The organism is Bacillus sp. FSL K6-3431, from assembly GCF_038002605.1.
GTDB lineage: Bacteria > Bacillota > Bacilli > Bacillales > Bacillaceae_C > Lederbergia.
Genome location: NZ_JBBOCT010000001.1, coordinates 3,861,514 through 3,919,184 on the forward strand (window position 1 = coordinate 3,861,514; position 57,671 = coordinate 3,919,184).

51 protein-coding genes and 5 pseudogenes (2 of these 56 only partly in view) are annotated in these 57,671 nt (G+C 36.3%); 41 read left to right on the top strand and 15 right to left on the bottom strand.

The window, feature by feature from the left end:
* The 3 genes from MHB53_RS18695 to MHB53_RS18705 form a co-directional block, all read left to right on the top strand.
* Positions 1 to 465, top strand: partial view of a carbohydrate ABC transporter permease gene (locus tag MHB53_RS18695; RefSeq protein ID WP_340921230.1) — the 3' portion only. Its footprint begins 354 nt before the window's first position; the window shows 465 of its 819 coding nt (coding positions 355-819); its start codon lies off the left edge, out of view; its stop codon occupies positions 463 to 465.
* Between the two features lie 46 nt (positions 466 to 511).
* Positions 512 to 1,975, top strand: coding sequence for a M81 family metallopeptidase (locus MHB53_RS18700; RefSeq protein ID WP_340921232.1), 1,464 nt, complete (start codon positions 512 to 514; stop codon positions 1,973 to 1,975).
* Between the two features lie 77 nt (positions 1,976 to 2,052).
* Positions 2,053 to 2,790, top strand: coding sequence for a glucosamine-6-phosphate deaminase (locus MHB53_RS18705; protein ID WP_340921234.1), 738 nt, complete (start codon positions 2,053 to 2,055; stop codon positions 2,788 to 2,790).
* Positions 2,791 to 3,143: 353 nt separating this feature from the next.
* Here MHB53_RS18705 and MHB53_RS18710 read toward each other — a convergent pair whose 3' ends face one another.
* From MHB53_RS18710 to MHB53_RS18720, 3 genes are all read right to left on the bottom strand, one after another.
* Positions 3,144 to 3,323, bottom strand: a complete 180-nt coding sequence (locus MHB53_RS18710; RefSeq protein ID WP_340921236.1) for a small acid-soluble spore protein H — start codon at positions 3,321 to 3,323, stop codon at positions 3,144 to 3,146.
* A gap of 20 nt (positions 3,324 to 3,343) precedes the next feature.
* Entirely contained in the window at positions 3,344 to 3,529 is a 186-nt protein-coding gene (locus MHB53_RS18715) for an H-type small acid-soluble spore protein (RefSeq protein ID WP_340921238.1), read from the bottom strand.
* A 961-nt stretch (positions 3,530 to 4,490) separates the two neighbouring features.
* Positions 4,491 to 4,715, bottom strand: a complete 225-nt coding sequence (locus tag MHB53_RS18720) for a hypothetical protein (RefSeq protein ID WP_340921240.1) — start codon at positions 4,713 to 4,715, stop codon at positions 4,491 to 4,493.
* Positions 4,716 to 5,202: 487 nt separating this feature from the next.
* Between MHB53_RS18720 and MHB53_RS18725 the strand changes: the two genes are divergently transcribed.
* Complete coding sequence (locus MHB53_RS18725; protein WP_340921242.1) at positions 5,203 to 6,426, top strand: Zn-dependent hydrolase; 1,224 nt, start codon at positions 5,203 to 5,205, stop codon at positions 6,424 to 6,426.
* A gap of 276 nt (positions 6,427 to 6,702) precedes the next feature.
* On the opposite strand, the gene MHB53_RS18730 is transcribed toward MHB53_RS18725, so the two are convergent.
* Positions 6,703 to 6,909: a hypothetical protein gene (locus MHB53_RS18730; RefSeq protein WP_340921244.1), complete on the bottom strand. Its 207-nt coding sequence runs from the start codon at positions 6,907 to 6,909 to the stop codon at positions 6,703 to 6,705.
* Positions 6,910 to 7,182: 273 nt separating this feature from the next.
* Here MHB53_RS18730 and MHB53_RS18735 point away from each other — a divergent pair, with 273 nt between their 5' ends.
* From MHB53_RS18735 to MHB53_RS18760, 6 genes are all read left to right on the top strand, one after another.
* Positions 7,183 to 7,941: a conserved phage C-terminal domain-containing protein gene (locus MHB53_RS18735; protein ID WP_340921246.1), complete on the top strand. Its 759-nt coding sequence runs from the start codon at positions 7,183 to 7,185 to the stop codon at positions 7,939 to 7,941.
* A 139-nt stretch (positions 7,942 to 8,080) separates the two neighbouring features.
* Entirely contained in the window at positions 8,081 to 8,620 is a 540-nt protein-coding gene (locus tag MHB53_RS18740; RefSeq protein ID WP_445661454.1) for a VUT family protein, read from the top strand.
* Positions 8,621 to 8,910: 290 nt separating this feature from the next.
* The gene (locus MHB53_RS18745; RefSeq protein WP_340921248.1) at positions 8,911 to 9,060 is read left to right on the top strand and encodes a hypothetical protein; all 150 of its coding nucleotides are present in this window, start codon (positions 8,911 to 8,913) and stop codon (positions 9,058 to 9,060) included.
* 286 nt (positions 9,061 to 9,346) lie between these two features.
* Complete coding sequence (locus MHB53_RS18750; RefSeq protein WP_340921250.1) at positions 9,347 to 10,069, top strand: SDR family NAD(P)-dependent oxidoreductase; 723 nt, start codon at positions 9,347 to 9,349, stop codon at positions 10,067 to 10,069.
* Between the two features lie 26 nt (positions 10,070 to 10,095).
* Complete coding sequence (locus MHB53_RS18755) at positions 10,096 to 10,731, top strand: ThuA domain-containing protein (RefSeq protein ID WP_340921253.1); 636 nt, start codon at positions 10,096 to 10,098, stop codon at positions 10,729 to 10,731.
* A gap of 198 nt (positions 10,732 to 10,929) precedes the next feature.
* Entirely contained in the window at positions 10,930 to 11,733 is an 804-nt protein-coding gene (locus MHB53_RS18760; RefSeq protein ID WP_340921255.1) for a transglycosylase domain-containing protein, read from the top strand.
* Positions 11,734 to 11,890: 157 nt separating this feature from the next.
* Here MHB53_RS18760 and blaI read toward each other — a convergent pair whose 3' ends face one another.
* Positions 11,891 to 12,286: a penicillinase repressor BlaI gene (blaI, locus tag MHB53_RS18765; protein ID WP_340921257.1), complete on the bottom strand. Its 396-nt coding sequence runs from the start codon at positions 12,284 to 12,286 to the stop codon at positions 11,891 to 11,893.
* 41 nt (positions 12,287 to 12,327) lie between these two features.
* Positions 12,328 to 14,127: a BlaR1 family beta-lactam sensor/signal transducer gene (locus tag MHB53_RS18770; RefSeq protein ID WP_340924841.1), complete on the bottom strand. Its 1,800-nt coding sequence runs from the start codon at positions 14,125 to 14,127 to the stop codon at positions 12,328 to 12,330.
* A gap of 468 nt (positions 14,128 to 14,595) precedes the next feature.
* Between MHB53_RS18770 and bla the strand changes: the two genes are divergently transcribed.
* Positions 14,596 to 15,522, top strand: coding sequence for a class A beta-lactamase (gene bla, locus MHB53_RS18775; protein ID WP_340924843.1), 927 nt, complete (start codon positions 14,596 to 14,598; stop codon positions 15,520 to 15,522).
* A 176-nt stretch (positions 15,523 to 15,698) separates the two neighbouring features.
* Here the strand turns inward: bla and MHB53_RS18780 are convergent.
* Positions 15,699 to 17,270 (bottom strand): annotated as a pseudogene (locus MHB53_RS18780) (endonuclease MutS2); the annotation flags it as partial.
* 619 nt (positions 17,271 to 17,889) lie between these two features.
* Here MHB53_RS18780 and MHB53_RS18785 point away from each other — a divergent pair.
* Complete coding sequence (locus MHB53_RS18785) at positions 17,890 to 18,633, top strand: SDR family NAD(P)-dependent oxidoreductase (protein ID WP_340921259.1); 744 nt, start codon at positions 17,890 to 17,892, stop codon at positions 18,631 to 18,633.
* A gap of 295 nt (positions 18,634 to 18,928) precedes the next feature.
* On the opposite strand, the gene MHB53_RS18790 is transcribed toward MHB53_RS18785, so the two are convergent.
* Positions 18,929 to 19,228: a phospholipase gene (locus tag MHB53_RS18790; RefSeq protein ID WP_340921260.1), complete on the bottom strand. Its 300-nt coding sequence runs from the start codon at positions 19,226 to 19,228 to the stop codon at positions 18,929 to 18,931.
* A gap of 555 nt (positions 19,229 to 19,783) precedes the next feature.
* Between MHB53_RS18790 and MHB53_RS18795 the strand changes: the two genes are divergently transcribed.
* The 3 genes from MHB53_RS18795 (at position 19,784) to MHB53_RS18805 (ending at position 22,223) form a co-directional block, all read left to right on the top strand.
* On the top strand, positions 19,784 to 19,921 hold the full coding sequence (locus MHB53_RS18795; protein ID WP_340921262.1) for a hypothetical protein: 138 nt from the start codon (positions 19,784 to 19,786) through the stop codon (positions 19,919 to 19,921).
* Between the two features lie 58 nt (positions 19,922 to 19,979).
* On the top strand, positions 19,980 to 20,480 hold the full coding sequence (locus MHB53_RS18800) for a GNAT family N-acetyltransferase (protein WP_340921264.1): 501 nt from the start codon (positions 19,980 to 19,982) through the stop codon (positions 20,478 to 20,480).
* A 1,023-nt stretch (positions 20,481 to 21,503) separates the two neighbouring features.
* Complete coding sequence (locus MHB53_RS18805) at positions 21,504 to 22,223, top strand: cytochrome c biogenesis CcdA family protein (protein WP_340921267.1); 720 nt, start codon at positions 21,504 to 21,506, stop codon at positions 22,221 to 22,223.
* Between the two features lie 1,420 nt (positions 22,224 to 23,643).
* Here MHB53_RS18805 and MHB53_RS18810 read toward each other — a convergent pair.
* A complete protein-coding gene (locus tag MHB53_RS18810; protein WP_340921268.1) occupies positions 23,644 to 24,552 on the bottom strand; it encodes a LysR family transcriptional regulator in 909 nt (302 codons plus the stop codon).
* A 144-nt stretch (positions 24,553 to 24,696) separates the two neighbouring features.
* Between MHB53_RS18810 and MHB53_RS18815 the strand changes: the two genes are divergently transcribed.
* Positions 24,697 to 25,713, top strand: a complete 1,017-nt coding sequence (locus tag MHB53_RS18815; RefSeq protein ID WP_340921269.1) for an alpha/beta fold hydrolase — start codon at positions 24,697 to 24,699, stop codon at positions 25,711 to 25,713.
* Between the two features lie 289 nt (positions 25,714 to 26,002).
* Here MHB53_RS18815 and MHB53_RS18820 read toward each other — a convergent pair whose 3' ends face one another.
* Positions 26,003 to 26,551: an AAA family ATPase gene (locus MHB53_RS18820; protein WP_340921270.1), complete on the bottom strand. Its 549-nt coding sequence runs from the start codon at positions 26,549 to 26,551 to the stop codon at positions 26,003 to 26,005.
* 945 nt (positions 26,552 to 27,496) lie between these two features.
* On the opposite strand from MHB53_RS18820, the gene MHB53_RS18825 reads away from it, so the two are divergent.
* The 18 genes and pseudogenes from MHB53_RS18825 to MHB53_RS18910 all read left to right on the top strand — a co-directional run bounded on the left by MHB53_RS18825 (position 27,497) and on the right by MHB53_RS18910 (position 47,670).
* Positions 27,497 to 28,471, top strand: a complete 975-nt coding sequence (locus MHB53_RS18825; RefSeq protein WP_340921272.1) for a quinone oxidoreductase family protein — start codon at positions 27,497 to 27,499, stop codon at positions 28,469 to 28,471.
* Between the two features lie 241 nt (positions 28,472 to 28,712).
* Complete coding sequence (locus MHB53_RS18830) at positions 28,713 to 30,506, top strand: sensor histidine kinase (protein ID WP_340921275.1); 1,794 nt, start codon at positions 28,713 to 28,715, stop codon at positions 30,504 to 30,506.
* Positions 30,500 to 31,204, top strand: a complete 705-nt coding sequence (locus tag MHB53_RS18835) for a response regulator transcription factor (RefSeq protein WP_340921277.1) — start codon at positions 30,500 to 30,502, stop codon at positions 31,202 to 31,204. The genes MHB53_RS18830 and MHB53_RS18835 overlap by 7 nt, the downstream gene beginning before the upstream one ends.
* 259 nt (positions 31,205 to 31,463) lie before the next feature.
* On the top strand, positions 31,464 to 32,750 hold the full coding sequence (locus MHB53_RS18840; protein WP_340921279.1) for an ABC transporter substrate-binding protein: 1,287 nt from the start codon (positions 31,464 to 31,466) through the stop codon (positions 32,748 to 32,750).
* A gap of 55 nt (positions 32,751 to 32,805) precedes the next feature.
* A complete protein-coding gene (locus tag MHB53_RS18845) occupies positions 32,806 to 33,501 on the top strand; it encodes a hypothetical protein (protein ID WP_340921281.1) in 696 nt (231 codons plus the stop codon).
* A gap of 14 nt (positions 33,502 to 33,515) precedes the next feature.
* Entirely contained in the window at positions 33,516 to 34,454 is a 939-nt protein-coding gene (locus tag MHB53_RS18850; RefSeq protein ID WP_445661455.1) for a carbohydrate ABC transporter permease, read from the top strand.
* Positions 34,444 to 35,280 (top strand): carbohydrate ABC transporter permease, encoded by an 837-nt coding sequence (locus MHB53_RS18855; RefSeq protein WP_340921283.1) that lies wholly within the window; start codon positions 34,444 to 34,446, stop codon positions 35,278 to 35,280. Before MHB53_RS18850 ends, MHB53_RS18855 begins: the two co-directional genes overlap by 11 nt.
* Positions 35,281 to 35,321: 41 nt before the next feature.
* Positions 35,322 to 36,662: an FAD-dependent oxidoreductase gene (locus MHB53_RS18860; protein ID WP_340921285.1), complete on the top strand. Its 1,341-nt coding sequence runs from the start codon at positions 35,322 to 35,324 to the stop codon at positions 36,660 to 36,662.
* A 42-nt stretch (positions 36,663 to 36,704) separates the two neighbouring features.
* Positions 36,705 to 38,354 (top strand): DUF4127 family protein, encoded by a 1,650-nt coding sequence (locus tag MHB53_RS18865; protein ID WP_340921287.1) that lies wholly within the window; start codon positions 36,705 to 36,707, stop codon positions 38,352 to 38,354.
* Between the two features lie 104 nt (positions 38,355 to 38,458).
* Positions 38,459 to 39,187, top strand: a complete 729-nt coding sequence (locus MHB53_RS18870) for an SIS domain-containing protein (RefSeq protein ID WP_340921290.1) — start codon at positions 38,459 to 38,461, stop codon at positions 39,185 to 39,187.
* A gap of 213 nt (positions 39,188 to 39,400) precedes the next feature.
* On the top strand, positions 39,401 to 39,910 hold the full coding sequence (locus MHB53_RS18875; RefSeq protein WP_340921291.1) for a ferritin: 510 nt from the start codon (positions 39,401 to 39,403) through the stop codon (positions 39,908 to 39,910).
* 805 nt (positions 39,911 to 40,715) lie between these two features.
* Entirely contained in the window at positions 40,716 to 42,518 is a 1,803-nt protein-coding gene (gene glmS / locus MHB53_RS18880; protein WP_340921293.1) for a glutamine--fructose-6-phosphate transaminase (isomerizing), read from the top strand.
* Between the two features lie 466 nt (positions 42,519 to 42,984).
* Positions 42,985 to 43,320 (top strand): ArsR/SmtB family transcription factor, encoded by a 336-nt coding sequence (locus MHB53_RS18885; protein ID WP_063255123.1) that lies wholly within the window; start codon positions 42,985 to 42,987, stop codon positions 43,318 to 43,320.
* 39 nt (positions 43,321 to 43,359) lie between these two features.
* Entirely contained in the window at positions 43,360 to 44,358 is a 999-nt protein-coding gene (locus tag MHB53_RS18890) for an NADP-dependent oxidoreductase (protein ID WP_340921297.1), read from the top strand.
* Positions 44,359 to 44,578: 220 nt separating this feature from the next.
* On the top strand, positions 44,579 to 44,935 hold the full coding sequence (locus MHB53_RS18895) for an MmcQ/YjbR family DNA-binding protein (RefSeq protein WP_340921299.1): 357 nt from the start codon (positions 44,579 to 44,581) through the stop codon (positions 44,933 to 44,935).
* 528 nt (positions 44,936 to 45,463) lie between these two features.
* A pseudogene (locus tag MHB53_RS18900) lies at positions 45,464 to 45,733 on the top strand (IS3 family transposase); the annotation flags it as partial.
* A gap of 198 nt (positions 45,734 to 45,931) precedes the next feature.
* A complete protein-coding gene (locus tag MHB53_RS18905; protein WP_340921301.1) occupies positions 45,932 to 46,726 on the top strand; it encodes a MerR family transcriptional regulator in 795 nt (264 codons plus the stop codon).
* 110 nt (positions 46,727 to 46,836) lie between these two features.
* Positions 46,837 to 47,670 (top strand): CPBP family intramembrane glutamic endopeptidase, encoded by an 834-nt coding sequence (locus MHB53_RS18910; protein ID WP_340921303.1) that lies wholly within the window; start codon positions 46,837 to 46,839, stop codon positions 47,668 to 47,670.
* A 357-nt stretch (positions 47,671 to 48,027) separates the two neighbouring features.
* On the opposite strand, the gene speD is transcribed toward MHB53_RS18910, so the two are convergent.
* The gene (speD, locus tag MHB53_RS18915) at positions 48,028 to 49,566 is read right to left on the bottom strand and encodes an adenosylmethionine decarboxylase (RefSeq protein WP_340921304.1); all 1,539 of its coding nucleotides are present in this window, start codon (positions 49,564 to 49,566) and stop codon (positions 48,028 to 48,030) included.
* 375 nt (positions 49,567 to 49,941) lie between these two features.
* Between speD and MHB53_RS18920 the strand changes: the two genes are divergently transcribed.
* Complete coding sequence (locus MHB53_RS18920; protein ID WP_340921306.1) at positions 49,942 to 50,151, top strand: hypothetical protein; 210 nt, start codon at positions 49,942 to 49,944, stop codon at positions 50,149 to 50,151.
* Positions 50,111 to 50,389 carry a dehydrogenase gene (locus MHB53_RS18925; protein ID WP_340921308.1) on the top strand — a complete coding sequence of 93 codons (279 nt, stop codon included), beginning with the start codon at positions 50,111 to 50,113 and terminating at the stop codon, positions 50,387 to 50,389. The genes MHB53_RS18920 and MHB53_RS18925 overlap by 41 nt, the downstream gene beginning before the upstream one ends.
* Before the next feature lie 298 nt (positions 50,390 to 50,687).
* On the opposite strand, the pseudogene MHB53_RS18930 reads toward MHB53_RS18925, so the two are convergent.
* Positions 50,688 to 50,897, bottom strand: a pseudogene (locus tag MHB53_RS18930) (IS6 family transposase); the annotation flags it as partial.
* A gap of 181 nt (positions 50,898 to 51,078) precedes the next feature.
* Between MHB53_RS18930 and MHB53_RS26450 the strand changes: the two are divergent.
* The 4 genes and pseudogenes from MHB53_RS26450 to MHB53_RS18950 all read left to right on the top strand — a co-directional run.
* Positions 51,079 to 51,195, top strand: a pseudogene (locus MHB53_RS26450) (DoxX family protein); the annotation flags it as partial.
* 960 nt (positions 51,196 to 52,155) lie between these two features.
* The gene (locus tag MHB53_RS18940) at positions 52,156 to 52,611 is read left to right on the top strand and encodes a HicA family toxin-antitoxin system (protein WP_340921310.1); all 456 of its coding nucleotides are present in this window, start codon (positions 52,156 to 52,158) and stop codon (positions 52,609 to 52,611) included.
* Positions 52,612 to 53,071: 460 nt separating this feature from the next.
* Positions 53,072 to 53,175: pseudogene (locus MHB53_RS18945) on the top strand (heteromeric transposase endonuclease subunit TnsA); the annotation flags it as partial.
* Positions 53,176 to 53,483: 308 nt separating this feature from the next.
* Positions 53,484 to 54,395 carry an NDxxF motif lipoprotein gene (locus tag MHB53_RS18950; RefSeq protein WP_445661456.1) on the top strand — a complete coding sequence of 304 codons (912 nt, stop codon included), beginning with the start codon at positions 53,484 to 53,486 and terminating at the stop codon, positions 54,393 to 54,395.
* A gap of 315 nt (positions 54,396 to 54,710) precedes the next feature.
* Here MHB53_RS18950 and MHB53_RS18955 read toward each other — a convergent pair whose 3' ends face one another.
* The 3 genes from MHB53_RS18955 to MHB53_RS18965 are packed head-to-tail and all read right to left on the bottom strand — an operon-like array spanning position 54,711 to position 55,771.
* Complete coding sequence (locus tag MHB53_RS18955) at positions 54,711 to 54,992, bottom strand: hypothetical protein (protein WP_018393056.1); 282 nt, start codon at positions 54,990 to 54,992, stop codon at positions 54,711 to 54,713.
* 10 nt (positions 54,993 to 55,002) lie between these two features.
* A complete protein-coding gene (locus tag MHB53_RS18960; RefSeq protein WP_340921317.1) occupies positions 55,003 to 55,392 on the bottom strand; it encodes an SHOCT-like domain-containing protein in 390 nt (129 codons plus the stop codon).
* Between the two features lie 13 nt (positions 55,393 to 55,405).
* On the bottom strand, positions 55,406 to 55,771 hold the full coding sequence (locus MHB53_RS18965; protein ID WP_340921319.1) for a DUF2089 domain-containing protein: 366 nt from the start codon (positions 55,769 to 55,771) through the stop codon (positions 55,406 to 55,408).
* A 1,016-nt stretch (positions 55,772 to 56,787) separates the two neighbouring features.
* On the opposite strand from MHB53_RS18965, the gene MHB53_RS18970 reads away from it, so the two are divergent.
* Positions 56,788 to 57,671, top strand: the 5' portion of a protein-coding gene (locus MHB53_RS18970; RefSeq protein WP_340921321.1) for a ribonuclease J. 787 nt of this gene lie beyond the right edge of the window; the window shows 884 of its 1,671 coding nt (coding positions 1-884); the start codon lies at positions 56,788 to 56,790; its stop codon lies beyond the right edge, outside the window.

Below are 57,671 nucleotides of genomic sequence, written 5' to 3' on the forward strand. Positions count from 1 at the left end.
TTAATCCCACTAATTAAGACGATCGAAGCCATGGGTTTGTACAATACGATCACGGGACTAGTTATTGTACATGTTATTTATGGAATACCTATTACCACATTAATGTTTAGAAACTTTTATGCAAGTATTCCACAGTCAATGATTGAAGCAGCACAAATAGACGGATGTGGGTTCTTCAAAACCTATAGTCATGTTATTGCTCCCTTATCTATAACTGGTTTTGTAGTAGTTGGAATATGGCAGTTTACGAATATATGGAATGAATTTTTGTTTGCTATTACCATTACAGGCCATAACCATCATCCAGTTATGGTAGCTTTACAAAATTTAGCAGGAAGTCAAGTTGTAGAGTGGAATATTCAAATGGCCGGAGCGATATTAGCGGCATTTCCAACGATGTTGATATATATATTCGCTGGTCGATTCTTTATTAGGGGCCTATTAGCAGGTTCTGTTAAGGGATAACTACGATGTTTATCAAAAACTGATAAATAATTAAAGAAGGTGATGAATGGTGAAAATTGTGGTAGGTAGTTTTTATCATGAGACTAATACCTTTAATCCATTTCAAACAAATACAGAAGATTTTATTTTTGTTGAAGGGGAAGAAATAACAAAACGGCTTGCTAGCACAGAAGTGTTTAATAAGCGGGGTGTGGAGGTTATTCCCAGTATTTATGCAACGGGCTTATCATCAGGGGTTGTCACTCAAGAAGCATACAGATATTTCGCCGATAAGATTCTTACAACTTTGGAAACGGAGCCCGAAATTGATGGCATTTGGCTGCATTTACACGGATCAATGGTAGTAGAAAACATCGGATCTGGTGAGCTTGCATTGTTAAAGGAGATAAGGGGATATGTAGGAGATGAGGTACCGATATCTTTAACCCTGGATATTCATGCGAATAATGCTATTAATCTGAATGAGTATGTGAACATAGTATGTTCATATCGTACAGTTCCACATGTCGACCAGTATGAAACCGAGCAAATTACAGCACATCTCTTAATAGATGCAATAGAGAAAAGGTCAATGATTAAACCATCTTTTATTCGTCTCCCAATGGTGATTTCTGGAGAGAAGGCCCTTGGTGCTGCTGAACCACTTAAATCTATTTTTGCAAAATTAGAAGAGGTCGAAAACAGGGAAGGTATTTTAACCGCATCATTCTTCATTTGCCACGCATGGAGTGATTCGGAGAACACAGCATCTTCTATAATTGTTACACCACTTTCTGAGTCATATGAGGGAGTAGCGGATGAAGTTGCAAAGGAATTAGCAGAGTATGTGTATAATAAGCGGAATGAATTTGAATTTGATGCACTTGTACTTGAACCTGAGGAGGCCATAGGTAGAGCGCTAAATGAAAAAGAAAAACCAGTCTTTATCTCTGACTCGGGAGATAACTCTACGGCTGGTGCACCAGGAATAAATACACTATTGCTTCGGTTATTGAATGAAAAAGAATTAGGGAGTAAGAAAATCGCTATTGCTGCAATATTTGATGAAGAAGCCTTTAAACTATTAAATGTATGCAAAGTTGGGGAGCGTATTTCAATAAGAGTTGGAAAAGACTATGATAAAAATAGCGCACCAGTATTCTTAGAAGGTACACTCAAAGCAAAAGGTGATCTTCTCGGATATTCAAACGTTTCCGCTGATAAGGTAGGTGAGGTATGCACCGTCACTGTCGGCAACTTAGATGTAGTAATTGCTAATCGGGGAGATTCGTTTATTACAATTAATCATTTTACAAGTGCTGGAATAAATATTAATGATTATGACATTATTGTCGTAAAGCAAGGTTATTTGTTCGATGAACTAAGTGCCGTATCCAAATTAGATATTTTAGCAATGACACCGGGTGCAACCTACCAACGAATTGAGGACTTGCCCTACCAATTTATTCCCCGCCCTATATTTCCGTTGGATCAGGGGAAAGAGGACTTAACAAGCATATTGCAACTATAAAACAGAAATCGAATATAAGAGTGAAAGATATTTGGACAGTAGCATAAAAGATTAATTTTGTTAAAGGAGTACAATAAATGAAAATTATTCAAACGAAAAATTATGATGATATGTCAAGAGAAGCTTATAAGGTAATTGCCAATACTCTATCAGAAAATGAACGTGCAGTTATCAATACAACTACAGGCGCTAGCTACGACGGGACTTTTGAGTTATTAGTGGAAGCAATTAATAATGATAAACTATCAATCAAGAAAGCTATTTTCACAAACTTAGATGAGTATATAGCAAAAAAGAATAAAGCTTTTACAGTATATACGTATATGCATAAAAAGTTTTATGATTTAATAAAGTCAAAACCTACATACATCGGATTATTAGATGGAGATGTAGAAGACACACAAGCAGAAATAGAACGCTATAAGGAGATTCTAAGGAAATATCCACGAGATTTACAAATTGTAGGGTTAGGTGTAAATGCGCATTTAGCTGCAAACGAACCTGGAACATCCTTTAACTCTCGCTTGTTTCTTGCCGATAGTGATGAATCCACAATTCAAAGTACAATGGGTTATCATAATTTATCACAAGAAGAAGCTCCTACACAAATGCTTACAATGGGCTTAGCAGATATAATGGAGGCGAAACATATTCTTGTGGCTTCATCGGGTGAAAGAAAAGCCGAAGCTGTGAAAGCAACCCTTGAGGGGCCAATCAACGAAGATTGCCCTGCATCTATTCTACGGACTCATCCAAACGTTACGTTTATTATGGATGATGCAGCAGCTTCATTATTACAAAATAAATATAATTAATCTTATGTTTCAAGCCTATAGACATATAAAATGTCCATAGGCTTGATTTATTTTAATTTAAGGAAACTTAGTGATATTGGTGTTAAGGACTATAAAAAAGATATTTTTACTCGTAGGCTTGAAAAAGGTAACCACAATTATTTATGGATCATAAGAAAGGGCAACACAAGAAATGGATCCCAATTGGATAAAACTGTAGCATATGCGTTGTTCATTACATGGGTAATAGAGAAAAAGTTAACGCATCTAGCTGATAATTGTGTGCAGATGCCCCGGCGTACAGAAAACAAGTGCTAATATTATATTGCAAGTGAATAGAGGAAAATACCTTGAGTTTATTTTGTTTCATCCATCTATTCCTCAAAAAGATTAGTAAGCTGCACTTCAAATTCGTTTGTTGGGTCATCCAATGGATAAATGCGTGCTGTATCGCTTTGTTCATTCACATGTTGAATATAGACTCGTTGACCATTATATGTGACCTTTTTTAAGTCAGGCGATAGTGCGATTTCTCCTGCTCTTTGTTTGTTCATTCTAATCCCTCCATTATTTTTCAAGGTCCTGTTTCAAATAAGCCATCCAAATCTACCAGTTGTACATTATTCAGCTCATCAAGAGGGAAAATCGTAGCTGTTTTAGTATTTGTATGTACTTCTTGAAGATATACTGGTATCCCGCGATAATGGACGTTGATCTTATTGGTTGAATTCATAATTTCTTGTGCGCGCTGGATGTCCATAAAAATAATTACCTCCTGTCATAAAAGTTAAATTTATCGCAGATTAACGGGCAGTAAAACCCCCACTTCAAGGATTTCGAGTAAAAACAATGAAGAGTAAGTCGGGGATCAACTACCCGTAAAGGCCCGATTGGTTCAGGCCGACAGGATGTTGGTCACTCAGGCGTTGCCGCAGGACGCGGCGACCTTAGCCTGAGTTCCTTAACAATCAGTGGAGGATGATAGAAAACCCCCACTAATTGAATTTCGCTTTATTTTTCTCATGTTCTAAAGAAATTATAAGAGGTAGTAAAAACCATTTTTCTGATCTAATATAATCTAATCTTGCACCGCACTGGCTTATGGTTTGAACAGGGAATATTGATCCACACAATTTAAAGTTTTTCTCATATGAAACCCGCTATATGCAACTGTAAATGCTTGATATCCAATACTGTACACCTGCTTATGTTTAGTTTGTGGGATTCATATATAAGTTGTCTGTAAACACGTTATTGGGAGTCCAAGTCTCATCAGGCAGCTTAACGAAGACCAAATCGAAACGGTAGGACAATTGCCAAGGGAGCTTGTCATCCTTGCTAAATACGAAAATGTTGGGATTGGGACTGTGGAAAGATTATTTGAGCAGTTGAAGGGAAGCAGGGAAATTAAAAAGCAAAAAATGCTTCTTTTCTAATAGAGGTTTCAATATTATTGATCCGAGTACTATCCAATTTTATTTATAAAAATTTCGGAAAATGTAAAAAGTATCAAATGCTACCACTGTTTCAATAGCGAGAAGCGGGAGCAAATGTGGTAAAACATGAGCATCATCAATATAGAAATGAAGTGCTGTTAAACTAAAAACTAGATGCGGAAGTAAAACGGCTGATGTGTGGGGTATCAGGCTTTATTCAGGATCTTATTCACTAAATTACTTCGAAAATATTAAGAAGGTATTTTCTTGAAATATTCAGATTTGTCACAATGTATATGCTACAATAAAAGAGCAATATAATAGGTTTCTCACGGGCGGTCGGCACACAGTTCCTCCAATTAGGAGGGAGGTGATGCCGTATGACAGTTTTCGAATCGTTGACCAGTATGATTGCATTTGCAATCTTGGTTGTGGCCATTCTGTCATTCCATAAAAAAGACTAAAACCGCCCATGAGTTTACCCAGCTCTGGCGGTTTTAGCACGTTCATTGTGCCGACCCCCATAAAAGGGAACCAGCTATTGCGTAACCGTTTCGATGTATCGAGCATCGAAGCGGTTTTTTTAATTTATGACCTTATTGAACATATTATACCCTAATATTGTTCATTTGAAAACGTATATACATTCGGCTATTTTTAAAATGAACTGGCAACTTTCTAAAATGCGAGAAACCATAATACGGTTCCGATTTCTTTTAAATGAAAAGGCTAGGGGGAAAAGTGATGAGCAAATTATTAGTGAAGGAATATCCCGTGATGATTATTCCATCGTTGGCTGTAACAGTAAGCCGTTGCTAGAGGATTAGAAGTAGGCTATTATTATTATTATTAATGACAAAACCATTCCCATTTAAGTTATATGTTTAACTCTAGGCGCCATCGGCTCTTAGGGCAAGCCAATCCATCTTGAGGGTTTAAAAACTAATTCAAGACGGCTCTTGTGCTTTTTTTCTATAGGAGAGGGGTAATTTTCAATATGAAAGATGTGCAAGAACGAATTGAAAGACATATAGATACATTGAGTTGGTTTACTTCCACACCAGGAAGAGGCACGACTCGTCTTACTTATAGTAAAGAGGATTTACAGGCAAGGAATTATATTAAAGAAAAGATGAAGGAATATGGATTAAAGGTTAGAGAAGATGGGGTTGGAAATATATTTGGTAAACTTGAAGGAACTTTAAAAGACGCACCGAGTGTGCTAATAGGTTCGCATTTTGACTCTGTCCCAAATGGGGGTAACTATGATGGTCCTGCAGGGATAGTAGCAGGGCTTGAAGTAGCCGCTCTCTTTTCAAAAAATCATATTAAACCTAAATATCCTTTAGAAGTCATTGCTCTTGTCGAAGAAGAGGGAGGAAGGTTCGGAGCAGGATTAATGGGATCAAGAGGGATTGTTGGGTTACTTAGCGAGGATGAATTTAAGCAAATAAATGATAAAGACGGAATCTCAACAGAAGAGGCGATGGCAAGTATTGGGCTTAATAGCACACTTCCGAAAAAAAGAGACCCAAAAACAATAAAGGCATTCCTTGAATTACATATCGAGCAAGGGCCGATTCTTGAGGAAAAAAATATTCCGATTGGTGTAGTAGAGTCAATTGTAGGATTAACTCAATTAGAGGTAACAATAACAGGCCAAGCAGGACATGCAGGAACAACACCAATGGACCGCAGATATGATGCATTAGTAACAACGGCCAAGATTATTGCTCAGTTGCCAGAACTTGCAATTGGTGAAGGGACAGTTATAACGACTGGGCGCCTTCATGTATTTCCAAACGGAGCAAATGTGATCCCGGAAAAAACAGTGTTCTCAATTGATATTCGATCTAGTAAAGAAGAACATGTATTGGATGTCATCCAAAAGGTAGAAGAATTAATAGAGTCATATAGTGGTCATGGTATGCAAACATCTGTAGAACAATCTTTATATATTCCACCAAAAGCAATGAATCAAGACATTATGTCCCTTTTGAAGGAAAAATGTGATGAGTTAAAAATTGAATACAGTCCCATTCATAGTGGTGCGGGTCACGATGCTATGGTCTTCTCGGATTTTACTGACGTAGCGATGCTATTTGTTCCTAGTAAAAACGGATTAAGTCATTGTCCGGAAGAGTGGTCAGATTCTCGTGATATAGAAAAAGCTGTGTATATTCTGTTTGAGGCAGCCAAGAAGTTAACGGAAGCAGAGTAGATATGATTCATACAAAAATTATGCGTGAGAATGCAAAACATATATATTATTAATTTTATTGTGGCGTATCTAATTTATGTTAGGTGCGCTTTTTTGGTGCGACTGGATTAAAAGGGCTAGACCATTTGTATGGTCGTGGAATCTTGCCATATATGGAACCGTACACAGATTGATTGGTGTGGGAGGTCGGCTAATCAATTAATGATTAACCTCCTACTCGATTAATTATTCATATTCCAAAGGATTGGGTGTTTTACTAAAGTTTCCTTCACGGGTTTAAGCCCTTCCCGTCCCTATATGTCCATAAATCCGCAATCCGACATTCCCGTCTTTTGGCAGTCCCTTCATAAAATTCGTAATAGCCGGCTCTTCAGGCCCTTGGAAATTTTGCTGAAAAATAGCCAATAATTCATTATAATATCCATCCCCGTTGTTCTGAAGCTCCCCGGAAATATCAGGAAAATCCTTCGTTAATTCATCCATCTGCTTCTGTTCTTCCGAATTAAAACTGTCTATATAATCAAGCTGGCCGAGGAAGTGGCGCTAACTGACCGTCTATTTGACCGTTCAAATGTTGGGTTGTAAAAGTAAATTTCATATATTTTCTTCAACTAAGGTGTCCTTTTTCCAAATTCCTGTATATATAAAGGGCAGGAGGCGGCGAACCGATGCAAGAGTTTAAAATGACTTGGTTTGGTCATGAAAGCTGAAACGGTTCCGATTTCTTTTAAAATGAAAAGGCTAGGGGGAAAAGTGATGAGCAAATTATTAATGAAGGAATATCCCGTGATGATTATTCCATCGCTGGCTGTAAAACTAGGGTTGAATGAGGCGATAGTGCTACAGCAAATTCATTATTGGTTAGAGACAAGCTCGCATCTGCAGAATGGACGAAAGTGGATTTATAACACGTATAAGGATTTGCAGATGCAATTTCCATTTTGGTCAGAGAGCACGATTAAGCGGATGATGAAGGCGTTGGAAAAGCAGGGGTATGTTACAGCTAGCAATTTTAATCGTTTAAAAATGGATCAGACGAAATGGTATAGCATCAATTATGAGAAGCTTGCTGAATTAGAGGGAGTGTGTCGAAATGAGCAGACCGCTATTCAGAATGAGCCAATCCATGACGCAGATTGCCCTGGACATGAGATGGGTTTGGTACGAGCAATACCAGAGATTACTACAGAGACTACGACAGAGACTACGACAGAGACTACGACAGAAGATAATACTATCCCTTTTTACGAAGTGATTGCATACTTGAATGAAAAAACGAAATCCTCCTACAAAGCAGGCACAAAGAAGACGCAGGCTTTCATTCGCGCACGCTGGAAGGAAGGTTTTACATTGGCTGATTTTAAGAAGGTTATTGACTTGAAAACAGCAGAATGGCTGCATGATCCCCATTGGAATAAGTATTTACGGCCGGAGACATTATTTGGGACGAAGTTTGAGTCTTATTTGAACCAAAGGCTTACTCAAAAACAGTGGAGTGAGGAGGACTTTGATTAGATGACTAAACGGGAGACTTTTAAGCTACTAATTAAATCCGCTGTATGCGGTAGAGGTTTTAGCTACCCTCTCAAAAAAACTAAGGAAAACAGTACTCTTTTCTTAGAGTGCTGTTTTTTTATGCAAAGGAGAAGAAATTATGATTAGATTAATTTCATATTTAGTGGCGATCGTAATAGCCATTGTGGTGACAGCATCATTCGCTCCATTATCGCTTGGAGTTTTTATTGTGCCGATGGGGACATTTTTGATAGGCGCAACTTTTATTTTAAGAGATCTAGTACAGAATAAATATGGTAGAAATAAAACATATATTGCAATTGTAGTTGCACTCATTATTTCTGCGCTCGTTTCCTTTCTATTAGGGGATACATTATTAATTGTGCTTGCCTCAGCTATTTCATTTGCTGTATCAGAGACGACGGATACAGAAATTTATACTAGGCTAAAACTTCCGATTGCATGGAGGGTGTTTTACAGTGGATTAGTTGGGGGATTCTTTGATTCAACTATATTTGTCATTATCGGCCTAAGTCCACTTGGGGCAAACTTTATTCCGTGGGAAGCAGTGCCGTTTGCTATTTTCGGTCAACTCTTTGTTAAGACGATTATTCAGGGTATGGGTGCATTAATATTAAATAGAGTAATAAACATTCAAAAGCCAGCCAGTCCTTTCTAGATTTTCGGCGTCGATTAGCGGATTTCACTTACAAATAAAGGAGAGATTATTATTGCAACAACTTTATAATCCCTTCTTTTCTTAAAATGTCCGCCTCATGCATCAAAAAAACCATTTCATTAAATCTTCATTTCTTTTATTAACTAAATCTAACAGTTCATTTAAAAGCCGGTTAAGTATGGGTTAATCAATAAAGTTTTCGGAAGCGGATGTATATGATGATATTAGATACGAAAGAAGGGAGTGGAAACCTCTGTAATTATTTTTCAAAATAGTTAGGAGGAATTGAAATGAAACGATATTGGAAACTGTTAGTTCCGATGTTTGCCCTGTCCCTTGTTGTTGCATGTAGTGGTGGTCAAGATATAAATCCACTAAATATGGAGGAACCTGCTGGTGTAGATGATAATACAGGGAATGGTGACGTAGAAACTGAGTAGTTCTTTCTTTTTAATGCGACTTTAAAAAACAAATAACTTACTGGCTGTAAAGAAACTTCTAAAAGAAAAGTAATTTTCTTTTAGAAGTTTTTCTTGTATACGGATTTGTAGTTTTGAATTCATATAAAGAAGTTGAGATTGTTTGTACAATTAATTATATATCTAAGAAAATAAATAAAGTGGTGGAAGTATCCACGCAATATTCTAAATTTGGGTTATGATAATAATAGAGGGCGTTGGAAGTAACGTAAGCTAAATCTATCAAAATCGAGGTGGATACATACTCATGAAAAAGATCGCTGTTGTTACCGGAGCTGACAGAGGATTAGGGATTAGTCTTACCCGCTGGTTATTGGAAAATGGATATAAAGTATTTGCAGGTCAGTTCATGGAAAGCTGTGATTTTCTCAAAGAAATGAAGGCGTTATATCCGGAGGATCTTGAGTTGGTGCCTTTAGACGTGGGTAAGGATGAGAGTGTTCAGTCTGCAGCGCGTATGATCGCTGCTAAGGCGACGCATATTGATTTGATCATTAATAATGCAGGGATTTCGCATCAAGCGGATCAAGCGACTATTTTGGAAAAGCAGAATTATGAAGTGATGCAGGAAATATATAATGTGAATACGCTTGGGACTTTGCGAGTTACTAATAGTTTGATGGAGTTATTGCTTCAAGGGTCAACTAAGTTAGTAGTTAATATTTCGTCTGAGGCTGGAAGTGTCGAAAAAAATAAAAGAACGAATATGTATGGGTATTGCATGTCTAAGTCAGCGATGAATATGCAGTCATCCATTTTGCATCAACATTTACGAACGTTTGGTGGACAGGTGATGGTGTTTTATCCAGGGTGGTTACAATCATATATGAGCGGTACTTTAAATGAGGAAGCACCAACAACTACGGACGAATCGGCCCATAAAATTATGAATCTTGTAAAAGACCACAAGACATACATGGCGGATCAGCCGATCTTTTTAGATATTGACGGAAAGAAATGGCCTTGGTAAATAATTAGTTAAAGGGGATTGTCGAAATGAGTAAACCAAAAGCGATAGCATTGGGGAATTATGCAGATGCAAAATATCATCCGTTTACAGATGTAGATAAACAGATCGAAATGATTTTTCAAGATTCCATTGATGTGAAAAGCACTGATGATTATAGTGTGTTAGATAAGGAGCGCTTAGCAGGGAATGAATTGTTTATTTCCTATACAGAATTTGCTGATGAGCCATTACCAGCATCAAGTACTGCTGCATTACTTTCTTATGTTGCTGAGGGGGGAGGACTACTGGCGATTCATAATGGTGTCTCTTTGCAACGAAATCAAGAACTTGGTGCGATGCTTGGTACAAGATTTACTGGGCATCCTGCATTTGGTTCTTTACCTATTCAAGTCAGCGAGCCTGAGCATCCAATTATGAAAGGCATCGAGGATTTTATCATTGATGATGAGCCATATCGATTTGATATGTATCCACATTATCAAACGACGATTTTGGCTGAATATGAGCATGAAGGTAAAAAGTGGCCAGCAGCATGGGCACACGAATTTGGCCTTGGTAGGGTAGTCTATTTAATGCCGGGCCATCAGCTATCTGCTTTTCACGTGCAACCATATCGGGACCTAATTTTACGCGGTGGTTTATGGTCCGCGAAATTATTATAGTTTAGAATAACTAAAATTACTCATTACATAAGGTTGCTTCTTCGTTTTTGAAGGGCAACTTTTTTGTTATTCAGTACGGAAGCATTTAACTGTTAACGTGACAAAGATGTAAGATTACTGAAAGGAAGATCAATAGAAGCAGGGAGAATACTCTTTTATACTGAAGATAGAAAATGAAATATAAAGGAGAGATCTCCTATGAATGCAAGTTATATATCAGATATAAATGTAAGTGGAAAATCAGCAAGTCGTGAGCAGAAACAGAAGAAAAGGAAAAATATGAATATATTGAAGTGGCTTATTTATTCTGTTTTAGTGATATTTGCTCTATGCCTAGTTACTGTGATCGCAGGTGAAAAGCTAACAGACGGCGAGCAACTAGCAAAACTGGAGGAAATAAGAAATGAACCAGGGTTTGTTTCAATGGGGCAGATGCCTGCGTATTTGCCGAAAGCTTTCGTTAGTATTGAGGATCATCGATTTTATCATCATTTTGGTGTGGATCCCATTTCAATGATTAGGGCGTTTATTGTTGATGTTAAGACTAGATCTTTTGCCGAAGGTGGAAGTACGATCACGATGCAATTAGCAAAAAATCAATTTTTAACTCAAGAAAAATCGATTAATCGTAAATTCAAAGAGCTGCTTATTGCGATTCATTTAGATCGTATATACACAAAAGAAGAGATATTAGAAATGTATTTAAATACGATTTACTTTGGACATGGGAAATATGGGATTGAACAGGCTGCTAATTTTTATCTAGGAAAAACATTTCAAGCCAATGACCTAGGAAAAGAAACAGTTACTTTAAGAGAAGCGGCCATGCTCGCATCTCTACCAAAAGCGCCTGAATACTTTTCACCGATTAAACATCCTGAAGATGCCTTTAACAGACAGGCTGTTGTCCTAAATAGAATGAATGAACTTGGAATGATCACAGAAAATGAAAAAGAGGCTGCAGTTTGGAAGTCTGTGGATCAGCTACCGATAAATCAATAATGAGCTACGACTTCCGTGTTTGAACGTGAATATGTTGATATAACATTTTGACAGATGATGATAAAAATAAAATTCCCTGTTCCTGATAAATATCAAGAACAGGGAAAGGACTGTTAAATCTAACTAAGAAATGCATAACCATGGCTTTCAACTAACTTCATTTTTTGATTCTCTTTTCTTTAGGTTTTTCGCCCAATATGGAGCGTAATTCTTTAATATCATCTTCTGACAAAGAATCCTCCTGGATGAACTGAACCAACATTGACTTTAACGTTCCGCCATAAATTCGATTAATAAAAGAGTGGGTCTCGGCGCTCTGACACTCCTCTTGCGAATAAAGCGGGTAAAAGGTATAGACTCTTTGATCTTTATTGACACCGACCACTTTTTTCTGAGTAAGACGATCCAAAAGGGTGCGTACGGTTTTCGACTTCCAATCCGTTTTCTCCTGTACGGAAGATATCACTTCATTGGCCGTTCTTGGAGACCTATTCCAAAGCACATGCATAATTTCCCATTCTGATTCTGAAATATTGGGGATTTTCTTCGTCATCCTTATTTTCCCTCCTTCTTTTGGATGTATGTAACATTCAATTATTCTCCAATTTCCTTAATGATTCCTTTATCCCTCAAAATAGATAACGTGATTTTTGCGGCCTTGCTTCCATAACTATTATCTTCATTTTGTAAATTGGTTGCAAAGAAATAGGTATTGCCCTTTGTTTCTACATATCCAATAAACCAACCGTTTATATTCTTACCATTCACATTGCCAGTACCGGTTTTTCCGGATAGACTTGCACCATCGTATACCTCTAATAAAAGGGAATCTTTAACGGCTTGGATATTCTTATCTTCAAATCCAAACTGGTTTGTATAAAATGCCGATAGTAATTGTACTTGTTCGATTGGAGATATCTTTAAGGAAGATTCTAGCCAATAGTCTGTTCCATCAGAAAGATCATAATTTCCATAGCCAATTTGTTTTAGATAAGCTTGGATGGTATCTCGCGGGATTTTTTGGTCCAATTCGTTAAAATACCAGGTTACTGAATTTTTCATGGCTGTCGATAAACTTTGGTTCGAATTCCAGGATTCATAAGGATACTGTGTTCCATTCCATTTGATAGTGGAATTATCACCCGTTATTACCCCTAACTCTAATCCAATTAATGCGCTATAAATTTTGTAAGTAGAATTCGGAGAAACTCTATTCATGCTACTATCTTTATTATAAATGGTATAGTGATCTGCTCTCATATCATATAATACAAAGCTTCCATCATATCCAGTGAAGTATTCGCTGAAATCTTCATAAAGCGTGTTTTCTTCACTGTTAAAATTATAACGGTTTTTATCAGTGGACATGGCAGAAATAAATGGGACTTGACTCACTACGAATAGGCCTATAAGGACAAAGATTGAAATACTTTTCAGCTTTAACCACTTCGATTCAATCGTAAAAGATGCAATTTTTTCAATCCGTTTTTTGATTTGCTCCTTGGGACCATTAAATCCATTAAATTGATTGGTCCAAGTAACATGCTTCGAGTGTAAGGCTAGTTCCACGAAATGAATAATCGTATTCCCATAATCTACATGACAAGGCTCATCCAATGATTTTAAAACAGCCATATCACAGGCGATTTCACGATCTACCCTCATTTCTTTAAAAGCAATCCACACAAGTGGATTAAACCAGTAAATAATTTGATAAATGATGAGGAGGGAATTTGTTGCAATATCTTTGTATTTATAGTGATGTAGTTCATGCATAAAAATGTATTGGAAATTTTCTATAGGCATCGATTCGTCCAGATGCATCGGCAATACAACGTATGTCTTAAATATTCCGAACGTCATTGGAGATTTGACCAGTGGTGATTCTCCTATGAATATAGGTTTAGATATATGCAAACGATTCTTACACTGTTCAAATAAGTGTAAAACGTCTTTATTGTTCAAGACCGATGTTGTATTTTTTATTTTCTTTAATTTAAACCAGGCATGTAGGGACAGAATAAGCATCACTAACATGCCTGCAATCCAAATACTGCCTAACGTTATATTCAGGAAATCCAGATTGAGACGGTTAACAGATACCGTGAAATCCTGCATCCAGTTTCCGTTACTGAGCCTTGAGCTTTCGACGTTGTGGATAGAAGAATTGATAATCCCATTGTTTTGATTTATATCGAATGATAGAAAAAGATTTTCAAAATGAAACAACTGTTTCGGTATAAATGGGAGCGTCAATGCGGCTAACAACAAAAACCATAGATTGTACTGCCATTTCTCTGAAATGTGCCTTGAAAATAACTTCTTAATGAGCATAATAATAACTATAGTAATAGAGGACACCATAAAACATGTGAATATATGAATGAGGAACATTCTTTTTACCTCCATTTCTCGAAGTATCGCTATAACTTCCGCTGCAACAAACTTCATTATGATTTATCCATAAATCGGTTATCAAATTGTATCATATATATCTTCCATCTTTGTTGCTAAAAAAATCCCTGTGGTATTTGCAGTTTAACAATTCGTTATTAGATTATCAATTTTTAGTTTGTTGATACCTAATGGAGGAAAATTTAATAGATACGAACTCAGTGGTCTTTAGAAAGTTGGGTATTCCTTTTTTGAATTAAATGGTTGACATCCTTTGATTACAATTGTAGTATAGGACTACAGTTGTAATCAACTGATTTGAAGATTAAAGGAGGAAAGTGTAGTTGATTTTGATTTGTTCAGGAAAAGATATACCTATCGGTTAACAATTAAGACTTTTTAATAGTTATAAATGAAGAAGATAGGGTGCAAATTTAATTATTAAAGTAGAAAGAGGTTATTCATTTGATGAAAATATATAAATACAAATTCAGCATACATAAATTTACACTATCTATATTGCTACTCACGCTGCTTACACTCACGGCTTGCGCGGATAGAGAAAGTTCACCTGATGCTTCATCTAAGGAGGGGAACGAAGGGGAACAAATAGCAAATACAGATGAAAAATTTGCCCAACTCGAGAACGACTTTGACGCACGGCTCGGTGTCTATGCAATCGATATGGGCTCAAATAAGACCATCGAATATCGACCAGAGGAGCGTTTCGCCTTTACATCGACATACAAGGCTTTGGCAGCGGCCATCGTACTGAAGCAAAACACTATGGAAGAGCTTAAAGAAGTCATCACTTACACCGAGGATGATTTGGTTTCCTATTCTCCGGTTACCGAGAAACACGTGGGTACCGGAATGACGCTTATGGACATAAGCGAGGCTGCGGTTCGATACAGTGACAACACAGCGGGGAACCTTTTGTTTAACGAATTGGGAGGTCCTGAAGGATTTGAACAAGCTTTACGGCAAATCGGTGACGACATTACCCAAGCGGATCGATACGAACCAGAGTTGAATGAATTCACCCCGGGAGATCCTCGTGATACTAGTACACCAAAAGCTCTTGCTACCAGTCTCGGGGCATTCGCAGTCGGCGACATTCTTTCAGATGATAAGCGTGAACTATTCACGGATTGGCTACTTGGAAATGCTACAGGAGATACATTAATTCGTGCGGGTTCACCTGAAGATTGGGAGGTCGGCGATAAGAGTGGGGCAGGAAGTTATGGAACGAGAAACGACATTGCAGTTGTTTTCCCGAAAAATAGAGAACCAATTGTCATTGCGATTATGTCGCGTCATGATACGGAGAATGCCAAATATGACGATGCGTTGATTGCAAATGCTGCAGAGGTCGCACTTAACGCTTTAAAGTGATGCAAGAAGAGGGATTAGAAAAAGGAAAGACGACATCTTGCGTAAATTGTAAAATAACAATTAACTCAACAAAAATAAGGTATAGGGATTACGATTCCCTATACCTTATTTTCATCAAATCGTTCCGTACCACTGGTTCTTCAATCGCTGAACTCAAATCATGCCCCATCGTCAGATTTTCTGATTATATTTTTGTTCACTCGTTCAATACGATAATCTTTATTTTTCATATACACCTGTGCTTTTTGTATAATATGTTCCTGTATTTTCATTTTTCGCGAAATCCAAAAGGCATTACTTTCCCCAGACTTTCCAATAAGAAGTTTATACAAAGGCGATAATGTTTCACTATTGAATTGCATAGCGGCGTTCATGAAATCGATATGCATTTCCGAGTAACGTTTTATTTCACCATAGTGGGTAGTAGCAACTGTCATGCATCCCATATGATAAAAGGCTTCCAAAATAGCAATCGCAAGTGCGGCACCTTCATTTGGTTCTGTCCCACTACCTATTTCATCAAATAACAATAATGTATTATTATTAGCTGCTCTCATGATTTCGGAAATATTACTCACATGGGATGAAAAAGTACTTAGTGCGTTTTCCATATTCTGATTATCACCGATATCAACGAAGATATGATCGAAAACGGCGATTTCTGATGCGGGATCAGCTGCAATATGGAGACCGGACATCGTGGCTAGGGTTAGTAAGCCAACTGTTTTTAACACAACCGTTTTTCCGCCAGCGTTCGGACCTGTAATGACTAAACTGCGATAGCTTTTGCCAATTTCAAAATCTAACGGAACAATCTCTCCGTGTAGAAGAGGATGTTTACATTTAATTAACTGTATATACCCATGACTATTTAACCTAGGTTCTATACCGCCAATCTTTTCGCTATGTTTAGCCTTTGCAAAGATCATGTCATATTGACCAATGCGTTCGATATTAAGCATTATACTGCTTATTTCCTCAAAAATCATGCCAGATAAAGTCGCTAAAATCTGATATTCTTCCATTGCTTCTTCCGCTTTTAAGGTAGCTAATTCCGTGGTTAACTTTGTAATAGATGCAGGCTCAATAAAAACAGTTACCCCTTTGGATGACGTCTCCACAATCGTTCCGGTCACATGGTTCTTATAAGAAGCCTTGATCGGAATTGTATATCTATCATCTTTCTTACTAATAAAAAATTCTTGAATATACTCCTTATTGGCACTGCTTTTTAAAAACTTATTTAATCTGTCTTCAATTTTCTCCCCTGTCGTTTGGATGCGGCTTCTAATACGTTTTAATTCTTTACTTGCAGCAGAATCGACTTTATTACCTTTAATGGAAAAATTAATTTCTTCTTCTATGCTTGTGAATGCTGACATGGATTGGGCATACAAACTTAGCACAGGTGCAATTAGCGCTCTTTCTAGCATAAAGTCTTTCATCTTTCGACAACCCTTTAAAAAAGTAGACATATCCATTAATTCCGTTGGATTGAAAATGACTCCTTCTTCAAGCTTTTCAATCATATTCTCTATATTAAAAAGGCCAATCAAAGGAACGCTACATTTTGTATTCAATATATTTCTCGCTTCCGTTGTTTCGCTTAATTGGTTTTTCACTTTTTTCATATGAGAGCTAGGCTGAAGCTGATCTAATAATTGCTTTCCTAACTCGCTTACACAATATGATTTTACTTCTTCCATTAATTCGTTATACTGTAATTTTTCGAATGTCATTGTATTCATTTTTATTCTCCTCACTATGATTTACTCACCAATGAAGATACCTAATACAAATATTTTACTGTCATTTTTTAAAAATAAAAAAGCCGTGGGGATACCACTGCTTTACTTTATAACAAGGCATGTGTAGACCTATTATTTAAGTTTAAATAAACTAAACATGATGAAATGTATAGTTAAACAATAAATAATGTTACACGCTTTATAAAGTATTGTAGGTATCTTCATAGGTAATTTAAATAAATCCATAATAAAATAAAGGAAGCCCAAAGCGCCCATTTACCATAAGATTTATTTTATTAATTTTTTCTCCTATTTCGACACTACATTACTCAAAAAAAGCACCCCTTAAATATATTTATTTTAATACCATTTATATCCAACTCATTTCATGAATTATACTACATTGCCCTCTTTCAGTAAAGGGGCAAATGAAATATAAGAACACCCTGAATTGCTTTTTCCTTTAGAATAAATCCCCTATAATTGGAGGGTATTTATTCTATTATTGTATAAGCTATTATAAGTAATACATTATGGTCAATTTATCATTGATGGCGGTACAACTGCGGATAATGTAAAACCTCCAAGAAGTCAGTCTTTAAATGAGGAGAGATGTTGGATGAAACTTACTGATAAAGTAGCAATTGTAACAGGAGGAGCGAGCGGAATCGGTGAAGCTACGGTTCGCTTATTCGTTGAAGAAGGAGCTAAAGTGGTAATTGCGGACTTTTCTGAGCATGGAGAAGAACAATCTGAACAACTTAACACCGAAGGATATGATACTTTTTTTATCAAAACAGATGTAACAAATGAAGATGATGTCAAAAATATGATCACACAAACAGTTAACAAATATAGAAAGCTTGATATTATGTTTGCTAATGCCGGGATTGCGAATGATGGGGCAGCGCATGAACTGACTTTTGAAAAATGGAAAAGAACGATTGATATCAACTTATCAGGAGTCTTTCTTTCGGATAAATATGCGATAGAGCAAATGCTTAAACAAGGCACAGGTGGAGCAATTGTTAACTCAGGATCGATCCATAGCTATGCGGGGAAAATAGGAGTGACGGCTTATTCATCCGCGAAAGGCGGAGTCAAGCTTTTAACACAGACATTAGGCGTAACTTATGCAAAAGAAGGTATTCGTGTGAACGCCGTCTGCCCTGGATATATCGATACGCCGTTAATCGCCGGTGCGGATCCTGAAATGAAGCAACAGCTCGTTGACCTTCACCCACTTGGACGCCTTGGGAAACCAGAAGAAGTGGCAAAAGTTGTCTTGTTCCTAGCAAGTGAAGATGCCTCATTTGTAACGGGTACAAGCATGCTTGTAGACGGAGGTTATACAGCACAATAATTTGAAATTAGTCAGGGCATATCTCACTAATGTAAGTAGAGAGTATAATGCTCTCTACTTTTTTTGTACTATCTTTTTCCGGAACACATATTTTTACTGGATAAAATCGAGTTCAACATGTCCGCGAGCTTGGATGCAGTTCACTGATAAAGTGGCCAATTTAGCTGGATGCTTGAATATACAACCTAATTCACATGTAAAAAAGGGATTTAGCAAGTAATCTAAAAAGTTATATAGAATGTTAAGAATTGTCCCATATTCATAAAAAATAAGGCTATTTTGCAACTCTCTTACTTTAATCTCTATAAAATCCACAATTAACTAGTGTTTGAAATTTCATGTATTGATGAAGTAAATGCGCGTGTCTTCCCATTCTCGTATGAGGGGTTATCAATGGGCGGAGGTGGCGAAGAAATTCTCGGTCACATTCACAATAGTTTCCGGATCGCCGATAACATTCATCGTGTGCACGACAAGCCGCATCCACTTTATTGATTGGAGCTCCCGGTCCGCTGCAGCCAGGTCCACACCAGTTATAGCCTGGCAGGATACAAAAGCGCAACCTTTTTTTATATCTTCTCCTTTTCAATCTCACAACCCCCCTCTAATTTAGCTTAGTAATATAGGATATTCAGTGGTTCATAGCTTTGTATAAGCGGTTTTCTTACATGTCCTCCAAGAATTTAGCCGTTTACATCCGTTGCAGGCTTTCAACCTCAGAGTAATGACGCCCTTTTAGTGCGACTTTAGTGAGAAAGTATTTCTCGCTATAAAGAAACTTTTAAAGGAAAGGTTATTTTCTTTTAGAAGTTTTTCTTGTATACGGATTTGTAGTTTAATCCATTCATACAAAAAAGTTGAGATTGCTTATCCAACAAAGAAAATAAAAAATATAGAATTGCTAATGCAATATTCTAAAATCGGGTTATGATGATAATAGAAGACGTTGGAAATAACATAAATACATAAGCGAATAAGGACACATACTTATGGAAAAAGTAGCACGTGTTACTTGAGCTGACAGTGGGTTAGGAAATAGTCTAACGCGCTGGTTAATTGAGAATGGTTATAAAGTATTTGCTGGGCAATTTATGGGGAATTGTGATTTTCTCGATGAAACGAAAGCGCTGTATCAAGGGAGGATTAGTTGGTGCAGTTAGATGTGGTAAGGATAAAATCTGCAACGCGTTTGATTGCTGCTAAGACGACGCTAATTGATTTGATCAATAATAATGCAGGGATTTCGAATGAAGCGGACCAAGCGAATATTTTTGGAAAAGCAGAATGATGAAGTGATGCAGGAACAATAATTTTGGGGAGTATGGAAAAATAGGGAGGATAATTCAATGAGGCAAGAAGTTATTATTTTCGAAGGAAATGAAAAAGACCATCTTTCAGCTATATTAAGAATGAGATTAGATTTAGAGCGACACATGGCTAAATCAAACCCTGGATATTGGATATCTGATGAAAAATCTTATTTAGAAAGTTGTCAAAGATATCTAAATAATAAGGATGTTAAGGTGCATTTAGCTTGTTTGCAAGGTACTGAACAAATAATTGGAATGGGAATAAGTGTAATAGAATACCACGAAGACTTTTCGATAAAAATTACTGGTAATATACATCACTTGTGGGTTGACCCTGAGTATAGAAAAAAAAATGTAGGTAAAGCGATTGTAACAGAAATAATCAAATTTTTTAAACATAGGGAAGTTGAAGAACTTATTTTGGATTATTCTCATGGTAATATTGAGGCAGAACGTTTTTGGAGCAAGTTGGGTTATACACCGTCAATAATAATGTGTAGCAATACAATCAAAAATATTGAAACAAAACTCAGTTGAACTAAACCAGTTTTTACACTATCGAGGGCTTTTTTTCGATTATTATCAATGAAGCGTAGAGTCTTCAGGTCGACCTTCAATTAAAAGGTGCTTTAATGAAAGAAATGATTGTATAAACCAACACTTTTTTATGCAACCAACAAGCTTTTTCAGAAGCCGAAAACGCTGATTCATCAACGTTGTATAAAATACTGCATAAATGGAAATTCCGACATGTACAAACCCCTTGTGCGTCAAGGGGCTTGTACATGTCGGCTTCCGGAAATTGCTATTATGTTAACTAGATTTGTATAAAGTATTCATTTGATCCTTAGAGGTTTTCTTCAATTAATGGGGCAGGTTAGTGAAATACTGAAATTCAAAAAAGGTATTACCAAAGTTAATCCAGAATTAGGAAAGAAAGATATAAAATTGAGAGAAATGAATTATGAATTAGAATATATTATATAATACTAAAATTTAGGAGTGATTTTATGAAAATTCTTTATTACATAGTAGTACATGTTATAAATTTTTTCTTCCTAGTTGTAGTAGGATTTGTTTCACTTGCTTTTTTTTCCAATCCATCAGCAGGTTCATTGTCACCTTTAAGCCCTGCAATCCTAGCTCCTGTAATTTTCTTACTATTACTTTTGGTTGCTAACTATATTTATCAACTAAGGAAAAAGAATTGGCAGGCACTACTTAACGGAAATGTCATTTACATAGTAGTTTTATACGTCGTAATAACCGTGGTAATGCCATTTCTAAATGCACTTGTCTTATATTAGATAATGCCACAGCCACTGACTCTTTTATCATACCCCTGAAATTCCGTAGCAAACAAGCATCCTCGATTTAAAGATCCCTTTTTAATGCCGATAAGAAACTTTATTTCAACTAGATTTGTATAACGTATTCATGTCTTCCTTAAAAACCTTGTTCAGCTAAAGGGCCATTTATGAAGAACACCTTCATTAGTGAAACAAGAAGGTATGTTATACTGAGGTTACAAAAATTCCCAATTATATGGAGGGATTGTTGATGACGGACATTTCTAATTTACTTGCATTCAGTGCAGGTGCATTAACTTTTATATCGCCTTGTGTATTTCCTCTTTATCCTGCATTTTTATCGTATATTACGGGAATGAGTGTAGCAGAAATACAAAATGGTGAATTAAAAGGACAACGCAAAGCAATTTTTCATACATTTTTCTTTTTGTTTGGATTTTCAATAATTTATTTAGTGCTTGGTTTCGGAACAGCAGGAAGTGCGACTTTATTAGAGAATTGGTATTTTCGATATGGGGATTTAATTCGACAAATTGGTGCTATTTTAATGGTCGCCTTTGGATTGATTACTATTGGGCTACTCCAACTAAAATTTTTGATGAAGGAGCATAAACTACATATTCAAAATAAACCAGCTGGTTATTTAGGTTCAGTAGTGATTGGATTAGCTTTTGCAGTAGGTTGGACACCTTGTATGGGTCCAATTTTAGCAGCTACATTAGCGCTGGTAGGTGCAAACCCATCACAGGGTCTATGGTATATGGCAGCTTATGTTTTAGGTTTTAGTATTCCTTTTCTTTTAATGGCATTTTTCATTACTAAATTTACTTGGTTAAAAAAATACAGTGGTACTGTAATGAAATTTGGCGGGGGAATTATGATAGTTATGGGAATTACTCTGTATTTTGATAAACTTACACTTATTAATTCATTATTACAACCTATATTTGGAGATTTCCAGGGATTTTAATCTTTCGAGATATAGAAGAAGTGTATTAATTAATTTTAAGGCTGAGTCTATATTCTAGTTATTCCATTAACCGGCGCTTTAATTGATCAAACAGATAAAAGGATCTTCAAAAGAAGATCCTTTTTTAATGCCCATAACATGCAATTATGTTAACTAGATTTGTATAGAGTATTCATGTGATACTTGGAGATCTTGTTCAACTAACGAGCCAGCATTCTTGAACAACAGTTTAAAAGGAATTGGACATTTATGTTAAAGTTTAGATGGAATTATGAAGGTTTTACTTAAAAACATGCTTGGAAATTGACCTTTTGTAAGGGGAAGAAATCGAGGTGAGTAATAATGGGCTTATTTTTTGAAAAAGCTAGCAGTCAAAGCAAGAATCAAAAATTGGTTATACATGCATTTATAGTTTTATTAGTATTAGACACCATAAATAACTTTTTGCTCCATTGGTCTTGGTTTAGTGTAATTTCTATTTGTTTATACATTGTATTTATAATCCTTTTCATAAGGGAAACCATGAAGAGAAAAAACAATAACAGGTAACAATTAGATTACATCAGAGTATCTTCCATAATCGGGCGCTTTAATTAAACAAACAGCTAAAAGGATCTTCAACCGAAAGATCCTCTTTTCAGTACCTATAAGAAACTTTATGTTAACTAGGTTTGTATAACGTATTCATGTATGTATGCTGGAAGATCTTGTTCAACTAAAGGGCCATTATATGTAGTATGAGTTTCTACCGTATTCAACGAAAGTAATAATACAAAAATGACCGAATTTCTATCTTTGCTAACACATTAAATAGAGGTATTTTTTATAGTATTCAACGTATTCAAAGATATGGAAATAGATATGTCTAACAGGGGAAAGATACGACCTTGAAGTTTAGTGTGGAAGTGTACTCCTTCCACACTAAACTTCAAGGCTAGTAAGCGAAAGCGCGGTATGGATGAAAGATAGACTAGTTGCCTGATGAAGAGACTGATTAATAACAGGATCTATTGTTACCCAAAGAGGGCTTAATTCAAGTTCTTAAGTCCCGTACCTACGAATACATGTAAACAACGATAAAAGGTGCATTCCTTCAACATTTTTTAAATCGATACTATATATAAGGGCCATTTAATTGAGTAATACTTTAAAGAAAATTGATGAGGTTATGAAGTTTTGCACTTAAAGTAACGCTCTAATATAGTTTAAGTGAGACTCTCGCAAAACCTTAGTGAATGGGTGTTAGCATCTTTTATTAAAATAAAACTGCAAAAAATACCTCATTATTTAAAGAAAGCATAAGTAAGGCACCTTATTTATCACACCAAGATGCCTTACTATTGTATGCAAATATTAAATTTACTAAAAGAAAGTACCAATTAGATTACCAACAGAAGTTAGGAAAATATCGCTGAATAGGCTAAACCGTTTTATTCACCTCCTCTATAGCTATAACTTCTCTTGCTGCTTCTATGAAAGATAATATGATTGGTGAAAGCCATTTGTCTTTATGCCATGCCATATGTGTATATACGTGCAAGTCCGGAATTTGCCATGGAAGAGCAACAAGTTCACCCCGTTCAACTTCGGCTTCCACTGTTATTTCCGGAAGAAAGGCAATGCCGATTCTCGTAATTGCACATTGTTTAATGGCTTCGGCATTTTGAAACTCTAAATAAGTAATATCATCAATGCCCTTTTTCTCAAATGACCGGTCAAACATGGTTCGATAGGTACAACCTTTTTCATTGACCAGGAACACTTCTCCGTGAAAATCTTCCAGCTGTAGTACAGTTAGTTTCGCGAGAGGATGATCTGGAGCGACGAAAAAGCGGAAAGTTTCTTCTAGTAACGGTTCCACTGTAAGCCTCGTTGAGAGAATGGTTTCGTCCAGCATAAAGACGACATCCGCGGTTCCCTCAAAGAGCGTTTGCTTGAGTTCCTGATTTGGAACAGAGCGGAAGATGAGACGAACTCCTGGATAGCGCGAACGAAATAGCTGGAAGACAACTGGAAGCCGATAGGCGCAAAGAACCTCGTTGGCACTTATCGTTAGGGTACCGCTTAGATTTTCATTATCATGAACGGCACTGCGAGCTTCGTCCAATTTGTCTAGAACACTTTGGACATGAGGTAAAAAGCGCTTACCCGCAGTTGTGAGCATGAGTTGTTTGCCCAATCTGTCAAAGAGACGAACACCAAGCTCTTCCTCCAATGCTTTTATTTGCATCGTGACGTTGGAAGGGACGTAGTTTAGCACTTCCGCAGCCCGACTGAAATTTAAAGTTGAAGCAACCGTGCGGAATGTATTCAGTTGGCGCAATTCCATCACACCTCCCCCTTTTACTTTCAATATTATTGAATACAGTTTTGAATTTTATTCACTTTTTTTGAGAGTACCATAGGTCTATACTAAGTACAAGAAATACATTCTTAATGTTTGTGTTTCATTTTGAAGGGAGAGACACTAACTATGGATTATGAAATATTTGATTTAGGAGAAGTAACCTTGCAATCAGGAGTGGCGTTACCGAGCGCTTTTCTTGCTTATAAGACTTATGGAAAATTGAATGAAAAGAAAGATAATGTTATCGTCTATCCAACAGCTTTTGGTGACCAACATGTTCAGAATGAATGGTTGATTGGAAACGGCAGGGCACTAGATCCGCAGAAATATTTCATTATTATTCCAAATCTGCTAGGAAATGGATTATCTTCGTCTCCTAGTAACACATCTCCTCCATTTGACAGGGCTAATTTTCCGCAAGTAACCATCTATGACAACGTTAAATTCCAATATCGGCTGGTGACCGAAAAATTCGGCATTCAAAAGATTGCACTCGTAGTTGGATGGTCAATGGGAGGCATTCAATCATTCCAATGGGGGGGAATTTACCCCGACATGGTGGAACGAATTGCACCTTTCTGCGGAGGTGCAAAGACTTGGCCGCAAACGTATGTGGTCCTTGACGGAATGAAAGCTGCGCTCATGGCTGCAATTGGCTTCAATTCAAGTAAATTAAACCAGTTGACATCTGCAGACATGCGCACCGTTGCCCGTGTTTATGCGGGATGGGGCCTATCACAGGCCTATTACAGAGAGGAGCTTTATCGTGATATGGGATTTGACTCATTAGAAGATTTCGTGGCTGGTGTTTGGGAAGATAGCTTTATGAAGATGGATCCGCACAATGTCCTCGCCATGTTATGGACAGGTCAAAATGCGGATATTAGTGCAAATCCTGTCTATAATGGAGATTTCGATGAGACGCTTAAAAACATTAAAGCGCTAGCCTGCGTCATGCCAGGGAGTACAGATCTCTTCTGCACTGCGGACGATAACGAATACGAGGCTAAGCTTATACCTAATGCTGTTTTTAATCCTATCGAATCGATCTGGGGTCATTTTGCCGGTCGCGGAATCAACAGTGTAGATAATAAATTTATAGATGACAATCTAAAACGCTTATTGTCGCTTAATCCAAACTGATAAATAATCATTAGTAATTATTTCGGAGGAAAATGTCAGAGTATATAACAAAAAATAAGTCTACATTTCATCAAAAGCCAAAAAATGAAGTGAAGAAAAAAGCCTAATTTCTCAATTAAATGCAGAGAAATTAGGCTTTTTTAATATTGAAAATTCCTTAACGTTGTAAATCCGCATTTTCCTGACGATTTCCCTTATAAAAAGGTAAATCATAACAACCAATTGATGAAACAGGATAACACAAAAACGACCATGCTTTTTTAATCAGCTATGCCGTTTTTGTATCACATCATATCGTGAGTATAGAAGATTTTTTTTCAATCACAGCTTTTATTGTTGAAACACTTTCTTCGGTAGATTGATTTGTTGTGTCAATAATATTGGATTCATAGATACCCAAATTGTTAAATTGCTCCCACATTTTTTCTACCAATTCAATGTTGGCATCTTCGTCTAATTTGGTGCGATTGATTGCTCGTTTCATTGTTTCTTCTTTAGTCGCTCTTAAGATAATGTAATGTACTTCATAATTATCTTGTACAACGTTTAACCACGGCTTTAAGAACCAAGGACCAACAATTCCATCTATAATCACATCGTACCCACCACGTGCAAAACGTTTTGCAGCTTCCAAAAAAGCTTCAATAACAATTAAGTTTTGTTCTTGTGATTCCGATAAAAACGGAGGTATTGCCCCCTTTTGAATATAGTGATAAAAATCATCCGTGTGCATATGTACCGATTTTGATAAATTAGATTCTTTAGCAACAATAGATGCCGTTGTACTTTTACCAGTCCCTGGTGAACCAGTAATTATAATAATTCTGCCTTGTTTCATAAATATTCTCCTTTTCACATTAATACATTTTCTATTTCATTATCTCAAAGGAATTTTCCATCAATACAATTAAGTTTAGTATAAATCAACCTAGTTCAACTAGTGTAAATACGGCGAACAAATATCTCATAATTTCATGCACTATACCTGAAGTGTTAATTCAAATCTAAAAACAAGACATATTCTAACCACAAATCCCCTTATCCTCTAACTGGGATAGCATCAGGAATTTGCGGATTTTCAACGTTAAGTTGTTTATATCATTAATAATGAATAACTTAACAACGATAAGGATTTTGAGACAAGTTATACGAGACACTTATAAACCTTATTTGAAGCAAAATCAGTTAAGTATCAATAGAGTAACTCTATTGATACAAGGATTTCTACCTTAACGTTGTAAATCCGCATTTTCGGGACGCTATCCCGCCACGTCCCGTGGCAGCGTTGGCACTAGGACTTCCTGTCCGTCGAAAAGCCGTAGCCGTTGAGCAGCGCAGCACTTGCATAGGATGTGCTGACTTCAGGACGTGAGAGCGGTCTTAATAGAAGATCCTTTTCTATATGTGAGGAGCAAAGTAGCAAGCAGCAGCGAAATTCGCCAGCCATTTTTACCGGACTTCTTGAACATTTTCTTAAAATCAGAAAGGGATCTCTATGAAAATACAAACTTTATACACGAAGCTCCTGTCTCTACCATACCGCTTTAAGCTAATCCTCGTTTTCTCGTTGCTTATAGTTTTGACAGCGCTTATTCTTGGTGGGATTACGGGCTGCCGACCATAGATCACATCATCGGATATTCATTTTCCTATGATGTAATACTGAACATTTTTTTCGCTGAAAGTGATTCACAATTCACTGGTGAAAAAAGATTATAGTCACTTTACAGGAACTAGTGTTCGTGTATAATTAAGGCATATTGTACAAAGGGGGAAATAATTAATGGATGAAGGTAAAATGAAGGCTGTCGTACTTGAGAGATTTGGGGACATTGATGAGCTTGTGCTACAAAATATCCCTGTCCCTATTATAGAACCTAATGATGTGCTTATACGAGTTGAATATGCAGGTTTAGGGGAATGGGATATCTTCGAACGAAAAGGCGGATACTCGGAAATGCTCGGCTTAGAGCCTATGTTTCCTTATGTATTGGGTTCTGAAGGCGCCGGTACAGTTGTTGCTATTGGCGAGGAAGTAAGTGGGTATGACATCGGGGATAAAGTGTACGGTGCAGGATTTCTCAATCCAAAAGGCGGTTTCTATGCAGAATATGTTGCTCTAAATTTTAACTATGTATCTCATTTATCTAACAGTTTAACAATTCAAGAGGCTAGCGCGATTTCTGGAGTTGGTATAACAGCATTGCGCGGACTTGAGGATGTGTTGAAACTTAAACCAGATGAATCTGTAATGATCTTCGGTGCTAGCGGCGGAGTAGGACACTTGGCCGTGCAATTAGCAAAAAGTATGGGGGCTCGTGTTTTTGCCATAGCCTCTGGTGAAGATGGGGTCACTATGGTTAAGGGACTTGGTATTGATGCTGTGGTAGACGGTCGCGAAGTTGATCTTTCATTAGCAGCTCATTCATTTGCACCAGAAGGTTTTGATGCTGCACTGATCACTGCTGGTGGCGAACTTGCTCATATAGCGATTGAGTGTGTTCGTGAAGGTGGTCGGATTGCCTTCCCTAATGGAGTATACCCAGAACCACAGGCACGAACAGGTATCAAATCATTTGGATATAATGGAGATCCTGATTATGAGATATTACAAAGACTCAATCACTACATTAATTCAAGCCATATAACAGTGAATATTGATCGGTCCTTTTCACTTGAAGATTGTCGTGAGGCACACTTAAAACTAGATAATCACTATCTAGGAAAGCTTTGCCTCAAGGTTACCCCTGTTAGTTAAATTCCAATGACTTAAAATGATCTTCAAGAAAAAGGCGATCACAGAAATAATCAAACTTTTTTATAAAGGAATATCCAATTGAATATATTAAGCGTGTTTTGATCCATTTTTTTCAAAACATGCTTTTTCTTTTTGTACATTTATCAAGGCTATTAGGGACGAATTATCGTCATTCCCCTTTGACTACTTTCGATGATAAAATAATGCTAAACAATAAAAGTAAGATCAGAAAGGGATCTCTATGAAAATACAAACTTTATACACGAAGCTTCTGTCCCTGCCATACCGCTTTAAGTTAATCCTTGTTTTCTCGTTGCTTATTGTTCTGACAGCGCTTATTCTTGGTGGGATTACCTACTTTCATTTTGCTGGGGCTAGTCAACGGGAAGCGAAGGATTATCAAGTCCAGCTAGTGGAGCAGATTCAACACAATTTTGACCGATATTTAAAAGAGATGCAGATTATTTCTTTGTCACCTCTGTACGATCAGAATATATTGAATATTTTAAAAGGACATGAGACACCAATCTCTACAGCATCCTTTCCACCTGCTAATGAGCGGATTGAAATGTGGAGGTATATGTCTAGTCTTATTCATTCACGGAATGAAATTAAAGGTATTCATATTATGGCTAATGATGGGACGATCTTTACTAATTTAGATTCGAATACTGTCTGGTTAAAGATACTCAATATAAGTAATAGCTGGGTTTCACAGATTAAAAAAGCGGATGGTGAATGGGTACTGCTACCCCTTCATAAACCAGACTATTATTTAAATAAAGAAACAGAAGTATTTTCGGTAGCGAGATTGATTAGGGAACCATCAACAAATAAGCATCTTGGCATGATTAAATTAGATTTAAAACAGGAGCTGTTTGAAGAGTTTATTGGTGAGGAGAATAATATCTATATTTTAGACGAAAAGAACGAGCTTATTTACCCGAAAAATGACCAAGCAGGGATGCTTCGCTTTGTTATTCCGCAATTAGAAACTCAGCAGGATTATCAGTACTTAAAGACGGATATGGATGGTAAGTCATATATGATGGTTCACAACGTGTCTGATTACTCTGGAGCGAAAGTAATTATGCTTACACCATTTGATACGATTTTAAGTGAAGTGAATCAATTGCGAGTTTTACTTTTATTAGTGGTGTTGTGCGGAATTCTCGTCTCTTTCATTTTAGGTTTTATTTTATCGAAGCCATTGGTTCGTTCTATTCATACACTACAAAAAGCAATGGCCGAGGTGCGAAAAGGTAATTTATCGAAGCGGGTGGAAAGTTATCAACATGATGAAATCGGCCAGTTAAGCCAGGGGTTTAATTATATGGTAGATGATATTGAAAGACTGGTAACGGAAGTATATGAGACAGGATTGCGTGAGAAGGATGCGGAGATTAGAGCACTTCAAAGTCAAATGAATCCGCATTTTCTTTATAATACGTTGGAATCTATTAATATGCTTGCGATTACGAAAGGGAATTTGGATGTATCTGATATGGTAACTTCCTTAGGAAAATTGCTTCGCTATACGATTGACCACTCAGCAAAAATTGTTTCTTTACAGGATGAACTTATGTTTATTCGTTCTTATGTGATGATTCAACAAATGCGAATGGGGGACAATCTGCAATACCAAGAAGATATTGAACCTCACCTGCTTCATGTTCAGCTGCCAAAAATAACTTTACAGCCATTGATTGAAAATGCAATTATGCATGGTCTGTCAGGACAAGTTGGGAAGATTTATCTCCAGGTGAAAGAGGTTGGTCCAGAGATGAATGTAATTGTTTCTGATGATGGAAATGGTATGGACGAGGATAAATTGGCTGAGCTCAAGCAATCTTTATATGTGAAAAATATAACCCGTACTGAGAACCATCATGGCATTGCTCTAGTAAATATTAATGAAAGAATAAGATTTTTATATGGTGAGTCATATGGCATCGAACTTTATAGTGAAGAAGGGAAAGGGTTCACTGCTACATTGAGATTTCCTACTAATCGACAGGGGGAAGCGTCATGTTGAAAGAAGTATTAGTTGTTGAAGATGAGATGATTATTAGACAGGGGTTAAAGGTGCTTTTGGAAGATGTTCTCGGTGGATTTCAAGTAATAGAAGCGAAGAGTGGGGAAGAAGGATTACTCTATATAAGACAGCAGTTGCCCCATTTGATCATTACAGATATCCGCATGGGTGGGATGGATGGACTAGCTTTCACTGCGAAAGTGAGACAAGTATCCAAAGATATTCCGATCATTATTTTAAGTGGCTACAGTGATTTTGAATATGCAAGATCAGCAATGAGGCAGGGCATCTCAGAATACTTGCTTAAACCAGTAAATCGGACTGAATTATCAGAGGTTATTTCGAAAATTTTTAAGACGACAGAAGTAGAAAGTATAGACACATCAAGGCACTTCCAGAAAATACTTCAGTATATTCAAGAGCACTTAAGTAAGGAAATAACCTTACATCATCTTGCTGATTATGTAGATTTGCATCCACAATATATTGGACAATTATTTAAGTCAGAGCTTGATCAGTCTTTTACCGAATATATGACAGAACAGCGTTTGAATCGTGCCAAAGATCTATTGCGGGATACGCAGTTAAAAGTGTACGAGGTTGCTAATTTGTCAGGTTATAAAAGCCCAAAGCATTTTATGACTATTTTTAAACAAAAGGTTGGTAAGACACCGATTCAATTTCGTAATTTAACCTAAAGTTCTTTAAGAGGATGTTCAAAAAGTCACCAAATGATAAACGGCGAATTTCTTCGTTGCTCGGTTTTTCCGGTTCTCACGTATTAAAAGCATACGCTGTGATCCTCAAAACCTTCGCGTCTCGAACTTCTTGTTTCTAATTTGGCACCTTTTTGAACACGCAATTTAAATATATGTTTAACGAACTTTTTCTTCTGCCTAGAGGATATTTTAGAAAGCGATATCATTATACAATTTGAACAAAGGGAGGGGTTAATATATGAAAAAGCGATGGCTAATGATGCTCGCTATTATGTTATTGATTTTTACGACTGCATGCAGTAAAGATGCAGGGGGCAGTGCAGGAGATAACAAAGAGTCGTCTAAAAAAGATAAGGATGTGGAATTGACTTTTATGATGTGGGGGAATGAAGCCCACCAAGAGGTGTACAACGATCTCATCAAAAAGTTTAATGTAGAGCATCCGAATATTAAGGTGAAAATGGAAACTATTCCATTTCCAGACTATCAGCAAAAGATCACCGTTTTAGCTGCTGGAAAGGAGCTACCTGATGTAGGTTGGGTAGCTGAGCGTATGGTTCCGCAGTTTATGGATAATGACATTTTGGAAGATGTTACATCCTTTAAGGATGACAAGGAATATGACATGGATGATTTTTTTCCATCGACACTAGAGTTATTTGAAAGGGATAGTCACTTATATGGCATTCCATTTTCAACGCCACCAATGGTGCTATTTTATAACGAAGATTTGTTTGTGAATACTGGTGAGAAAACGCCTAACGAGCATTTAGCAGATGGTACATGGAATTGGGAGCAGTTTGAAAAATCTGCAAAGGCGATATCAGCACAAGGGGTATATGGAGCGAATTTCTTCCGTGACTGGAATACTTGGATTGCACTTTTATCTCATACATGGGGTAATGGTGGAGATTTATTTAATGAGGATCAAACGAAGTTTACATGGAATAGTCCTCAAGGAGTAGAGTCATTAAAAATGCTTGACCGGATGATGTTTACGGACAAATCTCATCCTAAGGCAGGGGAGCAAGTAAGTTTTGAATCAGGGAAAATTGGTATGTTCTTCGATGTATATAGCTATGTTTCTCGTGCGCGCGAAATTGGAGATTTCACATTTGATATTGCTCCACTACCTGAGGGGACGGAAGGTAGATTTCCTATGTTAGGCCAAGCTGGATATTCGATCTTTAAAGGCTCAAAACATCCAGAGGAAGCAAAAGAGCTGTTAAAATTCTTTACGAGCCAAGAAGGAATCACAGCCACATCGACATATTTTGTACCACCACGTGAGTCCGTGCTAGGGTCGGATGAATTTATTAATCAACCAAATAACCCGCCAAAAGAAAGTATACAAAAAGCGGTATTAGACGAAATGGATAATGCCCGTTTACAAACTGGACATAAAAACTGGCAGAAGATCGATAATGCAGTTCAATTTGGTTTCGATGAATTATTTGGTGAACTGAAAGAACCAGAAGAAATTTTGAAAGAGATGGAAGAAAAAATTACGCCGTTAATGAAGTGATTTAGAAGGGAGACGGTTATGATCATAATCGTCTCTCCTTAATTAGAGGTGAGAAATGTTGAGTATGTCTTTAGAAAAGTTATTAGCAAAGAATAAAATGTCCTTGATCGTTAGTATTCCGAGAAATGAACCTGCATTGGCTAATGCTGCCATGCGAGCTGGAGCCGATGCGATTAAAATGCATGTGAATGTTGATCATTGGGCTTCGGGAAATAATTTTGCTTCTACAGAAGCGTATGTAGAGCCATTTCGCGACATTCGCGAACAGTTTTCAGGACCATTAGGCATTGTTCCAGGCGGTTCTTTTGAGGCTATTAAACAAAGTGAATTAGAAAAGCTATCAGAGTTAGGGTTTAATTACTTTTCCATTTATGCCCATCATATGCCAACTTGGATGCTGCAATTAGATAAATACGAGAAAACTTTTGCGATTACCGGTGATTATTCCATAGAATCTCTAGGAAGTATGCATGAACTTGGTATAGCAGCAATTGAAGCCTCGATCATTCAAGCGCATGAATATGGGAGTCCACTGACCTTTAAGGATATTCTTGCCTATCACTATATTGTACAAAACACAGATGTTCCTGTCATGGTACCATCTCAACGTCTGCTTTTGCCTTCAGATATGGCACCTCTTTATAAAGCGGGTGTGAAGGCAGTAATGTTGGGGGCAGTCGTTATTGGTCAGACAGAAGAAAGTATCGAAAGAGCAGTTGCTTCTTTTAAAAATGAATTGGATAAGTTGTAAAGGAGGCGGTATGGTTGGAAGCTAAAGTGAATGCAGATAGACCTCTTCCGTTAAAAGCGAATGTGAAAAAAAGGCGTAAATTTATAGGAAGTGAATCATTTTATGGGTATCTTTTTGTTAGTCCGATGATGGTAGGGTTCCTGCTCGTCATGCTATTTCCATTGGTGTATTCCATTTATATGAGTTTGACTGACTGGCAGTTACTTGGCGATCCGAATTTTATAGGAACAGCAAATTATCAACAATTAATAAAAGATCCTGAGTTTTTTATCGTTTTGAAAAATACGTTTCTTTTTTCAGCTGGTCTTGTCCCCGTTAATATCATTCTAGCCCTTTGGTTGGCGATGCTATTACAAAGAAATCTACCAGGGATGGGTATTTTTCGAACAGCAATTTTTATTCCTGTGATGACTTCGATCGTCGTCTGGTCGATTATTTGGAAGTATATGTTTGGAACAGATGAAGGATTTATTAATCAAATATTAGGTGTAGTTGGCATTGAAGGACCTGCATGGTTATACAATCCAAAACTTGCGATGGGGGCGGTTATTTTTGTCAGTGCGCTTAAAAATGTTGGATTAAATATGATTTTGTTTTTGGCTGCGCTACAGCAGGTGGATAAAAATTTGTATGAAGCATCCTATTTGGATGGGGCTAGTAAATGGAGACGTTTCTGGCATATTACGATGCCGATGATTACGCCAACGATATTTTTAACAATCATATTGACAGTCATTGGATCGATGAAGGTGTTCGGGCAAATATATGTGATGACGAATGGTGGGCCAGGTAATCACACAAAAGTATTGGTTTATTATATTTGGGAAAATGCGTTCAAGCTATATGAGTTTGGCTACGCATCTGCTATCGCCATTATCTTATTTGTAATTATTTTAGTCTTTACACTGATCCAATGGTGGGCCAGAAAAAGGTGGGTTTTCCATGAACAATAAATTGACAGGCGGCATGCTTTCTCGTATCTCATTTTATGGCATTTTAACAGCTGTATCGCTTATCATGATCGTGCCTTTCATATGGATGATTAATACATCCTTTAAGGATTCGACTAAAATCTTTAGCTTTCAGTTCATTCCCAGTCCATTTAGATGGGAAAATTATGTAGAGGTGTTAAAATCTACTCCATTTCATTTGTTTTATTTTAATAGTATCTATATTGCTGTTTTAGTGACAATTGGAACGATATTCTTAGGTTCTCTTGCGGGATATGCATTTGCTAAGCTGCAATTTCGCGGAAGCTCTTTTATGTTCCTTTGTTTATTAAGCACAATGATGATTCCAGTTGAAGTAATTACCATACCGTTATTTTTGTTCATGAGAGATTTGGGATTTATTAATACACATATACCGTTGATTGTCATTCCAATTTTAGGTCCAGCAGGTGTGTTTGGCGTATTTGTAATGAGGCAGTTTTTCTTACTTGTGCCAAAGGAATTGGAGGAGGCGGCGAAATTGGACGGGTGCTCCTATTTCCGCATCTTTTGGAACATCATGCTCCCTCTTGCAAAACCAGCAGTAGCTACATTAACTATTTTTACATTTTTAACAAGCTGGAATGAATTTTACGAACCGCTTATTTACATCAATTCGAAGGAACTCATGACATTGCCAGTAGCATTGGCATTGTTTACAGATGAAGTAGGAACGAGATGGGAATTATTAATGAGTGCTTCTGTCATGGCAACTGTTCCATTATTAATTGTGTTTTTCTTTGCACAGAAGCAGTTTATCGAAGGTGTTGCGATGACAGGAGGAAAGTAAGCTCCTAATGAAGGTAATATTATGAAAAGGACGTGTTTATTTTGAAAAGAGATCTTGACTATGATGTCGTCGTTGTCGGCGGTGGGCCAGCTGGAATTAATGCAGCTATAGCATCAGGAAGAGCCGGTGCAAAGACATTGCTTGTAGAAAGATATGGATTTTTAGGTGGGATGTCGACGGTTGCGCTTGTTTATCCGTGGATGACTTTTCACACTAACTCTGGAAATCATGTCATCAAAGGGATTGCGCAGGAAGTTGTTGATCGATTGATGGCCATTGATGGTTCCCCAGGGCATTTGCGGGATACAGTAGGATTTACGTATACAGTTACACCGTATCATCCTGAAAAATATAAGATGGTAGCGTTAGACATGCTGGAAGAGGCAGGAGCGGATGTATTGGTTCATAGTTTCGTAGATAAGGTGGAGGTAGATGGGAATAAAATTACCTCGGTTAATCTTACAACAAAGTCTGGACCAATCCGTGTATCTGCCAAACAATTTGTAGATACGTCCGGTGATGCTGATGTAGCTTATCTATCAGGTGCACCTTGTTTACAAGGGAGAGACAGTGATCATCAAACACAACCAATGACGATGAAGTTTAGAATGAGGGGCGTCAACTTACAGAGAATTAAGGAAGAGATGAAAGCCAATCCTGGTAACTTTTATCGGAAGACACCTATTGCTGAATTGGATGAGTTGCCACTAACTGGCGTGCAAGGATTCTACAAGGAATGGAATGAATCGGGTATCGCAATCAATCGCGACCAAATTTTATTTTTTGCTGGACCTGAGGACGACGAAGTATTGGTTAATTGCACCAGAGTCCAAGGATTGGATGGAACGAATGTGTTCGACCTATCTGCAGGAGAAAAAGAAGGTAGAAAGCAGATGTTAATAATCGCTGAATTCCTGCAAACGAAAATTCCTGGTTTTGAAAAAGCATCGATCTCCGCAGTAGGCTCACAAATCGGTATTAGAGAAACGCGGAGAATCGATGGTCTATATGCACTTACTTTGGATGATGCAGTAAATGGAAAGAAATATGAGGATACGATTGCGCTAAGCGGCTATCCGATTGATATTCACGATCCAACTGGGAAAGGTGTGCAGGCCAATGACATCGAGGGCGATGGAAGCTATGGTATTCCATATCGATGCCTTGTTCCGAAAGTGATTGATAATTTGCTAATGGGTGGAAGATGCATCTCGACGACTCATGAAGCATTGGCGACAACAAGATTAACACCAAGCTGTATGGCTACAGGGCAAGCAGCAGGAACTGCCGCGGCTTTGTCGATAAAAGCTGGAGTGGCGCCAAGAGACTTAGATATTGTAAAACTTAAAAGTTATTTAGTGGAGCGTGGGGTAGTTTTATAAGCGGCAGTGAATCTTAAACTTTAGGGTGGAGGAGAATCTAGAATGGCACTTTTGAAAAAGGCTTTTTTCGTAAGTTTGGGAGTCTTTTTACTTAGTAGTTCAATAGGTAATGTGAAGGCAGCACAGAAAAAGAAACCATTAGCTACAATTCTCATGGTTCCTCTAGACGATCGACCTGCTAATATATATTTTCCACAGCAAGTAGGGGAATCCGCTGGGATTGAGGTAATAACTCCACCGAAGGAAATAATAGGACATTTTACTAATCCCGGTGATGGTGAAAAGATAAGTCAATGGTTATTAGATAATGGTAAGAAAGCGGATGGGTTTGTCATTTCTACCAGTATGCTAGCGTATGGAGGATTGGTTGCTTCGAGAACAGGGACCAAGTCGTTAGAGGATGCGACAGTTGATATTCAAGTTATCAAGGAACTGAAAGCTATGTACCCTGATAAACCTGTATATGTGTATGATACTATTCAAAGATTAGCTGTTACGGCCATCAATGAAGAGTACGCAAAATACTATACATTGATCAGCGAGTGGGCTATTTTATACGATAAAGTAGTGAACTTGGATATGCCTGGGAAGGAAAGACTAGCTGAATTGGAATCTATCATTCCTATTTCGGTACTAGAGGATTACAAAAATGCTCGGGACAGAAATCATACGATTAATAAACGAATGATAGACTGGGCAGATCAAGGATATATTGACTACTTAATATTATCCCAGGATGATGCTGCTCCTTATGGATTACATCGAGCGGAAAGAGAGTTGCTACTTGAAAAAGTGAATGCGCTTGATGTGGAAGAAAAAGTAGCTGTGTTTCCTGGAGCAGATGAAGTTGATGTAGTGTTAGTTTCTCGTTTTGTTAATGACCTTTTCGGTAGCTCACCGTCTTTCTTTATTGAATACGGGGGAATCGATGGAAAGGACTGGATTGCCCCATTTGAAGATACTACATTTGATTATAACGTTAGGAAACATATTGTAGCATCTGGTGGAATCATAGTTGAGGATGAACAGAATGTGGATATCCATCTTTTGCTAAATACCCCATCTGAACGTGCGGAAGCTAGAAGTCAGGATATCAATAACTTTGTGAAAAGAATAGGTGATTTAACTGTAGCAGGTAAGCAAGTTGCGATAGGAGATGTACTGATTGTAAATAAAGCGGATGAAGCGTTTGTTACGGAACTTGCTGATAGAGTCGATATAACAAAACTACTTTCATATAGTGGTTGGAACACTGCTGGAAATGCACTGGGAATAACAGTAGGTCATGCTGCTTCACGCTTTGCTTTTATCGAGCAAACATCTGGTTTCGGTGTTCCTGTATATGAACAAGCCGCAAAGTCACATTATGAATTTTTACTACACAGATTTGCCAAGGACCAGGGATATAAAAATATCGTTCATCCAGCTGCAAGAGAATTTATTATAGACATTGGAGCTAGTGAGTGGGATTTAGGCGATAAATATGAACCAGTGAATGATTTCGTGGTCGACAAATTAACAAGTGAAACAGAAAATTGGTATCAATATTTTAATGGGAAAAAGGTCTATATCGGATCAAGAGGAAACAAAGCTTTCTATAAAACCATCGCATCTCTTGAAAGTGTGCACGTAAAACTTCCGTGGCCACGAATTTTTGAGGCCGAACTTGAGCCAGAATTGACGTTGAAGTAGTACAAGTGTCTAGCACATCTCCAATTATGCCGGAGAAATTTATTCAGGCCGGATTTTCCGGTCTTTTTTCGATATCTATCAATAGGAGAAAGGGGCCATATATCATGATAGATTCCTATTTTGCAAAGATCACTGAACGGTTAAATATCGTATTGGAAAAAGAAAAAGCGAGTATGAAAAAAGCAGCGGTAGAAATAGTGAAAGCTATTAAAAAAGGTGGGGTTGTTCAGTTATTTGGTTGTGGACACTCTCATATTTTAGCGGAAGAAGCTTTTTATAGAGCAGGTGGACTGGTTCCAATCAAACCAATTTTTCATGAACCGCTGATGCTTCATGAAAGGGCCCTGCTTTCATCAGAGCTAGAAAGAAGGGACGATTATGCTTTGTCCTTTATGGAAAATCAAGATATTCAAAAGAAAGATATCATGATTATTATTTCAACATCGGGTCGTAACCCGGTCCCAATCGATGTAGCCATCATTGCAAAGGATAAAGGAGCATTTACAATCGGGATTACATCCGTTGAATATTCGAATAGTCAGCCATCCCGCCATGCATCTGGGAAACTTCTACACGAAGTTGTTGATCTAGTTATTGATAACCATTCTGTCATCGGCGATGCAATCCTAACCCATGAAAAAGTAGCTGTGCCATTTTCCCCGACATCAACAGTGATTGGTGCAACAACCATCCATGCCATATTTGCTGAGGTGATCGTACAGATGGCGGAAAACGGACTTCGGCCACCAATATTTCTAAGTGCAAATATCGAAGGTGGAGACGAGCATAATAAATCAATGTTAGAGAAGTATGGTGAGAGAATTTCATGGTAGAGCGGGATTTTCATAAACGGAGGTAACTTAGTATATAGGGATACCCGAGTCAAACATGCTCAATGTGAATGACTTCCTATGATGATGTATATTCAATCTTAATGAAGTGTTAGATACTTTAAGCGTAACATTTAAATGACTTCATAGGTGCCAATTCCTCTTCAATCATGTAAGATTAATAAATAAAGGAATCAATGATAAGGAGAGGAATACATGTTCAGTTCACGTATTGCAAATGCATTAAATCAGCAGATGAACAATGAATTTGAAGCTGCTCAATCCTATATGGCCATGGCTGCTTATTGCGAATATAATAGCTATGGAGGATTTGCGCACTTTTATCTACAACAGGCGATTGAAGAGCGTTTCCATGGTATGAAAATATATCAATATTTGAATGACCGTGGGGTTCATGCAGAATTCACTGGAGTGAATGCACCGAAAATAAATTTCGAATCCATTTTGAATACTTTTGAATCGGCATTGCAACAGGAAAAAACAGTAACTAAAGATATCTACGCATTGACTGACCTGGCTTGGGAAGAAAAAGAACATGCAACTATTTCATTTTTACAATGGTTCTTAGATGAACAAGTGGAAGAAGAAGCTAGCTTTGATACACATATCGAATATTTGAAACGAATCGGCGAAGATAAGAATGCCCTATATATCTATGAAAAAGAACTGGGCCAACGTTCATTCACCGCAGAAAATGAAGCTTAAGGGCATATAGTCAAAAGCGTCTCCGACTGAGTTGTTTAGGAGATGCTTTTTTTATCCGTAAGAACTTTCTTTAGAAATGCAAAAACGACAATTCATCTACTATTCTTCAAGAATGTGGCCGATTTACCACAGTAATATACCGATTGTACAGTGAAAGACATTTGAATGCTATAGCAACACATCACTAATCAAGGCATAATATAATTTGAATCACTCTGTTTATCATTAGTGATGGATCATGTGAATTTGGAAATAATGTATTCAATTATAACTAACTGTTATTGACTAAAGGAAAACATGTATAGTATGATATTTTTGTTTCACTTTTTTACTTTAGAAGCGAAAGGAGCATAGCTGTTTTAAAAATAAAAGCGCCAGCACTAATCTAATGAGGAACTTCCGTATGGAGGAAGTCGATATTTCTTTGAGGTCCAGAAGAGTGACATTCATAGCCCAATATTTCTTCGAAAGTTGTGGGCTGACTAGGAAGATATCTGGCTATAGGTGTAAGGGGATTCGAGATAAGGTTGATCCGTTCAGTGGAATGTTGTACCACAATGCGATTCATTTTATGATTGTCACCCCTGGTCAAGCGCCTTCCGTACTTAGATTAGTAGACGAGGTGGAGGTTTATCGAACGTTCGGCGGATGCCTCCCAGTTGTGCTACACAGCTGAAATTTCTTTCTTAAATCACTGAGGCGACTCGGTGGACAATGGAAAGGAAATGAGCACATAAAAAAACAGAGATGAGGGGGCAGGTGTGCCCCCGTGCTTGCTTGCCTCCTTATTAGGGAGGAAATAACTATGTGCGGTATTACAGGGTATATTGGAGCAACTGATTCAAAGGAGATTTTATTAAGAGGCTTGGAAAAGCTTGAATATAGAGGGTATGATTCTGCGGGTATTGCAGTAAGTAATGAGAATGGCGTCCATATTTTTAAAGAAAAGGGACGGATTGCCGATTTAAGAAGTGCCGTAGACGGAGAAATCTTTGCACAGGCTGGAATCGGACATACACGCTGGGCAACCCATGGCGTACCAAGCTATATCAATGCGCATCCACATCAAAGTACATCAGGTCGTTTCACTTTGGTTCATAATGGAGTCATTGAAAATTACACATTAATACAGAGGGATTATTTGCAAGACGTAGAATTTCAAAGTGATACGGATTCAGAAGCTATTGTTCATCTGATTGCTAAGTTTGCAGATGAGGGACTAGAAATAGAAGATGCCTTTCGTAAAACTTTGAATCTATTAAAAGGTTCCTATGCAATTGCCCTGCTTGATGTGGAAACACCTGATATTATTTTCATTGCGAAAAACAAAAGCCCTTTGCTTGTTGGTGTTGGAGATGGGTTTAATGTTGTGGCTAGTGATGCGATGGCGATGATACAAGTAACGGATACATTCATTGAGTTGATGGATAAAGAAATGGTCATCTTAAAAAAGGACGATATAGCGATCAAAAACCTTCAAGGTGAAACCGTAACTCGAGCGCCATATAAAGCGGAAATCGATGCGGGAGATATCGAAAAAGGAACATATCCTCACTATATGCTCAAGGAAATTGATGAACAGCCCCTTGTTATCCGGAAAATCATACAGGCTTACCAAAATGAAAAAGGTAAGCTTGAGGTTGCTGATGATATTAAAGAAGCGATGAAGGAAGCTGACCGTATTTATATTCTTGCTTGCGGAACGAGCTATCATGCCGGTCTTGTAGGAAAGCAATTTATTGAAAATATGGCGGGAATTCCTGTAGAAGTGCATGTATCAAGTGAGTTTAGCTACAATATGCCACTTCTTTCAGCAAAACCATTGTTTATTTTTATTTCACAAAGTGGAGAAACTGCTGACAGCAGAGCGGTTCTTGTTCGGATTAAAGAAATGGGACATAAAGCGCTCACGATTACCAATGTTGCTGGTTCTACTCTTTCACGTGAAGCTGACTATACGATGCTTCTGCATGCTGGGCCAGAAATCGCAGTCGCTTCCACAAAAGCATATACTGCGCAAATTGCGGTAATGGCAATTCTTGCAGATGTAACAGCAAAATTTCGTGGATGTAATCTGACATTCGATTTAATTCATGAACTTGGCATCATTGCTAACGCAATGGAAATGCTTTGCGACGAGAAAGAAGAGTTTGAAAAGATTGCAAGTGAATTCCTACCATTTACACGTAATTGCTTCTTTATTGGCCGTTCTCTCGACTATTTTGTTTGCCTCGAGGGAGCATTAAAGCTAAAAGAAATTTCATACATCCAAGCAGAAGGATTCGCTGGCGGAGAACTGAAGCATGGAACAATCGCGTTGATTGAAGAAGGAACACCTGTTATCGCCCTTGCTACACAAGAAAACGTCAATTGGAGCATCCGCAGCAACGTGAAAGAAGTAGCTGCCCGCGGTGCCAACCCCTGCATCATCTCGATGAAAGGCTTGGAAACAGCAGAAGATCGTTTTCTTTTACCAAAAGTAAATGAATTACTAACACCTCTTATCTCTGTAATCCCGCTCCAACTCATCGCATACTACGCATCCTTACACCGCGGCTGTGACGTGGATAAACCAAGGAATTTAGCGAAAAGTGTGACGGTGGAGTAAGGAGAACGGATCTAAAAAGTTTATTTGTGGCTTCGAAATAAAATTGAACTGTTTATAAAAAAGATGAACCGGAATTTCCTATCTCTATAAAGAAGGGATTTCGGTTTTTCTTATGGATTAAGAACTTGTTAAGTGATAATAAAGTTATTCCATTAAAGGGCCATTTAATCAGGTAACAGTAAATAAAATAGACAAGTAAAAGAAATACCCCCTGAATCGTATTAAATTGACAATACGATTCAGGTTTTTTTCTTTTTAGAAGACCTCTAGATTACTTATCTAGTGCTTATTTTAATTAACGGATCAAGTGGAATACTAAAGTTGCTGATGCTTCCTCTCTAAGTTGTATTCGTCTCGATTTGCTTTCTCAATATTGCACCTAACATAACAATCGTATATTGTTGTATTCAACAATATGGTTCATCAACTTAAACCATTAAACTGATTTTCGGAGGTATTTTACTGAATGAATAAACAGGACCAACTAAAAATGATCAAAGAGGATTTTATTAATTGTCAAAAAGTACTATTGGCAATTGGTGATGAAACACGTCAATCGATCTTGTTAGTTCTAATGGGGACGGATTGTCAAACAGGATTACGTGTGGGTGAAATCACTGAACAAACACATCTTTCTCGACCTGCTGTGTCCCATCATCTTAAGGTTTTACGAGATGCCGGTGTTATTTTAATGCGTAAAGAAGGGACTAAAAACTTTTATTATATTAATGTACGTACAGAATTAGGTTTATTAAGAACGCTTGTGTTGGATATTGATAAGTTCATGCAGAACTTTTATTGAAATGATGGAATTTAAACAGATTATTTGGAGGTATAGGCTATGAGAGCAATGGTTATTGATAGCTATGGGAAAGTTCCAATGCGTTTGGCAGAAATGCCCACACCTGAAATTGGTGAATATGAGGTACTCGCAGAAATTCATGCAGCTAGTATTAATCCTGTTGATTTTAAGATACGCGATGGGAAAGTGAAATTGTTAGTTAAATATAAAATGCCTCTTATCTTAGGGAATGACTTTTCTGGTGTCGTTGCAAAGGTTGGCGCAAAAGTGACTCGTTTTAAAGTTGGTGACGAAATATATGCACGTCCACGTAAGAGTAAAATCGGTACTTTTGCCGAATTTATCGCTATTCACGAAGATGACATCGCCTTAAAGCCTAAAAATTTGAGCTTTGAAGAAGCAGCATCGATCCCACTGGTTGGGTTAACCACCTATCAAGCCCTAACAGACATTTTGCAATTACAAAAGGGACAAAAGATTTTAATTCAAGCTGGGGCTGGTGGTGTCGGTACCTTTGCTATTCAACTGGCAAAACTAATGGGTGCCACTGTTGCAACGACTGCCAGTGAAGCTGGTGCGAATTTAGTAAAATCTCTTGGTGCAGATGAAATTATAAATTACAAGAAAGAAAAATTTGAAGAGATACTGAAAAACTATGATGCCGTATTTGATACACTTGGGGGCGAGATACTCGAAAAATCATTTGAAGTGATAAAAAGCGGAGGAAAAATTGTTTCCGTTTCCGGATTACCGAATGCTCGTTTTGGTAAAGAATATGGTTCCGGATTTTTTAAAACGTTGTTGTTTTCAGCTGCAAGTCATAAACTTACTGCGCTTGAAAAAAAGCATAATGTTCAATATACGTTTTTGTTTATGAAGCCAAGTGGAGAGCAATTACGAATAATCGCAAATTTTATTGAGACTGGTAAAATCAAACCTATAATTGATAGAGTTTTCCCTTTTGAAAATACTCAAAAAGCGATGGAATATGCAGAGTCTGGTAGGGCTAAAGGTAAAATAATATTAAAAATCAAATAGTTATGAAACGAAGCAAAAAAATGTGCTGAATATGTTGAATGACAATAAAGTTGCTTAATTACAAATAAAGTCCTTTAATTTACAATAAAGTTGTTTAAAAACTTCGATTCGCTTATTCCATTAAATTCCATATCGTTGAGTGCACATCCATGTGATTTTTTCAAAGATGGAATTAGAGTGAGAAGAATTGACCATAAGTAGTTGGAGGAATGATTGAAGTATGTTAACAAGAGAAGATATCTTTAAGCATGTCGAAGAGAAATACGGTACATTGCCGGATTATCAGTGGGGAAAGTTTCCCAACTATGCTGTTTTAAGACACGCATCCAGCGGAAAATGGTATGGTCTTGTAATGAATGTCTCTCCAGAGAAATTAGGATTAGACGGAAAAGAAGAAATAGATATTCTGAATCTAAAATCACCTCCCGAATTAAATGGTAGTTTAATAAACCGACGAGATATTTTACCCGCTTATCATATGAATAAAGAACATTGGATCTCTATTATCTTAGAACGTGCCGATTCAAAAAGAGATATTGATGACTTAATTAAAACGAGCTTTGATTTAACCAAGTAATAATAAAGAATGTTCCTGCTAATTGGGCCTAATCGTTGAAAAACTAACTAAGATACACTGGTGCTTTGTTCCGTAAAAGAGCGCGATTGTGGAGGGAAAACTTTAGATTTAAACGACTTTATTGTTATATTTTTAAGTACAGTTAAGTATCCACATCTAAAATTAAACAACTATATTTTAACCCCGCCTTAAAATAAAATAGGGTTATGTTTGTTTATGGCTTTAAAATTAAATAACTTTATTGTAAATTTACAGAATAATGTTCCTTGAAAAAATCATTTAGTAGAACAAGAAAATCCATTTTAATCTATCTTTTTTAACATGGAGTTTTTATTAAAGGTGATATAGAGGTTAGTTATTCAATTAACGGGCGCGATTGTTGAGCAACACAGTTAGAAAATGATCAAACTTTTTTATAAAACCGAGACTTAAATATGCAAGAGAAGAATCTATTTTGACCAAACTTTCTTTCAAAATGGATTCTTCTTATTTACCGTAAAATATGGGTTTGTGGGGTATTTTTGATTAAACTTTATTACAGATGAAGCGTTAAAAACATTTGAGATCAAACGATCGTTGAGCATGAAGGGAAATCCCTATGATAACGCCGTGGCTGAAGCAACATTTAAATTGTTTAAGACTGAATTTACACAAGATATGCACTTTGAAAATCTTGAACGACTGGCTCTTGAACTTAGTGACTATGTTCACTGGTTTAATAACATTCGTACTCATAGTTCACTAGATTACTTGAGCCCCGTAAAATATAAACTTGATACCCTTAAGAAAAGTGTCTAGTTTAGTGTTGACATACCAAACTCGTCCTATTTATAGTATAAGTTAAAAGGGTTATTTATTGGCAAAAGTGTCCAATTTTAGCTGGCGATTACTGTCCAATCTAGTCTAGCGTTTACAAAAACTTATATTATTATTGTTCGACGTACTGATAATATGAAATATCATATAGAATATGTAGTAATGATAAAGGAGAGTATAATGTACACTATTGGACAAGTAGCTAAATTTTTAGGTGTATCTAGAGATACCTTAAAATTTTATGAAGAAAAGGAATTAGTAAAGCCTAAGCAAAACATTGAGAATGGGTATAGAAAATATAATCATTTTGATATATATGATATAACAACAGTAAATTTCTATAGAGAAATTGATATTGAAATTAAAAAAATCCAGGAATTAAGAAAAAGTAAAAGTATAGAGGGAATAAAATCATTAATAGAAGAGAAAGAACAAGATGTTTTAGAGGAAATAGAATATAAAAAGCTTCTTTTAAAAAAGCTTCAGATAGTAAAAGAAGATTGCGCGAAAATTAAACAATTCTTAGGAGAATACACAGTAAAAGAAATGAAGCCTTTAGAAATAAAAGGAGAAATAGAGCATTTCACTGCGTATGATGAATATGAATCTCTAAAAAAGAACACAGACAGCTTAAAAAAAGCAGTTACTCTAACATCTTTAAGAAGAGTCATAAGTTTCAATGAAGAAGGTATTATAGAAGATAAGTTTATAATTGTAAGAAAAGTAGAAGACTTTGATAAAGAAATAGAAGGTAAAATTCTATCTCATCCAAAATGTATTTATACAGTTATTGAAGATGGAAGATGGTCAACTGGTGGAAAAAGTATTGACCATAACGTGGAAGCTAGTTTAAGAAAAGTAGCAATAGAAAAAAGGTATGAACTTTTGGGGCAAGTTTATATAAATCTATTACTTACCACTTATGAAGATGGACTTGAACGTATATTTTTAGAAATTTATGCACCTATAAAATAATGCAGACATGTATTGACCTGTGAGTAACCCCTAGGTTTAAGCTGAAGGTATTAGTAAATATGAGCGTTATTATATTTACGAAAATACTTAGTTTGAAGCGGGGAATATACATGAATAGAGAAAAGAAACTAAAAAAACCAGTAGCAAGTTTTATTCTACTAACCAATATCATTTTTTTGCCACTTTTTTTTCTTGTAGGAGCCATAAGCATGTTAGGATTTCCTGCATGGGTCTTTGATGTAATGTTTTGTATTTCATCTTGGTCCTCAACCTTTGCTTTTGCAGTGCTATTTAAAAAAATCTATCCTGGGCAGAGTTTTATACAATTTGTAAGTGATAAATTCAAGAATAAACTTAAATTTTCCGTGATTCTTACTGTGAGTATGATTCAAGCCTTCATATTTTTGATGATTTTATTTCTCGTATCTAATAATAGTGAAGTAGACTCTATTTTTACTATATCTTCATGGGGAATGCTGATCTATTTCTTTTTTAAAAGCTTTCTTGCAGGGCCACTAGGAGAAGAATTAGGGTGGAGAGGTTTCGCTCAAATTGAGCTCCAAAAGAAGCATTCGCCATTAAAAGCTTCGATAATTATAGGATTTTGGTGGGGTATGTGGCATCTACCTATATGGTTTACTACAGGGTTTGTGGGCATTGATTTAATCAAATATATTCTATTCTTTATGATTTCAATCATGTCCATTAAAATCGTCATGACAGCATTTTATAACTTAAATCAGAATTTAATCATCCCAATTATCATCCACCAATTCTTTAATTTTTTTATTGGCATAATAAACGGAAACTTAATCGATTTAATCATGTATAACGCAATTTTTTATGTAGTAGTATCAGTTTTAATCATCGTTATAAATCCAAAGAAAGTATTGTATGGAAAGGAAGATACAAACATTATTAATGGAAAGCATTACATGATTTAGTGATAGTTTGTACAGCTATACACTTAAATTATCGGGAGCATTAGTTGAATAAGGTTTAATAAAATTATCAAACTTTTTTATAAAGAAATGAATCGATTACATTAAATAAGATCATGTTTTGATCAATCTTTTTTCAAAAATGGCTTCTTTTATTTACCGTAAAACAAGAGTTTGCAAGGTGTTTTTAATCAAATTACTATCCTCTAATAATCATAGTACAGTTAAAAATTACAATAAAGTCATTTAAAAAATAATAAAGTTATTTAAAACTCCTTATGTCACCAACGGAGCTTCAATCAAGTGAAAATATAAAAACAGGAAAAGAAAAACAACTTGTTTTTCTTTTCCTGTTTCATTTTAAGGGCTTATGGGACAGCCCCCTCCATTTTTCGATTTACCTCGATGTAGGTAATGCTGTGCGACATTTCCTGCATTAAATTGCTCAGTAATATATTGAACAGCCTCTTGTAGGGCTAATTTACTGCTACAAGTAAAAACATCTATTGCCGCATAACCGTACTCTGGCCACGTATGAATCGTTAAATGTGATTCTTGAATAATTACTACACCGCTAACCCCGTAAGGTGAAAAATGATGGAAATGTTCGGTCACAATCATTGCCTTTGCTTTATAGGCAGCTTGACACATAATCGTTTTAATTTGTTGCACGTCATTGAGTAATGCAACATTGCAATCGTGTAACTCTAATAAAATATGATGCCCAAATGTATGCTGGAATTGTGACTTTTGTACTGTTCTCTTAATTTGTGAAAACTTTTTATTTTTGCAACTTGGGCAACCACTGGATTGAAGTTGAGCAATCGTGATGTATGGATAGCCAGCGCCGACTGTAAGCTTGTGCTGACAATGGATACACTGATAAACGATGGATTTCCGCTCAATTTCTCCCGTGTAAATTGGTCGCGTAAACTTACGCTGATTAGGAATATAGGAAGTCATTTGCTCTGTTGTTTGTAATACGAATAATTGGCTTTTAGCACCTAAAATCTGTGCACCTTCATAGGTGTTAATGTCGTATTTAATACTGTCAATAACGAAGCCCATAGCATATAAACTTTGCTGTAGTTGCCACTGCTTTTGATAGCTACGCTTAGCGTAGGAAAAAAACACATGCCGCATTGCTTCTGGCTTTAGTGCGTTAATCGCACGTGATAAAAAAAGCTGTGCGCCAATCAAGGTATATGGTGTATCTGTGTATACGCAATCAAACTGAAGGGCGTATGTTTTAGGCAAAGGCTCCTGAACGTTATAATAATCTGTTTTAATCTGAAGCTCATAGTCCTTAGCTATTTTGCTAATCGTACATAAAATTCGCCTGTCAATATCTAACACAACAATTTTAGTTGAGGAATGTGGAGCGATTTTCTTTAGTAAAAAAGCTAATGCAATACTGATAAAATCATCATCGCCTAAACACAAAATGCGCTTATTGAGTAGCATCGTATAGTCTAGTGCAAGCAATGCACGTTTTAAGGCTGTCTCAACTGTACATTTTGCTTGATCAATTGCCACGTCAGCTGTGGGTCTAGCGTCATAAATAGTGCTTAATTCGCTTATATTTTGTGTAATCCATTCTGTACGAAATGCATCATCTGTCGTTAATTGAAGATAGAGTTTAGCATCAGCACCTGAGAGTTGAAAATATTGCGAGATAGCAAGCTGACCCTTTTTCGTTAAGCTATGTTTACCCCAACCTTGCTTGGAAAATTCTTTCTTCATTGCTGAAACGATAGGTATTGGTAAGTCTGTCGTATGAGCTAAAGATTTAGTTGTGCAATTTTTATGGAAATATAAAGCAAGTAGAGCTTTTTCTAATGTGTGATAATGTTCTTCAAGCTGCATATCAGCTGTAATTTGTTGTAATTGTTTTTGCATTGTAGATTCGTCCTCTCAATTTTAATAAGAAAAATAAAATTGTCAAAATCAACGAATAGAAAAAGCGCGACTAAAATTAGTCGCGCCAAATGTTTATAAGAAGCTAACTAATTCTAATCTTGCTTTTTTTGCACAACAAATAACACTCCAGACGGGTGGTTTGTTCGACAAAATTAAGCTATTACGTTGATTCAGATTAGAATTCTACAATTAACAAAAAGTTCACCCTTTAATAAAATAGTACTTCAACTGTATAATAGATATTAAAATTTCGCAAGTTTTTGGAAATCATTTCTTGATAGTGTAATAATTGCTCGATATGTTCTAGAATTTAGCCCCAATGCAGGGAATTTTCCACCGACTTCTGTATTAGAATTGACGACACAAAATGCAAAAGATCAGTTTGACGGAGTTGTTGCCAGCGCCATTCATATGGTAAATAAAGTATTACCAGATATGCTAAAGAAAAATGAAGGAGCATTATTGTTTACGACAGGTTTGTCTGCAATGTCCGTTGCCAATAATGGGGAATGTCGGGATCGCGATGTCGGGACTACGCAATTATATAACCAATCTCCATGCTGAGCTTTCATCGAAGGGAATCTATGTTGCTCACCGTTCTATAGGTGTATTAATTAAATCAGCTGGGTCGGGTACGGTAAATGATCCTGATGTCATTGCAGATATGTGGTATCATACTTATGTTGAAAAACAAGTATGGGAAGAGGAGTTTCCTAAAGGAATTACCCCATCAATAACCATAAAAGATGAAGATTTTACTCAAAATCACCTCGCTAATTTTTATACGCATAAAAAGAGATAGCGACAACCTAAAGTTTAATTAAGAGCGATTGAAATCCGTGATATGATTCATAAAATTGCGAGCGGTTAAGTAAACAATCAATCTGGCATAGAACATTTTACCCCGCAAACTGGCACGATTGTTGTGGATCATAGCTAAAAAATGATTAAACTTTTTTATAAAAATATCACACCCGTTCACAAGAAAAGAATCCATTTTGATCAATCTTATTTCAAAATGGATTCTTTTTATTTGCCCAAAACTGTGGCTTTGCGATGTACTTTTGATTAAACTTTTTTCCAAAGCCACAGTTTGTTTACTTGAAATGATGCCGTACTCTTTCATCTAATTCAGGCCCATATTGTTGAACCCAACGCATAATGGTTGTGTGAGCCATGGATAAGCCGCGTTCGTCCATCATTTCCATCAAACCACGAAAACTGAGGCTGTAACGTAGGTACCATCTGACCGTTAACAAAATAATGTCAGGCTGATAATGCTTCCATTTGAAAAAATTTTGTTTTTCCATACTGATCACACACCAGAACCTTATGTTGATCAAGATGATATGGAGAATGGTACAAAAAAACGTTTGAAGAAAGATAGTTTCTATTGGTATCAGAAAGCCATCCAGACAAATGGAGAAGATTTAGGGTAATCATCGCTCGTAAGGAAGGTGGCTCTAAACAATGGCATCCGTTTCATGACGGATGCTTGCAGCCACATTTACTCTTATTGTATTAGCGAGAGATCCCTTTAAGAAAGCAATACCTGCGCTTGTCTTGTGTGTCCTCAGCTTAGAGATAAGTTTTTATCATATTTTTTAAACATAACCTAAAACCGTATACTCTATGAGATGCATACCAGCTATCAAGTTTATGGGGTGCATCTTTGGTTACTGGACAGTGAAAGGAAAGTAAAAGACCCAACTCTTTAACCATATTTAAACGATAGTAAGACCACCATTTTGAATATACTCAACTCTAAGTAGTTGTGAAGAATACTTAGAGTAAAGGGTTCTTATCTTCAATAAGATCTTCCACAAACAGGTAGAAAATGATCGAACTTTTTTATAAAAACTGAACACCCAATCACAAAGAAAGAATCCATTTTGATCAATCTTTTTTTCAAAATGGATTCTTTTTGTTTACGATAGAATGCGGATTTGTAAGAAGTTTTTAATCAAACTTTATTCCAAAGCTACATTTGTTGTGTTTTGAGACAACTCAATCGTGACCTCAAACAATGGGGTTACTTTCTAAGTTGTTTGAAGTTATGGATGGAAATTATTTTATAATTGATGCTTATTTTAAACCAATGTACTATGGTTACACAGGATGGGATTTTAACTTGAGCAATAATCAAAAAAACAAATAATTCATGATGTCACCCCTCTTTTAATAAGTAAACGCCGGTTTAAATCTAGTTCTTTATTTCAAAATAAAAGAACCTTTACCATTTGTATGGTGAAGGTTTTACGTGTATATAAAGACCTTTACCAACTAAAAGGTACTTCTTTTTTTAGGCATGGTTGATTCTCCTCACTAGTTGTGTATTATTTTACTCGCTCTTATTTTTATTGGTGTGGCCTATCCATGTAATAAGCTATTTTGTTTAACCCGATTTTTTTAAGGGAAAACTAATATTAATCGACCGCTTAACCTGAATGGATAGATTGGATAATACTATCAAAAAGGATGCACTTTTAGGTTGAGGGGTTTCATTAATGTATAACTATCCAGATTAGGGACAAAACAATAATAAATAATTGAATTGGAGGTCTTACAGTGGCAGATGATTCCGAAGTGAAGGCAAATGATTTAGAAGTGGAACCAATATTTGAGGGGCGTACGTATGAGCGCCATCTACTGAAACTTTCTATAAATGAGAATGAATATAAAGGACATTTTCATGAAGGAGAAATTCAGTGGTTAAACCCAAATCCAAAACAGGATCTTGGAGAGAAACAATTAAAATCACTTGAAGCTCAGATTCACCAACTTATGCAGGAGCGCGGGATTGAGGACGAAACAGATGATCTTGAAATCAAACCAATGTTTGATGATAAAAACCATGAGGGGCATATATTTAAACTAACTATTCAAGGTAAAGAATATACTGGGGTCTTCCATGAAGGGCAAATACAATGGCTTCATCCAACGCCAAGACGCAAATTTAAGGGAAATCGTGTAGAAAAGATAGAAGAAAAAATTCATGAAAAAATTCAAAAAAAAATGGAGTGAAAAAATTTGAAATAACATATAGAAATACTCTAGTAAGGGTAGTCTTTGTGTCATTTAGTTCGCAAATCATTCCTGTTTTATCTTTACAAACAAAATTAAAGGTAACTGCCTTCTGCGTCTAATAAGCGTTTTTGGGTGATTATTATCTAATATATACGATTACTCATGCCAATTGTTTACATATTAATGAATCATTATAAAAAGCGATTAAACTTTTTTATAAAAAGTAATGCATGTTCCTTACTAATACACACGTTTTGATCAATCTTTTTTATAAAATGAAAATTATCATCGTGTAAAATCAACGCTTATAGCACATTTTTAATTGAACTTTTTTATAAACCTACATTTGTTGTAGATTTGAAATAAAGTCAACCATATATAAAAAAGGATGTACTGTTTTAAATAAAGTTATACCGTTTTTCCCCTTTGGTTATGAGTAACCGAAGGGGTGTTTTTTATGTTCAAAAGAAAAAGAACATCTAAAGTCGATAAGTGGATAAAAGAAGGTCGAGGTTCTGGTGTAGGTGTGATTATAAGCCGTGGTTGAAGATTCAAGATGTAATCAGACTAAGTTCTGAATAAAGAAGGAATTTATAAATGATATCTTGAAGTATTAAGTTATACCTGTTTTAAATGGACAATAGACAACAAATAGTTTGTATGTCTGAACAAGAAAAAAAGATATAATAGATGAATATACCATACACTCTTTTACTGAGGGAAAACATGAAAATAAAAGTGAGGAGGAGCTATCTGAAAAATGGGAAAATCCTATAGAGATTGCTAATATGCTATTAAGAAGGTTGACGAGAATAAAAGCATTTAAGAGTATGTTTACAGCACTGCTCTCAATTATGGGATTAGGTATAATGAATTGTATTATTATTATAGTAAGTTTATTTGCACTATTATTACTTTTACCAATTATATTAGCTTATATAATTGGTGTACCTATCCTGATTCTATCTGCACTGATTTTAATTGTAATGGGACTTGTTAATGGATTGAGTACAATTGGCAGTGGAGAAATCCTTGAGTCTATAAAAGGGTTTATTATAGCTTCTCTTTTAGCAATCCTATGGTATAGTAAAATTCCCTTTTATATTATTTATAAAATATTTGAGATGGAACATGTCAATTGCAAGGGGGAAGAAATTATTATTATGAGAAAATTGTTTTTTAGTTTTTTAATTCTTTTTATATTAAGCGCATGTTCGCAGGGAGAAAATATTGACACTATAGAAGATGAAGATGAAGATGAAGTTCTTTCTATACAGGATGTGGAGATTCCTGATGTTATTTTTACCTCTGAAAAACAAGAAAGTGTAATAGACGAGGAAGAAATAAAATTAAGCATAAAAATATATCTAGATAGCAATGAAGAATTATCGAATGCTAGCGAACCATTTCAAGATTATATATATGAAGAAAAGGAATTAAATATACAAGAGTTACAGAAACTAGATAAAATTAACAAACTTACAAAAGAAAATGATGAGAATTTCTCTAACTATATCTTAAATAATACATTGCCTGAAGGTTATCAAGAAGAATCAAAGAGAATTAGCCGGTACATTACAGCTGTAAATGAGACTCTTTATGAGATAGGTGAAATGTTCGATAATTTAACAAATGACGCAAGTGAAGGAGTTCTTCCAAAAGTAAATGTTAAATCACTAATTGATAAAAGTGATGTAGTGAATGGAAGAGAACAGAAAAAAATAGAAGACTTCCTTGATAAAAAAAATATTAATACTAAAGCATTTGGACGGGAACATTAAGAAAAAGAAAAGTAACAGATGTAGCTTTGCAATAAAGTCGCGATGCTTACCCCCTTTGGATATGCTTTGTCTAAAGGGCCTATTTATGTTAAATATGACATAACATTATTCAACAATTTGGCCATTTTGCATAATAAAGGAGTACATTTTACAGGAAATAGGGGATGCCTTTATTGAAAACGAACTCTCTTTTTTCTGCAATAGGGTCTATAATAAAGTAATAGTAATCAAAGCCTAATTTTCTCGGTATTATAAGCGAGAAATTAGGCTTTTTCTTCAAAATGCCAGTCAGTGGTCGGTGTATTCTATAATAAATTATAGTCTAACCTTAACCTCAGTACCGTCCTTAGCTTTGACATCTACTAGCACGATCCCTTTATAATTTTTCAGTTCCTTGACGATAGGCTTTAGCGTTTTTTTGTCTATTAGTGGAAAGGTAAAGTCCAGTTTTTTTCTTTCGAAGTGCTCTTTTGTCCATTTGTTTGCATTTTGCTGAAAAAATTTTGAAGACAAAATTGAAATAACAATGTTCAAAATAGCATATGGAATTGGGATGGTAAACCGAACGTCTTTTGCTTTTACTTTTACATGCATCATAAGCAAATCACTAATCAATGATGACCGAAACGGTATCCCCGTTTGCCGATTTAATGTCAACAATTTGGCCATCTAATTCGTTTTCGATTGCTTCAATAATAAGGCTTATGTCTATATCTTTAACGTATTTTTCCGATTGAGGAATACTCGCTGCGATGCTGTGTCCAGCCATTAATACTGCCTTGACAAGTTTTATAGGCAAATTGACCATAACGTTATCATTTTCGGCCGATACAACACGAACCTTTAATATTTTATCTAAATATTTAGTCGGTTTGTCAAAAAGCTTATTACTTGTTTCTTCTTTCTCTTTTAATACTTGAATCAGTTCTGATCCCTTATCTGCATCAATCTTCCCTTCTTGAACCATTGTTAACACTCTTGTAATTTCCTCTTTCATGATAAATTCCTCCTTATTCCTTTTTTAAGAGCTTAATGGCTTCTTCTGGTGTGATTTCGCCATTTTCCAACATGGTGACAACTTTTTTCTCGTCTACTTCATTTTTCTTCTTCTGCACATACCCAAGGGATGAAATGATGTCTGTTAGCTTGCCTCGAACCGTTGGATACGAAATCCCCAGTTCCTTTTCAACTTCTTTGATATTCCCTCTGCTTGTTAAAAATACTTCCACAAAATGAAGCTGATCCTTTGATAAGGATGCCAGCTTAGATAATTCAAACTCATTTTCAATCGTAGTGTGACAATGAGAGCACTGCAACTTTGTAATTTTCAATGTTTTACTGCAGACAGGACAATTTGTGATTACTTTATAAGCCATAATGAAATCCTTCCTTTTAGTTGATTCGATAATATTATATAACAAGGAATCAAAAAAATAAATAATAAAATTAATTTTTTTATTATAAAAATATAATAATGTTAATTCAATGTTTAATATTATTGATTATCCATTTTCGTTATTCATTCAAGTATTATATTTATCATAATGGTTGAAATTGTAGACATTCCTCTGGGTGAAAATACACACAGTTACATAATGAGCACGATTACTTAGACTTGAGCTGCTGATTAATAATCCATGGATATTTGATATTAATATTCCAACTGGTGATAATTCAGCAGTTAGCATGGATGTATTATTTAATGATTAGAACTTGAAAATTATTGGTCCCAGTTCTTTAATGCAAAAGTTCCTACCATATGTCGATGCTAAAGAAAATACACTTTCTTACTTAGGTGTAGTAAAAAATATTTTTGTTCTTAGAAATCTCAAAGAGCCCTTAAAAGTCATTGAAACAGATATGAAATTAGCTTGCAATACGATTTGTTATTAATTACTGATGATTTTATAGAATGTCTACCCAAAGATAAGAAAGAGAATATTTGAAATGAGTACAAGAGGTTAAAAAAGAGCAGTGACAGAACAGTATATTTAGAATTGAATGATGAAATGGTTTCTTCTTGTTCTACCATAATGGAAGACAAGAATAGTGCCATGGTTATTGGTGTAGTTACAAATCCAAGGTTTAGAAACATACAAGCCGGGTTTAACAACCTTTTATAATACATATCTTCTGCAAACGGGCGCATTTCTTAAAAAAGAGATGCGTCTATTTAAAAATCTAAAACCACGAGTGATTTGAATAGCAGCTGTCTCCACGAGAGGAAAGACCTCGATAACGGAAACAAAGACATCAATGTTGTAGTAAGTATTTTCAGGAAAAAACAAGTCTAGAATTTCCTTTTTATAGGGAGCCCGAGCATTCAACCCACTGATAAATGAAAACCCAAAGGGCATACTAAGATTAAATTTAAAGTGGGAGGATTATAAATTTGAGTATAAAAGAGAATGCATTATCTATTTTCGCCTTAGGCGGGTTGAATGAAATCGGGAAAAATATGTATGCGATCGAATATTCAAACGATATCGTGATTATCGACTGTGGCAATAAGTTTCCAGATGAAAGTTTATTAGGAGTTGATTTGATTATCCCTGATATAGCTTACTTAGTAGAAAATAAAGATAAAGTCAGGGCTTTAATTGTCACACATGGACATGAAGATCATATCGGGGGGATCCCGTTCTTTTTAAAAAAATTGCATGTACCCGTTTATGCCACACGCTTCACACTAGGATTAATTGAAATTAAATTAAAAGAACATAAACTTTTAAGAGAAAGCGAACTTGTTGAAATCAACTCAAACTCAAACTTGAAAATCGGAGAAATGAGTGTAAGTTTTTTTAAAGTGACCCATAGTATTCCTGATTGCTTGGGAATGGTTTTTCGCACACCAGAGGGTAATATTGTACATACAGGGGACTTCAAGTTCGATTTAACCCCTGCGAATAATGAGCATTCGGATATTCATAAAATGGCTGAAATCGGCAAAGAAGGTGTTTTGCTTCTATTGTCTGAGAGTACCAATGCAGAACGTCCTGGTTTGACCCCATCGGAACAAATGATAGGTGAACATCTGGAAGCAACTTTTATGAAAGCAGAACGCAAAGTTATTCTTTCTACCTTTGCTTCAAATATTAGTCGCGTTCAGCAAGTCGTGAATGTAGCGCAAAAAACAAATCGAAAACTTGCGTTGCTTGGACGAAGTATGGTTAAGGTAGTAGCGGTTGCTATGGATCGTGGTTATTTAACAGTTCCTGATGGAATGTTAATTGACCCACATGAAATCAATGAAATGGCTCCTGAAAAGGTGGCTAT

Bases quoted from the DNA above. Each gene is read 5' to 3' on its own strand.
- MHB53_RS18700 (WP_340921232.1), top strand. From the start codon at position 512: ATGGTGAAAATTGTGGTAGGTAGTTTTTATCATGAGACTAATACCTTT.
- MHB53_RS18705 (WP_340921234.1), top strand. From the start codon at position 2,053: ATGAAAATTATTCAAACGAAAAATTATGATGATATGTCAAGAGAAGCT.
- MHB53_RS18710 (WP_340921236.1), bottom strand. From the start codon at position 3,323: ATGAACAAACAAAGAGCAGGAGAAATCGCACTATCGCCTGACTTAAAA.
- MHB53_RS18715 (WP_340921238.1), bottom strand. From the start codon at position 3,529: ATGGACATCCAGCGCGCACAAGAAATTATGAATTCAACCAATAAGATC.
- MHB53_RS18720 (WP_340921240.1), bottom strand. From the start codon at position 4,715: ATGAACGTGCTAAAACCGCCAGAGCTGGGTAAACTCATGGGCGGTTTT.
- MHB53_RS18725 (WP_340921242.1), top strand. From the start codon at position 5,203: ATGAAAGATGTGCAAGAACGAATTGAAAGACATATAGATACATTGAGT.
- MHB53_RS18730 (WP_340921244.1), bottom strand. From the start codon at position 6,909: ATGGATGAATTAACGAAGGATTTTCCTGATATTTCCGGGGAGCTTCAG.
- MHB53_RS18735 (WP_340921246.1), top strand. From the start codon at position 7,183: ATGAGCAAATTATTAATGAAGGAATATCCCGTGATGATTATTCCATCG.
- MHB53_RS18740 (WP_445661454.1), top strand. From the start codon at position 8,081: ATGATTAGATTAATTTCATATTTAGTGGCGATCGTAATAGCCATTGTG.
- MHB53_RS18745 (WP_340921248.1), top strand. From the start codon at position 8,911: ATGAAACGATATTGGAAACTGTTAGTTCCGATGTTTGCCCTGTCCCTT.
- MHB53_RS18750 (WP_340921250.1), top strand. From the start codon at position 9,347: ATGAAAAAGATCGCTGTTGTTACCGGAGCTGACAGAGGATTAGGGATT.
- MHB53_RS18755 (WP_340921253.1), top strand. From the start codon at position 10,096: ATGAGTAAACCAAAAGCGATAGCATTGGGGAATTATGCAGATGCAAAA.
- MHB53_RS18760 (WP_340921255.1), top strand. From the start codon at position 10,930: ATGAATGCAAGTTATATATCAGATATAAATGTAAGTGGAAAATCAGCA.
- blaI (WP_340921257.1), bottom strand. From the start codon at position 12,286: ATGACGAAGAAAATCCCCAATATTTCAGAATCAGAATGGGAAATTATG.
- MHB53_RS18770 (WP_340924841.1), bottom strand. From the start codon at position 14,127: ATGTTCCTCATTCATATATTCACATGTTTTATGGTGTCCTCTATTACT.
- bla (WP_340924843.1), top strand. From the start codon at position 14,596: ATGAAAATATATAAATACAAATTCAGCATACATAAATTTACACTATCT.
- MHB53_RS18785 (WP_340921259.1), top strand. From the start codon at position 17,890: ATGAAACTTACTGATAAAGTAGCAATTGTAACAGGAGGAGCGAGCGGA.
- MHB53_RS18800 (WP_340921264.1), top strand. From the start codon at position 19,980: ATGAGGCAAGAAGTTATTATTTTCGAAGGAAATGAAAAAGACCATCTT.
- MHB53_RS18805 (WP_340921267.1), top strand. From the start codon at position 21,504: ATGACGGACATTTCTAATTTACTTGCATTCAGTGCAGGTGCATTAACT.
- MHB53_RS18810 (WP_340921268.1), bottom strand. From the start codon at position 24,552: ATGGAATTGCGCCAACTGAATACATTCCGCACGGTTGCTTCAACTTTA.
- MHB53_RS18815 (WP_340921269.1), top strand. From the start codon at position 24,697: ATGGATTATGAAATATTTGATTTAGGAGAAGTAACCTTGCAATCAGGA.
- MHB53_RS18820 (WP_340921270.1), bottom strand. From the start codon at position 26,551: ATGAAACAAGGCAGAATTATTATAATTACTGGTTCACCAGGGACTGGT.
- MHB53_RS18825 (WP_340921272.1), top strand. From the start codon at position 27,497: ATGGATGAAGGTAAAATGAAGGCTGTCGTACTTGAGAGATTTGGGGAC.
- MHB53_RS18830 (WP_340921275.1), top strand. From the start codon at position 28,713: ATGAAAATACAAACTTTATACACGAAGCTTCTGTCCCTGCCATACCGC.
- MHB53_RS18835 (WP_340921277.1), top strand. From the start codon at position 30,500: ATGTTGAAAGAAGTATTAGTTGTTGAAGATGAGATGATTATTAGACAG.
- MHB53_RS18840 (WP_340921279.1), top strand. From the start codon at position 31,464: ATGAAAAAGCGATGGCTAATGATGCTCGCTATTATGTTATTGATTTTT.
- MHB53_RS18845 (WP_340921281.1), top strand. From the start codon at position 32,806: ATGTTGAGTATGTCTTTAGAAAAGTTATTAGCAAAGAATAAAATGTCC.
- MHB53_RS18855 (WP_340921283.1), top strand. From the start codon at position 34,444: ATGAACAATAAATTGACAGGCGGCATGCTTTCTCGTATCTCATTTTAT.
- MHB53_RS18865 (WP_340921287.1), top strand. From the start codon at position 36,705: ATGGCACTTTTGAAAAAGGCTTTTTTCGTAAGTTTGGGAGTCTTTTTA.
- MHB53_RS18870 (WP_340921290.1), top strand. From the start codon at position 38,459: ATGATAGATTCCTATTTTGCAAAGATCACTGAACGGTTAAATATCGTA.
- MHB53_RS18875 (WP_340921291.1), top strand. From the start codon at position 39,401: ATGTTCAGTTCACGTATTGCAAATGCATTAAATCAGCAGATGAACAAT.
- glmS (WP_340921293.1), top strand. From the start codon at position 40,716: ATGTGCGGTATTACAGGGTATATTGGAGCAACTGATTCAAAGGAGATT.
- MHB53_RS18885 (WP_063255123.1), top strand. From the start codon at position 42,985: ATGAATAAACAGGACCAACTAAAAATGATCAAAGAGGATTTTATTAAT.
- MHB53_RS18890 (WP_340921297.1), top strand. From the start codon at position 43,360: ATGAGAGCAATGGTTATTGATAGCTATGGGAAAGTTCCAATGCGTTTG.
- MHB53_RS18895 (WP_340921299.1), top strand. From the start codon at position 44,579: ATGTTAACAAGAGAAGATATCTTTAAGCATGTCGAAGAGAAATACGGT.
- MHB53_RS18905 (WP_340921301.1), top strand. From the start codon at position 45,932: ATGTACACTATTGGACAAGTAGCTAAATTTTTAGGTGTATCTAGAGAT.
- MHB53_RS18910 (WP_340921303.1), top strand. From the start codon at position 46,837: ATGAATAGAGAAAAGAAACTAAAAAAACCAGTAGCAAGTTTTATTCTA.
- speD (WP_340921304.1), bottom strand. From the start codon at position 49,566: ATGCAAAAACAATTACAACAAATTACAGCTGATATGCAGCTTGAAGAA.
- MHB53_RS18925 (WP_340921308.1), top strand. From the start codon at position 50,111: ATGTCGGGACTACGCAATTATATAACCAATCTCCATGCTGAGCTTTCA.
- MHB53_RS18950 (WP_445661456.1), top strand. From the start codon at position 53,484: ATGAATTGTATTATTATTATAGTAAGTTTATTTGCACTATTATTACTT.
- MHB53_RS18955 (WP_018393056.1), bottom strand. From the start codon at position 54,992: ATGATGCATGTAAAAGTAAAAGCAAAAGACGTTCGGTTTACCATCCCA.
- MHB53_RS18960 (WP_340921317.1), bottom strand. From the start codon at position 55,392: ATGAAAGAGGAAATTACAAGAGTGTTAACAATGGTTCAAGAAGGGAAG.
- MHB53_RS18965 (WP_340921319.1), bottom strand. From the start codon at position 55,771: ATGGCTTATAAAGTAATCACAAATTGTCCTGTCTGCAGTAAAACATTG.